We start from the raw sequence: 56,042 nt of genomic DNA, 5'->3' as shown, positions 1-56,042 counted from the left end.
CGCCGAGGCAGCGGCCCCCGGGACCGTGGACCCGGAGACCGCGGACGCTCTGGCGGAGGACCCCGGAACCGAGCCCGCCGCGAAGAAGACGGCGGCGAAGAAGACCGCGGCGAAGAAGGCCGCGCCCGCCAAGAAGACCGCCGCGAAGAAGACCGCGGCGAAGAAGACCGCCGCCAAGAAGGACGCCGACGAGGCCGGTGACGAGGAGGCCCCCGAGGAGGGCCCCGACGCCGCGAAGGCCGAGGCCGACGAGGAGGAGGAGGGCGGCGAGAACAAGGGCTTCGTCATCTCGGACGACGAGGACGACGCCCCCGCCCAGCAGGTCGTGGTCGCCGGCGCCACCGCGGACCCGGTCAAGGACTACCTCAAGCAGATCGGCAAGGTCCCCCTCCTCAACGCCGAGCAGGAGGTCGAGCTCGCCAAGCGCATCGAGGCGGGCCTCTTCGCCGAGGACAAGCTGGCGAACTCCGACAAGCTGGCCCCCAAGCTCAAGCGTGAGCTGGAGATCATCTCCGAGGACGGCCGCCGGGCCAAGAACCACCTGCTGGAGGCGAACCTCCGCCTCGTGGTCTCCCTGGCCAAGCGCTACACCGGCCGCGGCATGCTCTTCCTCGACCTGATCCAGGAGGGCAACCTGGGTCTGATCCGCGCGGTCGAGAAGTTCGACTACACCAAGGGCTACAAGTTCTCCACCTACGCGACGTGGTGGATCCGCCAGGCGATCACCCGGGCCATGGCCGACCAGGCCCGCACCATCCGCATCCCGGTGCACATGGTCGAGGTCATCAACAAGCTCGCCCGTGTGCAGCGCCAGATGCTCCAGGACCTGGGCCGCGAGCCCACCCCGGAGGAACTGGCCAAGGAACTCGACATGACCCCCGAGAAGGTCATCGAGGTCCAGAAGTACGGCCGAGAGCCGATCTCCCTGCACACGCCGCTCGGCGAGGACGGCGACAGCGAGTTCGGTGACCTCATCGAGGACTCCGAGGCCGTGGTGCCGGCCGACGCCGTGAGCTTCACGCTCCTGCAGGAGCAGCTGCACTCGGTGCTGGACACCCTGAGCGAGCGCGAGGCCGGCGTGGTCTCGATGCGTTTCGGCCTCACGGACGGCCAGCCCAAGACCCTCGACGAGATCGGCAAGGTCTACGGCGTCACGCGCGAGCGGATCCGCCAGATCGAGTCGAAGACCATGTCGAAGCTGCGGCACCCGTCGCGTTCCCAGGTGCTGCGCGACTACCTCGACTGACCGGCGGGCGACGCGGAGGACCGTACGTGAGTGGCCGTGCGCGGGTGCGCACGGCCACTGGTCATCCCACTCTGGGTGGAGTCATGCACACTCGGAGTCAGGAGGCCTCATGCGTCGTCCCATTGCCCGTGCTCTGGCGGGAGCGCTGACCCTGGCGGCGGGAGCGGTCGCGGCGCCGCTGGCCCAGGCGCCCCGGGCAGCCGCAGACAGCGTGGTGATCGGCGGGAAGCCGGTGAAGGTGGCGGACAGCCCCTGGGTGGTCGCCCTCGCCAGCCGTGACCGGTTCGGGGGTACGCGGGGCGGGCAGTTCTGCGGAGGTGTCGTCGTGGCCCCGACCACGGTCCTGACCGCGGCGCACTGCCTGGGCAGCCAGGTGCTGGGCGGCCCCGTCGAGTCCGTCCCCGACCTCCGGGTGATCGCCGGGCGTACGGAGCTGCGCGCGACGGACGGCAGGGAGATCGCGGTGCGCGCGGCCCGGGTGAACCCCGCGTACGACCCGGGGAGCAATGCCGGGGACCTCGCCGTACTGGAACTCGTCGAGGCGGTTCCGGCGCAGCACGTGATCCCGATGGCCGGGCCGGGGGACACCGCCTATGCGGCGGGCACGGAGGCCGCCGTGTACGGCTGGGGTGACACGAGCGGCTTTGGTGACTACGCGTACGCACTGCGTGCCGCGCCGGTGACGGTGCTGGCGGACGACGTCTGCGGGCGGGCCTACCCGGGGGACGCCGACGGGCAGTACCGCGCGGAGTCCATGGTGTGCGCCGGGGACGACCGGGGCGGCAAGGACGCCTGCCAGGGCGACAGCGGGGGCCCGCTCGTGGCGAAGGGGCGGCTCATCGGGCTGGTGTCGTGGGGGCGCGGCTGCGGGCGGGCGGACAGCCCCGGCGTTTACACGCGGATCGCGCCGCTGGCGGAGTTCGTGACGGGCCCGGAGAAGGGCGCGCGGCCGGGCGGGGTCCAGGGCGTCGCGGCGGGTGCCCGGAGGGGCTCCGTGCCCGTAGCAGGGCCCGGGAAGGGGCATCGAACAAGTGAGCCGGTCCGGTAGCGAGCGGCCGGGGGTCGGCGGACCCGCCCCGGCGGGCTCTCCGGGGCGGGTCCGGGCGCGCATGTGAGGACGGGCGGCCTCCCCGGGTCTCGGGGATGCCGCCCGTCGACCGGCATGGCCGGTCCTGGCTCGTCGGATGCGAGGTGCAGGCCTGTGTCAGCGGTCCTCGGTGTCGGCATTGGCAGCCGGAGCGGACGTGAGCCGCTCGGTCTCATCCTGTATTTCCGCGGCGATCTTCTTGAGTTCCGGCTCGAACTTACGCCCGTGGTGGGCGCAGAAGAGCAGTTCACCGCCGCTCAGCAGGACGACGCGCAGATATGCCTGGGCGCCGCAACGGTCGCATCGGTCAGCGGCCGTCAGCGGGGTCGCGGGTGTCAGAACAGTAGTCACGTCGCCTCTTCTCTAGCTCGACGAGCTGTCGTACCAGGGTCAACATCCAACCAGGCCGAAAACGTTCCCGCTCGCGGCTTTTCCTCGAAACTTCCTTCCGAAGCTGGCCGGCTGTTGCCGGTTGGCGGCGAAGGAGCCGTATTGCGTTGCTTTACGGTTTCGCGTTGTCAGTCGTGCGCTTGTCGCAGTTCCATCCTCCCCCGGCTGAGTGCCAGGTTGTTCATGAGGACGTGCCCGAACCCTAAATGGTTCATGCGCGGAAGGGAACGTGATGTTTGCTTCACCCGCACGGGGGATCGAACACCCGTGCGGATCTGGACTAGGCTGAGGAATGCGCGAGGGTGGCGTTGCATCGGCTCTACCTGGCCTCGGTACCCTTCGACCGGCACCCGAGCCACCCCTGCGCCCGACCGGGCCAGAAAAGAAATTCAGCGAGGAGCGAACTGCGTGACCGCCGACACGTCCGTGCCTTCCAGCGCGCTGCTGTCCGGAGCAGACCGGGACGGTTCCAACTACACCGCGCGGCACCTGCTCGTCCTCGAAGGGCTGGAGGCTGTCCGCAAGCGCCCCGGCATGTACATCGGCTCCACGGACAGCCGGGGCCTCATGCACTGCCTCTGGGAGATCATCGACAATTCCGTCGACGAGGCCCTGGGCGGCTACTGCGACCACATCGAGGTGATCCTCCACGAGGACGCCTCCGTGGAGGTCCGGGACAACGGCCGCGGCATCCCCGTGGACGTCGAGCCCAAGACCGGCCTGTCCGGCGTCGAGGTCGTCATGACCAAGCTGCACGCCGGCGGAAAGTTCGGCGGTGGCTCGTACGCGGCCTCCGGCGGCCTGCACGGCGTCGGTGCCTCAGTGGTCAACGCCCTCTCCGCCCGGCTGGACGTCGAGGTCGACCGGGGCAGCTCGACGCACGCCATCAGCTTCCGCCGGGGCGTTCCCGGCATGTTCACGGAGCAGGGCCCCGACAGCCCCTTCGACCCGGCCAACGGCCTGCGCAAGGTCAAGCGGATCGCCAAGGGCAAGACCGGCACCCGGATCCGCTACTGGGCCGACCGCCAGATCTTCCTCAAGGACGCCCGGCTCTCCCTGGAGACGCTCTACCAGCGCGCCCGCCAGACCGCCTTCCTCGTCCCCGGCCTGACCCTGGTGGTCCGCGACGAGCGCGGCATCGACGGGGCCGGCAAGACCGAGGAGGTCTTCCGCTACGACGGGGGCATCAGCGAGTTCTGCGACTACCTCGCCCAGGACAAGGCAGTCTGCGACGTGCTGCGCCTGACGGGCTCGGGCACCTTCAAGGAGACCGTCCCGGTCCTCGACGACCGCGGTCACATGACGCCCACCGAGGTCACGCGCGAGCTCGGCGTGGACATCGCCCTGCGCTGGGGCACGGGCTACGAGACCAACCTCAAGTCCTTCGTGAACATCATCGCCACCCCCAAGGGCGGCACCCACGTCACCGGCTTCGAGCGCTCCGTCACCAAGACCGTCAACGAGGTGCTGCGCTCGGCGAAGCTGCTGCGCGTCGCCGAGGACGACGTGGTCAAGGACGACGCGCTGGAGGGCCTGACCGCCGTCGTCACCGTCCGCCTTGCCGAGCCGCAGTTCGAGGGGCAGACCAAGGAGGTGCTCGGCACCTCGGCGGCCACCCGCATCGTCGCCGCCGTGGTCGCCAAGGAGCTCAAGGCCTTCCTGACCTCCACCAAGCGCGACGACAAGCAGCAGGCCCGCGCCGTGATGGAGAAGATCGTCGCGGCCGCACGGACGAGGATCGCCGCTCGTCAGCACAAGGAGGCGCAGCGCCGCAAGACCGCGCTGGAGACCTCCTCGCTGCCCGCGAAGCTGGCCGACTGCCGCAGCGACGACGTGGAGCGCAGCGAGCTCTTCATCGTCGAGGGCGACTCCGCCCTCGGCACCGCCAAGCTCGCCCGGAATTCGGAGTTCCAGGCGCTCCTGCCCATCCGCGGCAAGATCCTCAACGTCCAGAAGTCGTCGGTCTCGGACATGCTCAAGAACGCCGAGTGCGGGGCGATCATCCAGGTCATAGGAGCCGGCTCGGGCCGGACCTTCGACATCGACGCCGCCCGGTACGGCAAGATCGTCCTGCTCGTCGACGCCGATGTGGACGGCGCGCACATCCGCTGCCTCCTGCTCACGCTCTTCCAGCGGTACATGCGGCCCATGGTCGAAGCGGGACGGGTCTTCGCCGCGGTGCCGCCGCTGCACCGGATCGAGTTGGTCCAGCCCAAGAAGGGCCAGGACAAGTACGTGTACACGTACTCGGACAACGAGCTCCGCCAGACCCTGCTGGAGTACCAGCGCAAGAACATCCGGTACAAGGACTCGATCCAGCGCTACAAGGGCCTCGGCGAGATGGACGCGGACCAGCTGGCGGAGACCACCATGGACCCGCGCTTCCGCACCCTGCGCCGGATCAACATCGGCGATCTGGATTCGGCCGAGACGGTCTTCGACCTGCTCATGGGCAATGAGGTGGCCCCGCGCAAGGAGTTCATCACCAGCTCCGCGGCCACCCTGGACCGCTCGCGCATCGACGCCTGACGGGTCCGAGCGACCCGGCACGGCTCGGCCGGGCTCGGCACGGCTCGTCGACGGGACCGCTCTTCACTCCATCACCTGAAGGAGTGAAGAGCACCCGGACACCAGTCTCGAAACGTCCGTTCCGCACATCCTTGTGAGCACGCGGCCAGTGCGGCAGCGGACAAGGAGAGTTCGGTGGACAAGCACGATGGTCCCGATGCCGGAACGATCCGGCTCGACGACCCCTGGTACGACGCGCTGGCCGTCGGGTGGGGCGAGAGCGAGAGCGAGCCGCCCGGTGCGGTCCCCGCCCACCCCACCCCCGGCGCGTCCGACATCTACCTCGAAGTGCAGCGCAGCGCGGCCTTCCAGGAAGTACGCAGCCGCTACCGGGGGTTCGTCGTCCCCGCGACCGCGGGATTCCTGCTCTGGTACGTGGCCTACGTGGTCGCCGCGACCGTCGCGCCCGGTGTGATGGCCCGGCCGGTGTCCGGCGCGATCAACGTCGCCATGGTGGCGGGGCTCGGGCAGTTCCTCAGCACCTTCCTCCTGACCTGGGCCTACGCCCGGCACGCGCGGCTGCGCCGGGACCGGGCGGCGCTCGACCTGCGCTGGACCGTCTTCGAGCAGGAACGCGATCAGGAGCGGACCCGTGCGAGGGGGACGGGCCGGTGACCACCGAACACCAGAGCCTCGCGCTGGTCCTGTTCAGCGTCTTCATCGCGGTGACCCTCGGCATCACCACGTGGGTCAGCCGCAACCGGCACGGGTCGGCGGAGGAGTTCTACGCGGGCGGCAGACTGTTCTCACCACTGGAGAACGGTTTCGCCATCGCCGGCGACTACATGTCCGCCGCCTCCTTCCTCGGAATCTCCGGGTTGATCGCCCTCTTCGGCTACGACGGCATGCTCTACTCGGTCGGCTTCCTCGTCGCCTGGCTCGTCGTGCTGTTCCTCGTCGCCGAACTGGTCCGCAACTGCGGGCGCTTCACCCTCGCCGACGTGGTCGCCGCGCGGATGAGCGAGCGACCGGTGCGGATCGCGGCCGGTACTTCCTCGGTCGTCGTCTCCGTGCTCTACCTCGTCGCCCAGATGGTCGGCGCGGGCAGTCTCGTCGGTCTGCTGCTGGGCAGTTCGAGCACCGTGGCCCGCACTCTGGCCGTGGTCGGGGTGGGCGCGCTGATGGTCGTGTACGTGTCCTTCGGCGGGATGCGGGCCACGACCTGGATCCAGATCGTCAAGGCCGTACTGCTGATGGGCGGGGCGATCGCCCTGACCGGGCTCGTGTTGCTGCGCTTCCACGGGAACTTCGAGCAGTTGCTCAGCAGCGCCGCCGAACGCAGCGGGCACGGGGCCCGCTTCCTCAGCCCCGGGCTCAAGTACGGCGGGGACTGGACCTCCCGGATCGACTTCATGAGCCTCGGCCTCGCCCTGGTCCTCGGGACCGCCGGCCTGCCGCACATCCTGTCGCGCTTCTACACCGTGCCCACCGCGCGGGCGGCCCGCCGCTCGGTGGTGTGGGCGATCGGCCTGATCGGCGGCTTCTACCTGATGACCATCGTGCTCGGTTTCGGGGCGGCCGCGCTGCTCGGGCCGGACCGGGTACGGGCCTCCAACGCCTCGGGGAACACGGCCGTTCCGCTGCTGGCCGCCTTCCTCGGCGGCGGCGCGGGATCCACCGGGGGCACGGTGCTGTTCGCCTTCGTGGCCGCCATCGCCTTCGCCACCATCCTCGCCGTGGTCGCCGGGATCACCCTGGCCTCCTCGGCCTCCGTCGCCCACGACCTGTACGCCTCGCTCAAGCGGCGGCACGCCCGGCAGCGCAGCGAGGTCGCGGTCGCCCGGGTCGCGGCGGTGGGGATCGGGGCGGTGGCGATCGCGCTCGGGCTGCTCGCCCAGAACCTCAACGTGGCCTTCCTGGTGGGGCTGGCCTTCGCGGTGGCGGCCTCGGCCAACCTGCCGGTGTTGCTCTACTCGCTGTTCTGGCGGGGCTTCACCACCCGCGGAGCCGTCTGGTCGGTCTACGGCGGCCTGATCCCCGCGGTGCTGCTGGTTCTGGTCTCACCGGTGGTGTCGGGCAGCCCGGAGTCGCTCTTCCCGGGGGCGGACTTCCAGTACTTCCCGCTCCAGAACCCGGGGATCGTCTCGATCCCGCTGGGCTTCCTGGCGGGCTGGCTGGGCACGGTCACCTCGGTGGAGGAGCCGGACGAAGCGAAGCACGCCGAGACCGAGGTCCGTTCCCTGACCGGCGCCGGAGCCGTGTGAGCCGTCACGCCCCCTCGGACTGGCCCGGGAGCCACGTGTACCGGTGCTCCGGGCGGCCGGTCTCGCCGTAGCGCAGGGCCAGGGTGACACGGCCGGTGCGTTCGAGGAGCTTCAGATAGCGCTGGGCGGTCTGGCGGCTGATGCCCGCGCGTTCGGCGATCTGCTGGGTGGACAGGGGGCCTTCGGCGGAGCGCAGGACCTGGCGGACCAGCTCCGAGGTGGCGTGGGAATGGCCCTTGGGGAGCTCGTTGCGGGATGCGGCGGTGGCCAGGGTCGCGAAGAGCCGGTCCACCACCGCCTGTTCGGCCTCGCCACCGGTGTCCAGCGTGCGGCGCAGGGCGCCGTACGCTTCCAGACGCGTGAGCAGGCCGGCGAACGTGAACGGCTTGACCAGGTACTGGAGCGCCCCGAGGCGCATGGCGGTCTGGACGGTGGCGAGGTCCCGGGCGGCGGTGACCATGATCACATCGGTGCCGTGGCCGAGCTGGCGCATGCGGCGGACCAGGTCCAGGCCGTTCTCGTCCGGCAGGTAGTGGTCGAGCAGGACCAGGTCCACCGGATGCGTGCCGAGGAACTCCAGCGCCGCGGTGGCGGAATGGACCTGGGCGACCACGTGGAAGCCGGGAACCATCTCCACGTACGCCGCGTTGATCAGGGCAACACGCACGTCGTCGTCGACGACCAATACGTGGATCGGGGTCTCGTTCATCGCAGGGCCTCCGGGAGTACGACGGAGAACTCCGCCCCTCCGTCCTCTGTCCCGCCGGCCCGGGCCGTGCCGCCCTGCCGCTCCGCGAGGCGGCGTACGAGGGCCAGGCCCAGCCCGCGCTCGCGGTGGGCTTGGGGCTGCTTGGTCGACCAGCCCTCGGTGAATATCTCCTCGCGGTGCGCGGCCGGCACCCCGGGGCCGCTGTCGCGCACCTGCAGGACCGCCGCCCGGCCTTCGGCGCGCAGTTCCACCTCGACCAGCGGCGACGCCGAGCCGACGGCGGCGTCCAGGGCGTTGTCCACCAGGTTCCCGACGATCGTGACGAGACCGCCCGGGTCCACCAGGCGGTCGGGGAGGAGGCTGGCCGAGGCCAGGCGCAGCGGGACGCCACGCTCGGCCGCGACGGTCGCCTTCCCCACCAGGAGGGCGGCCAGCAGGGGGTCGTGGATCTTCTCGGTGACCTGCTCGGCGGTCGTGCGGTGCACGCCGACGACCTCCGTCACGAACTCCACGGCCTCCTGGTGCAGGCCCAGCTCCAGCAGGCCGAGGAGGGTGTGGAGGCGGTTGGCGTGCTCGTGGTCCTGGGCGCGCAGGGCATCGATCAGGCCCCGGGTCGAGTCGAGCTCGCGGCTCAGGTGCTCCAGTTCGGTGCGGTCGCGCAGGGTGGCGACGGCCCCGCCGTCCTCGGTGGGCATGCGGTTGGCCACCAGGACCCGGGGCCCCTGGACGGTCAGCAGGTCCCGGCCGGTGACGCGGCCGGACAGTACGTCGGCGGTGCGGCCGGCGCCGAGTACCTCGTCCAGCGGGCGTCCGGTCAGGCCGCGCGCCGGATCTGCGGTGGCCGTGGGGCCCGTGGGGCCTGTGGTGTTCGCGGTGTTCGCGGTGTCTGCGGTGTCTGCGGTGTCTGCCGTGCCGGGCGTGGCCGGGGAGTGCTGCGGGGTGAGCCCGAGCAGACGGGCGGCCTCGTCGTTGACCAGACGGACCCGGCCGTCCCGGTCGAGGGCGATCACGCCTTCGCGGATGGAGTGCAGCATCGCCTCGCGCTCCGCCAGTAGCCCTGCGATGTCGGAGAAGGCCAGGTCCCGGGTCTGCCGCTGGATCCTGCGGGACAGCAGATAGGCGACGAGGGCGCCGGCCGCGAGGGCGCCTCCGGCGTAGGCGAGGAGGCCGGGGATGGCGCCGAGCAGCCGGTCGCGGACGCCGTCGTAGGCGATGCCGACCGAGACGGCCCCGACGATCTCTCCATCGGCGGCGAGCAGCGGTACCTTGCCGCGGGCGGAGCGGCCCAGGGTGCCTTCGTCGATCTCCATGACCTCGCGGCCGGCCAGCGCCTGGCTCGGGTCGGTCGAGACGGGCAGTCCGATGCGATCGGGGCTGGGGTGCGAGTGGCGGATCCCGTCCAGATCGAGGACGACCACGTACTCGGCTCCCGTGGCCCGGCGGAGCCGCTCCGCGGTGGCCTGCACCGGGCTGTCCGCCGTCGCCCCCGAGGACAGGAGGTCGGCGGCCAGTGACGGATCCGCCGCCGCGCTCTGCGCGATGGCCAGGGCACGCCGCATGGCCTGGTCGTCGAGCTGTGCGCTGAGCGGTGCCAGGAACAGTCCGGTGGCCAGCACGACGACCCCGGCGGCGATGGCCAGCTGGGTCAGCAGGATCTGTGAGACGGCCCGTCTGGGCAGCCCGAGGCGACGAGCGCTCGTGAGGGGGAACCGCATGGATACCCACGGTAGGTCCGCTCCGGCACAAGCGGAATGTCCCGGGTGCGCCGCCCTTGTCACATCCCGAGGGTTGGGCCGGACTCACGCCCCCGGGGCCGCGGCGGGGCCTCGCACGGGGTCACGGCATCGGTTGCGGCGGGCGGGGGCCCTGGTACTGGCCGCTGGGTCGCATACGCAAGGGGCGTTCCTGGTACTCCTCCAGCGCGTGCGCGATCCAGCCCGCAGTCCGGGACACCGCGAAGACCGTCTCCCCGGCCTCCGCCTCCATCCCGCAGGACACCGTCAACACCGCCAGCGCCAAGTCCACATTGGGGTGCAGCCCGCCCTGCCGGGCCATGACCGCGGCCACCTCCCTCGCCGCGGCCAACGCCGGAGCGGCCTGAGCCAGGCCCTCCAGCCGGTCGAACAGGGCCCGCGCCCGCGGGTCCTCGCCCCGGTACAGCCGGTGGCCCAGGCCCGGCACCCGGCGGCCCGCCCGGAGGTACTCCGCCACCACGGGCGCGGCCCCGCCCCGCTCCAGGACCTCCACCAGCATCCGGTGCGCGAGACGTCCGGCCGCGCCGTGCAGCGGACCCTCCAGCGCGCCGAGGCCCGCGGACACCGCCGCGTACGGATGGGCCCGCGCCGACGCCGCGACCCGTACGGCCAGCGTCGAGGCGGCCAGGTCGTGGTCCACCAGCAGTCCGAGCGCCAGGTCCAGCGCGGCCAGCGCATCCGGGTCCGGCTCCCGCACGGTCAGCCGCGACCACAACTGCCGGGTGATGCGACCGTCCCCGGCCCACTGCGCCGGGCCCACCACCGGCAGCGCGCCGACCAGCGTGGGGATCAGGCAGCGCGCGGAGCCCAGTACGGCCGCCTCCGAGAGGTCGAAGCGCAGCGGATCGGCCACGGCCGCGGCGGCGACCGCCACCCGGAGCCGGTCGACCGGCCCGCCGTGCTCGGGCAGGGCCGCCACCGCCCGCCGGGCCGCGGCCAGGAGTTCCGGCGGAGCGGCGAACCGCGTGCCGTGGCCGATCGCTCCCGTCCAGAGCCACTCGGCCACCTCCTCGTAGCGGTACCGGGAGGCCAGGGCCACGGCGTCCACGCCCCGGAAGTAGTACCGGTCGGACTCGATGAGGGTGAGGGAGGTGCGTACGGACAGCTCTCCGCCCGAGGGCGCCGCCGCCTCGCGCCGGCTGCGTCGGGCCAGCTCCTCCACCTCGGCCGCATCGAAGGTGCTGCCCCGGCCCGCGGGGTCGCGGCGGCTGGTGAGCTGGCCGCGGCTGACGTACGCGTACACCGTCGCAGCCTTCACCCCGAGCAGCCGGGCCGCTTCCTGCGTGCCGATCCTGCGCCCGTGATCCGTGCCGGCGTCCCTCTCGTCGCTCATGGCGCACACCTTACAGAGTCGCAGTCATGTTGATTCAATCAATATTGACAACGATTCAATCCATCATGGATGGTCGATCCATGAACACCACCGTCGAAGTACCCCGCGGTCTCGCGGGAGTCGTGGTCACCGAAACCGAACTCGGTGACGTCCGGGGCCGTGAGGGCTTCTACCACTACCGCCAGTACTCGGCCGTCGAGCTCGCGGCCGGCCGCAGCTTCGAGGACGTGTGGCACCTGATGTTCCGCGGCTCACTGCCCGCGGACGCCGCCGAACGCGCCGCCTTCGCGGCCGAGATCGCCCCGTTGCGCCGGCTCCCCGAAGAGGTGCGGGACGCCCTCCCCGCCCTCGCCCGGGCCACCGCGCTCTCCGGCCCCCTCGCCGGGCTGCGCACCGGCCTCTCGCTGCTCGGCGCCTCCGCCGGCTTCCGCCCGGTCTACGACATCGCCCCGGCCCGCCGGGCGGCCGACGCCCTCGCCGCCTGCGCCGCCGTACCGACCCTGCTCACCGCCCTGCACCGGCTGGGGCAGGGCCTGGAACCGGTCGAGCCGCGCGACGACCTCCCGTACGCCGAGAACTACCTGTACATGCTCACGGGGCAGGAACCCGACCCCGCCAAGGCCCGCGCGGTCGAGCGCTACCTCATCTCCACCATCGACCACGGCTTCAACGCCTCGACCTTCACCGCCCGCGTCATCGCCTCCACCGGCGCCGACGTCGCCGCCTGCCTGACCGGCGCGATCGGTGCGCTGTCCGGCCCGCTGCACGGCGGCGCCCCCAGCCGCGCCCTCGACACCCTCGACGCCATCGGCACCACCGACCGGATCGGACCGTGGATCCGCGAGCGGGTCCTGGCGGGGGACCGGATCATGGGCTTCGGCCACCCCGTGTACCGCACCGAGGACCCCCGCTCACGCATGCTGCGTGACATCGCGCGCCAGTTCGGCGGCCCCCTCGTGGACTTCGCCGTCGAGGTCGAGCGCCAGGTGGAGGAGATCCTCGCCGAGCTCAAGCCCGGCCGCGAACTGCACACCAACGTGGAGTTCTACGCGGGCGTGGTCATGGAGCTGTGTGGACTTCCCCGGGAGATGTTCACCCCGACCTTCTGCGCGGCCCGAGTGGTCGGCTGGAGCGCGAACGTCCTCGAACAGGCCGCCGACTCGAAGATCATCCGCCCGGCCGCCCGGTACACCGGCCCCACCCCGCCGCAGCCGGTGCCGCCCCTCGGCTGACCGTGCAGGTGACCCGCCTGGCTACGATCGACCGGGTGAGCAGCAGGCAGACCATCCCGCCCATCCCCGTCGTGGTCCTCTCCGGATTCCTCGGATCCGGCAAGACCACCGTGCTGAACCACCTCCTCGCCCACCGGGGAGGCACCCGGATCGGAGTCGTCGTCAACGACTTCGGGTCGATCGAGATCGACGCCATGTCGGTGGCCGGGCAGCTCGGCGACTCGATGGTCAGCCTCGGCGGCGGCTGCCTGTGCTGCGCCGTCGACGGCAGCGAGCTCGACGCCTACCTGGAGAAGCTCGCCGCCCCCGTCCACCGCATCGATGTGATCGTCATCGAGGCGAGCGGGCTGGCCGAACCCCAGGAGATGGTCCGGATGCTCGTCGCCAACGAGAACCCGGCCGTCAGCTACGGCGGCCTGGTGCAGGTCGTGGACGCGGCGGAGTTCGACGCGACCCGGACCGCGCACCCGGAGACCGATCGCCACCTCGCCGTGGCCGACCTCGTGGTGCTCAATAAGACCGACCGGGTGGACCCCGCCGAGCAGGCCCGGATCGAGGGACTGCTGGCCACCCTGTGCGCCCCGGGCACGCCGGTCATCGGCGCCGATCACGGGCGGATCGACCCCGAGCTGCTCTTCGACCGCCGCCCCTGGACCGAGACGCGCGGTCAGCTCTCCTTCGAGGACCTCCTCGCGGAGGCCGAAGACCACGGTCACGACCACGCCACGCATGCGCACGCCGCCTACGAGACCGTCGAGTTCGTCTCCGGACAGGCCCTCTCACCGCGCCGGTTCATCGACTTCCTCGACCGCCGCCCGGCCGGGCTCTACCGGATCAAGGGCTTCGTCCACTTCGGCGTCCCCGGACACGAGGAGAAGTACGAGGTCCACGCGGTCGGCCGCTTCCTCCGCTTCGCGCCCGGCCCTTGGGAGCGGGGCGAGGAGCGCCTGACCCAGCTCGTCCTGATCGGCTCCGGCACGGACGGGCCGGGCCTGCTCCGCGAACTGGAGGCCTGCCGGGAGGATGCCCCGCAGCAGCTCGGCCCCGAGAGCATGTGGGGAGTGCTGCGGTACGTGGCGCGGCCCTCGGAGCCCGGGCCGCAGGCCCCCGACTCCGAGGACCGGACCGGGACCGCCGGAACCGCCGGGACCGCTTAGACCACCTCGACGCCGAACTCCCGCAGCAGGTCCTCCAGCCCACCCCGGTAGCCCTTGCCGCCGATCACGAAGTCCCAGTCGCCGTTGGCCCGGCGCCGGAACGAACCCAGCACCAGCGCGGTCTCACCGGCCCGCCCGTCGGAGACCTCCAGCTGCCCGAGCTCCGAGCCCGCCGCGTCGAGGAGCCTGATCCGGGCGTCCGTGAAGCCGGCCAGGTCGGCGTGCGGATCGGCCTCCGGGTCCACCGCGGCGACCAGCACCAGCCGGTCGGCCTCGCGCGGCAGGTCGTCGAAGGCGACCTCGACCGCCGCCTTGTCGGGCGCCGCGTGCGCGCGGGCCCGTACCGAACCGTCCGGCGTCCGCGGGTTGTTGAAGAACACGAAGTGCTCCTCGCTCAGCACCCGGCCGCCCGTGCAGACGAGAGCGCACACGTCGAGGGCGACCGAGCCCGACCAGGACATGCCGAGCACGTTGTGCTCCGCCGAAGGGGCCGCCGGCTCGGGCGTCCGCCGCGCCGGTCCGCCACCGAGGCGGCCGCGCAGCCCGTACTGGTGCAGCAGCTCCACGAGCTTGACGCCCGGAACCAGCTCCAGCGGCTTGCCCTCGGCGAACTCGTACGACCCGGCACCGAACGACGCGGTGGTGACCAGCACCCCCTTGTTCGCGCCCGTGGCCTGGACCGTGCCGTAAAGCTCCCGCACCACATCGGGATTGAGCCGGTTGCGGTAGCGCTTGACCTGCACCACGATCCGGCCGCCCCGCAGCGGAGCCGGGTCCCTCGCCTCGATGTCCACGCCGCCGTCGCCCGAGCGCTGGGTGGTCACGGCCTCCATGCCCATCGCCCGGAAGAGCTCCGCAACGAGCCGCTCGAACTCGATCGGGTCCATCTCGAAGAGATCCGGCTCGTCCCCGTCGCCCGCGGCGTGCCTGCCGTGGCTGACGACCCCACCGCCCACCTCGTCGGGCCTGCGCCCGGGGCGGCGTACCGCGGCCGGCTGCTCGGGCTTCGCGGACAGTTCGCCGCGCAACCCCTCCACCAGGCAGTCCACCGCGCTGACCTGCTCCAGCCGGAGCCCCGCGAAAGCGGGCCGGGCCGCCGTTACCGTGGCGAGCACGAGCTGAGCCTCCAGCCCCGTCACCGGATCGTGGGCGTCCACGAAGCCGTTGACGACCACCGAGTCGAGTACGCCGAACTCGTCCGCCGCGTACAGCTCGTGTACCACCAGCAGGACACACTGCGCCAGCAGGTCCCGGTAGAGCGCCCGCCGCTGCGCGGGCGTACGGGCCGTCTCCCTGTCCTGGCCCGTACTCGGCATGTACCGCACCGACTTGAGCTCCGGCACCACCGCGAACCCCGGCAGTTCCCAGTCCAGCACCAGCTGGCGCGGCCCCGGATCGTAAGCGGCCGTCACCTGCCTCGGCAGCGTCTCGGGCCAGGCCGTCGAGGAGTACAGGGCGGCCGAGAAGTACTCCACCACCGCCTCCGCGTCACCCGCGCGCAGGGCCCCGGCCAGCTCGGTCAGGCCGCTGTTGTGCGCCCGTATCCCGGCGAGCTGCTCCGCCGCCCACCGGTCGTACTGCTGCCGGTACGCCGCCAGCTGCTGCTGGCGCTGCGTCTCCGCGGCGTGCGCCGCCTGCCAGGCCTGGGTGTACCGGGCGTGCGCCTCGCGTTCCGCCTGCGCCCGCCGGTTCGAGCCCAGCGTCCACCCCGTGCTCTGCTGCTGGAACTGATGCAGTTGCGGCATGGGTACGGGATGAGCCAGCGCGCCCGGGACGAAGGGATCGACCTGCTCGGGCCGGACCAGCCCGGCCATCCGGAACGCCGGAGCCCGGCACCCCGCCGCCAACAGGCCCTGGAGGGCCGCGACCTCCGCCTCGATGAGTTCCGTACGCCGGCGCGCCTCGGCCTCGCGGTGCAGGCGGTCCGCAGCCCGCAGCTCCCGCTGACGCCGATCAGCCTGGCGTTGCTGGATCACCTGCGTCTGCTGCATCCGGCGCTGGGCCTCCGCCCAGTCCCCGATCACTCCGCCCGCGCGACGACTCATCAGCTCTGTTCTCCCCACCCCACCAGTGCCAGGGGGAAAACACTAGTCGGCACATGGGGTGTCCGATCCCGGACCGGACACCCCCGCACGCCTTCTACAGCGCCGGTCCCGCCAGCGTCGCGACCACCGCCGGCAGCGCGGCGCCCGAGCCGTCACGGCGCGGGTCCGGGGCCGGGAGCTCGGCCGGAGCGCCGTTCGCCGCGGCCGCGCGGGCCGGGGAGCCGCCCGCCCAGGCCAGCACCAGCATGTCCTCGCCCTTAAGGAAGCGCTGGCAGCGCACACCGCCGGTGGCCCGGCCCTTGCGCGGGTACTGGTCGAACGGGGTGAGCTTGCCGGACAGCACCGAGTCGTCCAGCGTCCCCTGCGAGCCCGCCACCGTGAACACCACCGCGTCCCGGGCCGGGTCCACGGCCGAGAAGTGGATCACCTTGGCGTTGTCGGAGAGCTTGATGCCCGCCATACCGCCCGCCGGGCGGCCCTGCGGACGCACCTGGCCCGCCGGGTAGCGCAGCAGCTGGGCGTCGTCGGTGATGAAGACCAGGTCCTCCTCACCCGTCCGCAGCTCGACCGCGCCCACGATCCGGTCGCCCTCCTTGAGGGTGATGACCTCCAGCTCGTCCTTGTTGGCCGGGTAGTCCGGCACGACCCGCTTGACCACACCCTGCTCGGTGCCCAGCGCCAGGCCCTGCGAGGACTCGTCCAGCGAGGTCAGGCAGATCACCTTCTCGTCCGCCTCCAGCCCGGAAAGGAACTCCGAGACCGGGGCGCCGCCCGCCAGGTTCGGCGCGGCGTGCGTGTCCGGCAGCTGCGGCAGGTCGATCACCGACAGCCGCAGCAGCCGCCCGTACGAGGTGACCACGCCCACGTCGGCCCGCGCGGTCGCCGCGACCTGCGAGACGATCAGATCGTGCTTGGCGCGCGCGCCGCCCTCGTCCTCGGGCAGCGCGTCGCCGGTCGCCGTACGCGCCAGCAGGCCCGTCGAGGACAGCAGCACCCGGCACGGGTCGTCCGCGACCTCCAGCGGAACCGCCGCCACCGCCGTGCCCGCCGACTCCAGCAGGACCGTACGACGCTCGGTGCCGAACTTCTTCGCGACCGCCGCCAGCTCCGTGGAGACCAGCTTGCGCAGCTCGGTGTCGGACTCCAGGATCCCGGTGAGCTCGTCGATCTCGCCGGTCAGCCGGTCGCGCTCGGACTCCAGCTCGATCCGGTCGAAGCGGGTGAGCCGGCGCAGCGGCGTGTCCAGGATGTACTGGGTCTGGATCTCGCTGAGGGAGAAGCGCTCCATCAGGCGTTCCTTCGCCTGCGCGGAGTTGTCGCTGTCCCGGATGAGCCGGATGACCTCGTCGATGTCGAGCAGGGCCACCAGCAGGCCCTCGACCAGGTGCAGCCGGTCCCGGCGCTTGCCGCGGCGGAACTCGCTGCGCCGCCGGACGACCTCGAAGCGGTGGTCGAGGTAGACCTCCAGCAGCTCCTTGAGGCCCAGCGTCAGCGGCTGACCGTCCACGAGCGCCACGTTGTTGATGCCGAAGGACTCCTCCATCGGCGTCAGCTTGTAGAGCTGCTCCAGCACGGCCTCGGGGTGGAAGCCGTTCTTGATCTCGATGACCAGGCGCAGGCCGTGCGCGCGGTCGGTGAGGTCCTTGACGTCGGCGATGCCCTGGAGCTTCTTCGAGCCGACCAGGTCCTTGATCTTCGCGATGACCTTCTCGGGACCGACCGTGAAGGGCAGTTCGGTGACGACCAGGCCCTTGCGGCGCGCCGTCACGTTCTCCACGGTCACCGTCGCGCGGATCTTGAAGGTGCCGCGGCCGTTCTCGTAGGCGTCCTTGATGCCCGAGAGCCCGACGATCCGGCCGCCCGTGGGCAGGTCAGGACCCGGTACGAAGCGCATCAGCGCCTCCAGGTCCGCCTGCGGGTAGCGGATCAGGTGGCGGGCCGCCGCGATGACCTCGCCGAGGTTGTGCGGGGGCATGTTGGTGGCCATGCCGACCGCGATCCCGGACGTGCCGTTGACCAGCAGGTTCGGGTAGGCGGCGGGCAGGGTGACCGGCTCGCGCTCCTGGCCGTCGTAGTTGGCGGTGAAGTCGACGGTGTCCTCGTCGATCGACTCCGTCATCAGCGACGTGGCGTCGGCCATCTTGCACTCGGTGTAACGCATGGCGGCCGGCGGGTCGTCGTTGCCGAGCGAACCGAAGTTGCCGTGCCCGTCGACCAGCGGGAGCCGCATCGAGAAGGGCTGCGCCATGCGCACGAGGGCGTCGTAGATCGACTGGTCGCCGTGCGGGTGGAGCTTGCCCATCACCTCGCCGACGACACGCGCGCACTTCACGTACCCGCGGTCGGGGCGCAGCCCCATCTCGTTCATCTGGTAGACGATGCGCCGGTGGACCGGCTTCATGCCGTCCCGGGCGTCGGGCAGGGCACGGGAGTAGATCACCGAGTACGCGTACTCGAGGAAGGAGCCCTGCATTTCGTCGACGACGTCGATGTCGAGGATCTTCTCCTCGAAATCCTCCGGCGGCGGGGTCTTCGTGCTGCGGCGGGCCATCGCTGCGCGGCTCCTTAACCAAGAATGGGGTGTGCTGGGGTCTGGCTGGGTCTTGCTGAGTGTGACGGGTGTGGCGTCGGCCGACTGATTCGGGCTGTCGGACTCCGGTACGACGCGGTCCATTGTGGCCCGAGGCACCGACAACGCCGACTCCGACCCCGGGGGTCCCCCCATACGGAGTGCGGGGGAGTGACCCGGGAACTTATCCGGTGGGCGACGCGCTTGCATACAGTGGCAGGTCGAGAAGAAATCTCTGCATCGCGATCGAAGGGACCACATGCCCATGGGTCACACGGCCACAGCTCAGGCCGGCTCCGGCGGCCTGACAGCGACCGAGCACCGGCTGGCCAACGGCCTGCGCGTGGTGCTCTCCGAGGACCACCTGACCCCGGTCGCCGCGGTCTGCCTGTGGTACGACGTCGGCTCGCGCCACGAAGTCAAGGGGCGTACCGGTCTTGCTCACCTCTTCGAGCACCTCATGTTCCAGGGCTCCAAGCAGGTGCCGGGCAACGGTCACTTCGAGCTCGTCCAAGGCGCCGGTGGTTCCCTCAACGGCACCACCAGCTTCGAGCGCACCAACTACTTCGAGACGATGCCGGCCCACCAGCTGGAGCTCGCGCTGTGGCTGGAGGCGGACCGGATGGGCTCGCTGCTGGCCGCCCTGGACGACGAGTCCATGGAGAACCAGCGCGACGTCGTCAAGAACGAGCGCCGCCAGCGGTACGACAACGTCCCCTACGGCACGGCGTTCGAGAAGCTGACCGCCCTCGCCTACCCGGAGGGCCACCCGTACCACCACACCCCGATCGGCTCCATGGCCGACCTGGACGCCGCGTCCCTGGAGGACGCGCGCAACTTCTTCCGTACGTACTACGCGCCCAACAACGCGGTGCTGTCGGTCGTCGGGGACATCGACCCCGAGCAGACCCTGGCCTGGGTCGAGAAGTACTTCGGCTCCATCCCCGCGCACGACGGCAAGCAGCCGCCCCGCGACGGCTCGCTGCCCGAGATCATGGGCGAGCAGCTGCGCGAGGAGATCGTGGAGGAGGTCCCGGCGCGTGCGCTGATGGCCGCCTACCGGCTCCCGCACGACGGCACGCGCGAGTGCGACGCGGCGGACGTGGCGCTGACGATCCTGGGCGGCGGGGAGTCCTCCCTGCTGCACAACCGTCTGGTACGCCGCGACCAGACGGCCGTCGCGGCCGGTTTCGGCATGCTGCGCCTGGCGGGCGCGCCCTCCCTGGGCTGGCTGGACGTCAAGACCTCCAGCGGGGTCGAGGTGCCCGTCATCGAGGCCGCCGTGGACGAGGAGCTCGCGCGGTTCGCCGCCGAGGGCCCGACCGCCGAGGAGATGGAGCGCGCACAGGCACAGCTGGAGCGCGAGTGGCTGGACCGGCTGAGCACGGTGGCCGGCCGCGCGGACGAACTGTGCCGTTTCGCGGTGCTGTTCGGCGACCCGCAGCTGGCGCTGACCGCCGTCCAGCGGGTCCTCTCCGTCACCGCGGAGGAGGTGCAGGCCGTGGCCGCGGCCCGACTGCGCCCCGACAACCGCGCGGTCCTGGTCTACGAGCCGCTGCCGGGCTCCGAGGAGTCCGCCGAGTCCGACGAGAGCGACGAGAACGAGGGGGCGGAGCAGTGAGCGACACCGCAGCCGTCACGATGACCTTCCACCCGCGGCCGCAGGCCGGCGAGGCCAGGCCGTGGGCCTTCCCCGCCCCCGAGCGGGGGGTGCTGCCGAACGGCCTCACCCTGCTGCGCTGCCACCGGCCGGGCCAGCAGGTCGTCGCCGTCGAGATCAACCTGGCCGCCCCGCTGGACGCGGAGCCCGAGGGCCTGGACGGCGTGGCCACCATCATGGCCCGCGCGCTCTCCGAGGGCACCGACAAGCACTCCGCCGAGGAGTTCGCCGCCGAGCTGGAGCGCTGCGGGGCCACCCTCGACGCGCACGCCGACCACCCGGGCCTGCGGGTCTCCCTGGAGGTCCCGGCCTCGCGCCTGCACAAGGCCCTGGGGTTGCTCGCCGAGGCGCTGCGCGCGCCCGCCTTCGCCGACAGCGAGGTCGACCGGCTGGTGCGCAACCGGCTCGACGAGATCCCGCACGAGCAGGCCAATCCGCAGCGCCGGGCCGCCAAGCAGCTCTCCAAGGAGCTCTTCCCGGCCGCCCTGCGGATGTCCCGCCCGCGCCAGGGCACCGAGGAGACGGTCGCCCGGATCGACGCCACCGCCGTACGCGCCTTCTACGAGGCCCACGTACGCCCCGCCACCGCCACCGCGGTGGTCGTCGGCGATCTCACCGGCATCGACCTGGACGCCGTGCTGGCGGACACCCTGGGCACCTGGACGGGCGACCTCGCCGAGCCGCTCCCGGTGCCCCCGGTGACCGCGGACGACACCGGTCGCGTGGTCATCGTGGACCGGCCCGGCGCGGTCCAGACGCAGCTGCTGATCGGCCGTATCGGGCCGGACCGCCACGACCGGGTCTGGGCGGCCCAGGTGCTCGGCACGTACTGCCTGGGCGGCACCCTCACCTCCCGCCTGGACAAGGTGCTGCGCGAGGAGAAGGGCTACACCTACGGCGTCCGCGCCTTCGGCCAGGTGCTGCGCTCCACCGCGGACGGCAAGGGCGCCTCGATGCTCGCCATCAGCGGCTCGGTGGACACCCCGAACACCGGACCGGCCCTGGAGGACCTCTGGAAGGTGCTGCGCACCCTCGCGGAGGGCGGCCTGACCGACGCCGAACGGGACGTGGCGGTGCAGAACTTGGTGGGCGTGGCCCCGCTGAAGTTCGAGACGGCGGCCTCGGTCGCCGGCACCCTCGCCGACCAGGTCGAGCAGGAACTCCCGGACGACTTCCAGGCGCAGTTGTACGCGCGGCTCGCCGAAACCGGCACCGTTGAGGCCACTTCGGCGGTCGTGAGCGCCTTCCCGGCGGACCGGCTCGTCACGGTGCTGGTGGGCGACGCGTCGCTGATCGAGGAGCCGGTGCGGGCCCTCGGCATCGGTGAAGTGAGCGTCGTCACCAACTGAAGTGACCCACTGAGGTCCCCAACTGGGGCCTGAACGGCGCTTCTTGAAGGGGCCCGGGCGGCTTGACCGCCTGGGCCCCTTTTGTCCGTTTGGTAGGGGGGTTGCCTGTTTGCGGTGTGGCGTACGCAACAAAAAGGCGTGTCTGTTTGGTGATTGGCTGATGATCCGCCTAGCGTCGGCCGTGCTGTCCGTCAGTTGTACGCGCCGCATCCGCGGCACCGGACAGCGATCGCCGAGTCCCCGTCAGGCGCGAGCCTGGGGAGCCGGGGACCCACATCAGTCCCTGGGGTGAATCGGACCGCCTCGCAAGAGGAGGCCCGTAGGAGACCTTCCTGCTCCGAACCCGTCAGCTAACCCGGTAGGCGAGAAGGAAGGAAAGGATCAGCCCCTTCATGGCGTTTGGCAGTCGTCCCGCCGGCTCCGGTAAGCACCGTGGTTCCAGCCGTCTGAGCCGCAAGACCGCCGGTTACGCCGGCATAGCCGCCCTCGCCACGACCGGCGTCGTCGGCACCATCGCAGCCCCGGCCTTCGCCGCGGACAACGGTGGCAACAACCACTCGCAGGACAACACGCTCGGCGCGGTCGTCGTCGCCGACGAGCTCCCGGGCGACATCGCCGAGCAGGCCGACTCCCAGCAGCGCGCCGCCGAGCACGCCGCCGCCAAGGCGCAGGCCGAGGCCGACGCCCGGCAGCAGGCCGCCGAGGCCAAGCGTCTCGCCGAGGCCAAGGCGAAGGCCGAGCGCGAGGCCGCCGAGCGCGCGGCCCGCGAGGAGGAGCGCAAGCGCCTCAACACCTTCGTCGCCCCGGTCGACGGCTCCTACGTCTCCACGCAGTACCACGCGGGCGGCGGCATGTGGTCCTCCGGCAGCCACACGGGCATCGACTTCCACGCCGACGAGGGCACCTCGGTCCACGCGGTGGGCGCCGGTGTCGTCGTCGAGGCGGGCTGGGGCGGCGCGTACGGCAACAACGTCGTCATCAAGCACAACGACGGCACGTACACGCAGTACGGCCACATGCTGCGACTGAACGTCTCCGTCGGCCAGCAGGTCACCGCGGGCCAGCAGATCGGCCTGTCGGGCTCCACGGGCAACTCCAGCGGCCCGCACCTGCACTTCGAGGCCCGCACCGGCGCCAAGTACGGCTCGGACATCAACCCCCTCGCCTACCTGCGCTCGCACGGCGTCGACCTCTGAGCGACTCCGCTCCGTCGCTCCGCCCGCTCCACCGAAGGCCCCGGCTCCCCGAGCCGGGGCCTTCGTGTTTTGGGGGGCTTCCCGGGGCTTCCCGAAGCTTCCCGTGGTTTCCCGAGGTTTCCCATTTCCGGACGCTCTCGGAAATCATCGTGTGTTGCAATAGAGTCGCAGCAGTGGTGGCACCAATGAGGGTGTGAGTCGGAAAAGGCGGAGGTTCGGTCTTGCGTATTCCTGCGCACGCGGTATGCACGGCAATTCGCGACGACATCGTCTCCGGGGTCTTCGGGCCGGGCGGCAGGCTGACCGAGGAGGTCCTGGCCCGCCGGTACGGAGTCTCCCGCGTCCCGGTCCGTGAGGCACTGAGGACCCTGGAGTCCGAGGGGTTCGTGACCACGCGGCGGCACGCGGGGGCCTGCGTGGCCGAGCCGACGGAGCAGGAGGCCGCCGATCTGCTGGAGCTGCGGATGCTGCTGGAGCCGCTCGCCGCGGCCAGGGCGGCCCGGCGGCGCACCGAGGCGCACCTCAAGGTGCTGCGGGGGCTGGTCAGGCTGGGCCAGGAGCGGGCCAGGCGGGGCCAGGGGGAGGATCTGCGGTCCCTGGGCGGCTGGTTCCACGAGACGCTCGCGCAGGCCTCGGGCAGCCCGGGACTGATCGCGCTGCTCACCCAGATGCGGTACAAGGTCGCGTGGATGTACGTGGTCGAGGCGCCGGCCCGGCCCGTGGAGTCCTGGGCGGAGCACGGCGCGGTGGTGGACGCCGTGGCCCGGGGCGACGCGGAGCGGGCGCGTGCGCTGGCGGCGGTCCACGCGGAGCGCGCGGCGGGGGCGCACCGGCTGCGGATCCGGTCGGCGGTGAGCACTTCGCAACCTGCCGTAAACATGTCGAGCGGCCGGCATTAACAGGGGCCGTATACAAAGGGTGGGCGCCGGTTTTCCGTGGGCGGAATTCGGGCTGTTTGTGAATTCGCTGCGCGCGGTGCGGATCGCTGCGCGATGCGGGCTGCTTTTGGTGCGGGTAATTCCGGCGAGTTCAATTCGGCTGCGCCGGTCCTTTGCGCCGGTCCTTTGCGCGGGTGCGGCCGGCTTCGGGTCGGGGGGTGGGGCGGGCCGGCGGATTCGGGTGCGGCTCCGCCGCCGGGGCTCCGCCCCGGACCCCGCTCCTCAAGCGCCGGAGGGGCTGGTTCGTCCCCGGCCTCGACTCGCAGGTGCGCGCGGGGGCCGGCCCCGACAACGGAGCCGCGCCGGACGGCGCTGCCGGTGGACGGCCGAAGCCGCGGCCCCCAGGAGGGGGCCGCGGCTTCGGTGGGTGTGGTGTGGCGAACCCGAAGGGTCAGACGGTCTCGGGGAGCTCCTCGAGACCCTCGGCGACCAGCTTCGCGAGGCGGTCCAGCGCGGCCTCCGCGCCATCGGCCTCGGAGGCGAGGACGATCTCCTCGCCGCCCTGGGCGCCCAGGCCCAGAACCGCCAGCATGGAACCGGCGTTGACGGGGTCGCCGCCGGCCTTCGCGATGGTCACCGGGACGCCGGAAGCGGTCGTCGCACGGACGAAGATCGAGGCGGGACGAGCGTGCAGGCCCTCGGCCCAACCGACGTTGACGCGGCGCTCTGCCATGGTGATGCCCTTCAGGTTCTTACGGTTGTCTAGACCAGTCTCTCACGAAGCCCGGACTGCTCGGGCCGACCTTCGTCCCGAATCTCCCGCCGTTCGGCCCTCCCCAGCTTGCACCGTTTTGTTCTGGATTGCCTATAGCGCCGCGCGAGCGCGACCCGCCCCGTCCAAGCGCCCGTCCGGCCCGTAAGGTATGGGCATGACCAACGAGTCGGACCCCTCGTACCCGGCCCACTGGGAAGCGGACGTCGTCCTGCGCGACGGCGGCACCGCCCGCATCAGGCCGATCACCACCGCGGACGCGGGCCGCCTGGTCAGCTTCTACGAGCAGGTCTCCGACGAGTCGAAGTACTACCGCTTCTTCGCGCCCTACCCCCGCCTCTCCGACCGCGACGTGCACCGCTTCACGCACCACGACTACGTGGACCGCGTCGGCCTCGCCGCGACCATCGGCGGGGAGTTCATCGGCACCGTCCGCTACGACCGCATCGGCCCCGACGGGCGGCCCTCCTCCGCCCCCGCCGACGAAGCCGAGGTCGCCTTCCTCGTCCAGGACGCCCACCAGGGCCGAGGGGTCGCCTCCGCCCTCCTCGAACACATCGGGGCGGTGGCAAGGGAGCGCGGCATCCGCCGGTTCGCCGCCGAGGTGCTGCCCGCCAACACCAAGATGATCAAGGTGTTCACGGACGTCGGCTACGAGCAGAGGCGCAGCTTCGAGGACGGCTCCGTCCACCTCACCCTCGACCTCGAACCCACCGCCGAGTCCCTCGCCGTGCAGCGCGCCCGCGAACAGCGCGCCGAGGCGCGCTCGGTGCAGCGCCTGCTCGCCCCCGGCTCGGTGGCGGTCGTCGGCGTCAGCCGCTCCGGAGCGGGCGTCGGCGCCGCCGCCCTGCGCAACCTGCGCGACAGCGGCTTCCACGGCCACCTCTACGCCGTCAACGAGGCCGTCACCCGCGACCTGCTCGACGGCGTCCGCGCCTACCGCACCGTCGAGGCCATCGGCGCGCCCGTCGACCTCGCCGTGATCGCCGTCCCCGCCGACCGGGTCCCGGAAGCGGTGGCCGCCTGCGGCGAGCACGGGGTGCAAGGCCTCGTCGTCCTGTCCGCCGGATACGGGGAGAGCGGCCCGGAGGGCCTCGCCCGCCAGCGCGAACTGGTGCGCCAGGTGCGCTCGTACGGGATGAGGCTGATCGGCCCGAACGCCTACGGGGTGATCAACACCGCCCCGGAGGTGGAGCTCAACGCCTCCCTCACCCCCGCGCCGATGCCCATGCGCGGCCGGATCGGCCTCTTCACCCAGTCCGGGGCGATCGGCATCGCCCTGCTCTCGGCCCTGCTCCGGCGGGGCGAGGGACTGTCCTCCTTCGTCTCGGCCGGGAACCGGGCCGACGTCTCCGGCAACGACATCCTCCAGTACTGGTACGACGACGAGGCGACCGACGTCGCCCTCATGTACCTGGAAACCCTCGGCAACCCGCGGAAGTTCACCCGCCTCGCCCGCCGTACGGCCGCCGTCAAGCCGGTGGTCGTCGCCAAGGGCGGCCGGCACACCCCGGCCGGCCACGTCGTCCCCGGCACCCGGCTGCCCGACGCCACCGTCTCCGCCCTGCTGCGGCAGGCGGGCGTCATCCGGGTCGACACCGTGACGGAGCTGGTGGACGTCGGCCTCCTGCTGGCCGCGCAGCCGCTGCCCGCCGGGCCCCGGATCGCGATCCTCGGCAACTCCGAGTCGCTCGGCGTGCTCACCTACGACGCCTGCCTGACCCAGGGGCTGAGCCCGCTGCCGCCGCTCGACCTGACGACCGCGGCCTCCCCGGCCGATTTCCGCGACGCGCTGGCCGCCGCGCTGGCCTCCCCGGACAACGACGCCGTCGTCGTCACCGCCATCCCCTGGGTGAGCGAGCACGCGCTCGCCGACGAACTCGCCGATGCCCTGCGGGACGCCGTGACCGAGGTACCGGGCAAGCCGGTCGCCGTCGTGCACGTGGAACTCGGCGAACTGGTGGCCGCCCTCTCCGCGGCCAGGGCCTCCGATCCCGAAGAGCCCCTCCCGGCCGGAGCGGCCCCCGAGGTACGGACCCCCGCCCCGCCGGCCGGGGCGAAGCCCGCACCGACGGCCGAGGCGCCCGCCCCCGCCGCGCTCCCGCCCTTCGCCATCGCCCCCGTCGAGCAGGCGGCCGGGTACCCGGACCGGATCCCCAGCTACCCCGCCGCCGAGCGGGCCGTACGGGCGCTGGCCGAGGCGGTCCGCTACGGCCAGTGGCGGCGGGCCGCCGCGGACACGGCCGGGCAGGTCCCCGAGTACGAGGACATCGACGAGGCCGGGGCCGCCGCCCAGCTGGCCGCCCTGCTGGTCGACCTCGACCCCGACGGCGGGGGCGTGCTCACCCTGCCCGACTGGGACGGCCGCGAGCTGCTCGCCCGCTACGGGATCCGCGTGCTCCCCGCCCTGCCCGCGCCCAGCTCCGACGCCGCGGTCCGGGCCGCCGGGGTCCTCGGCTACCCCGTGGCCCTCAAGACGACCGCCCCGCACCTGCGCCACCGCGCGGACCTGGGCGGCGTACGGCTCGACCTGGCCAACGAGACCGAGCTGCGACGTTCGTACGAGGAGCTCACCGAGGGGCTCGGCAAGCCCGCGGAGCTCCTGCCCGTGGTGCAGGCCATGGTGCCGCGCGGGGTCGACACCGTCGTCCGGTCCGTCGTGGACCCGGCCGTCGGCGCGGTCCTGTCCTTCGGGCTGGCCGGCGTCGCCTCGGAGCTGCTCGGTGACACAGCCCACAGACTCGTCCCCGCCACCGACCGGGACGCCGCGGGACTGATCCGGTCCATCCGGACCGCTCCCCTCCTCTTCGGCTGGCGCGGCAGCGACCCCGTCGACACCCCCGCCCTGGAGGAGCTGCTCCTGCGCGTGTCCCGCCTGGTGGACGACCACCCCGAGGTGGTCGGGGTCTCCCTGGAGCCGGTGGTGGTCGCGACCGAGGGGTTCTCCGTGCTCAACGCCACCGTGCGGATCGCGCACCCGCCGGTCCGCGGCGACCTCGGCCCGCGGACGCTTCCCAGCTACTGAGTGGGGTACAGGGAAAGGTCGGGGTGCCCCGAACGGGCCTTAGGATGGACCTCATGGCGAAATCCGGTACGACGACCCAGGGGCTGCGCACGGCGATCGAGCGCAGCGGCTACTACCCGGCCCTCGTGGCCGAGGCGGTGGAGGCCGCGGTGGGCGGCGAGCCGATTTCGTCGTACCTGGTCCACCAGGAGACGACCTTCGACTCCAACGAGGTGCGCCGTCACGTCACCGTCCTCGTCCTGACGGGCAACCGCTTCATCGTCAGCCACACCGACGAGCAGGCCGCCGACGCGGGGTCCCCCTCCCCGTACGCGACCACCTCCACCGAGTCGGTCAAGCTGTCCAGCATCTCCTCCGTGGTGCTCAGCCGGGTCGTCGCGAACCCGGAGTCCTACACCCCCGGCACCCTGCCCCGCGAGGTCGTCCTGACCATCGGCTGGGGCGCGGTCTCCCGGATCGACCTGGAGCCGGCCGCCTGCGGCGACCCGAACTGCGACTCCGACCACGGCTACACCGGCAACTCCACCGCCGACGACCTGAGCCTGCGCGTCAGCGAGGCCGGCGACGGCCCGGAGGCCGTGCGCCAGACGCTCGTCTTCGCGCAGGCACTCAGCGAGGCGACCGCGGCGACGTCCTCCTCCGCCCGCTGATGTCCTACTCCGCACCGCAGGGCTGGGACGAACCGGAGCTGCTGGACCTGGCGGGCGCCCCCGTCCCGCACTACGGCACCGGCTCGCTCGCCGACCTGCTGCCCACCCTCGTGGCGGGCCAGGGCGTCCCCGGTTTCACCGCGTCCATCGCCGAGCTGACACCGGCCGACCGGAACTGCGTGTTCCTGGTCGACGGCATGGGCTGGGAGCAGATCAAGGCCCACCCGGACGAGGCCCCGTACCTCACCTCCCTCCTCGGGAGCTCGCGCGGCGGCACCGGCCGCCCGATAACGGCGGGCTTCCCGGCGACCACCGCCACCTCGCTCGCCTCGGTCGGCACCGGCCTGCCGCCCGCCCGCCACGGCCTGCCCGGCTACGCCGTCCGCAACCCGGCCAGCGGCGAGCTGATGAACCAGCTCCGCTGGCACCCGTGGACACCGCCGAAGCCGTGGCAGCCGTACCCGACCGTCTTCCAGCTGGCCGACAAGGCCGGGGTGCACACCGCGCAGGTGTCCTCGCCCGCCTTCCAGACCACCCCGCTCACCAAGATCGCACTGTCCGGGGGCACCTTCCACGGCCGGATGACCGGCGAGGAGCGGATGGACCTCGCGGCGATCCAGCTCGCGCAGGGCGACCGCTCGCTCGTCTACACGTACTTCAGCGAGCTCGACGGGGCCGGCCACCGGCACGGCGTGGACTCCGACGCCTGGCGCGGCCAGCTGATGTACGTCGACCGGCTCGTGCAGCGCCTCGCCGAGCAGCTGCCGCCGCGCACCGCGCTGTACGTGACCGCCGACCACGGCATGGTCGACGTCCCCTTCGACGAGGACTCCCGCATCGACTTCGACGAGGACTGGGAGCTCGGCGCCGGTGTCGCCCTCCTCGGCGGCGAGGGCCGGGCCCGGCACGTGTACGCGGTACCGGGCGCCCAGGCCGACGTCCTGACCGTGTGGCGCGAGGTGCTCGGTGACCGCTTCTGGGTCGCGAGCCGCGAAGAGGCCCTCGAACTGGGCTGGTTCGGCGCGCCGGGGGAGTGCGACGAGCGCGTGCTCGGCCGCATCGGGGACGTGGTCGCGGCCGCCCAGGCCGACGTCGCGATCACCGCCTCCCGCAACGAGCCCAACGAGTCGGCCCTCGCCGGGATGCACGGCTCGATGACCGAGGCCGAGCAGCTGGTCCCGCTGCTCGAAGTCCGCTCCTGACCCGTCCCCCCCGGCCTCCTCCTCTTCCTCCTGCCGACGACCCGAAAGGTCCCGTACTCCCCATGCCCGAGCTGGTGTTCTTCTCCGGAACGATGGACTGCGGAAAGAGCACTCTGGCTCTCCAGATCGAACACAATCGATCGGCGCGGGGGCTACAGGGGCTGATCTTCACGCGCGATGACCGTGCGGGCGAGGGGAAGCTCTCGTCGCGTCTGGGTCTGGTGACCGATGCGGTGGAGGCGGGGCCGGCTCTGGATCTGTACGGGTACGTGGTGGAACAGCTGTCGCGGGGCGGCAAGGTCGACTACGTGATCGTGGACGAGGCCCAGTTCCTGGCCCCCGAACAGATCGACCAGCTGGCCCGGATCGTCGACGACCTGAACCTGGACGTCTTCGCGTTCGGCATCACCACCGACTTCCGCACGAAGCTGTTCCCCGGCTCCCAGCGCCTGATCGAGCTCGCCGACCGCGTGGAGACCCTCCAGGTAGAGGCGATGTGCTGGTGCGGCGCCCGGGCCACGCACAACGCCCGCACGGTGGGCGGGGAGATGGTCGTCGAGGGCGAGCAGGTCGTGGTGGGGGACGTGGCCCGGTCGGCGGCCGAGGTGGGGTACGAGGTGTTGTGCCGGCGCCATCACCGTCGGCGAATGACGAGCGCCGCGTCACAGACGGGAACGCTGTCCCCGGACGTACTGCCGGTCACGTCCGGCTGATTGCTGGTTCGAGCAGCCTGCTCCTGGGTTCACGGAGGGTGAGACGAAGCCGAGGGCTTCGAGGCCGCGGCCGAGCGTCTCTCCGTGTACGCCAACCACGCCGGCGGCGATGTCATGGACGAGCCCGCCACCGCCAAGGCCCTCAGCTCTTACCTGCTGCGCGGCATCGACACCGCCGAGGTCGACCCCTCACCGGGATGATCCGTACCGACCTCGACCGGTTTGCGGCCCCGCGCCGTGGCGACCTGACGACAACGGCCCAGTAGCGGCCGTCAGGGCCGTCATCCGTTCCCGTTTCCCCCTACGTACTCTGTACGCGTTCATCACACGCCACAGGGAACGGGGCATTCGGTGTTTTCGGGGGAGAACGGGCGGCTCGCGGGCCGCTACCGGGTCGTGCGGCAACTGGGTCGCGGCGGCATGGGCGTCGTCTGGCGGGCCGTCGACGAGGTCCTCGGCCGCGAGGTGGCGGTCAAGGAACTGCGGACGTACAACGACTCGTCGGGGCAGGAACTGGCCGACCTGCACGTGCGGATGCAGCGCGAGGCGCGGGCCGCCGCCCGGGTACGGCACCCCGGGGTCGTCGCCGTCCACGACGTGGCCGAGCACGAGGGCCGGCCGATCATCGTCATGGAGCTCGTCGACGGCCCGTCGCTGGCCGACGTGCTGGAGGAGCGCGGCACCCTGGACCCGGGGGAGGCCGCCAAGATCGGCGCGGTGGTCCTGGAGGCGCTGGACGCCGCCCACGAGGCCGGAGTGCTGCACCGCGACGTGAAGCCCGGGAACATTCTGCTGGACCGCACGGGCAGGGTCGTCCTCACCGACTTCGGCATCGCCGCGATGGACGACCCCGGCGACGGCGCTACCACGAACCTCACCCGCAGCGGCGAGATCGTCGGCTCCCTGGACTACCTCGCGCCCGAGCGTGCGCAGGGGCAGCAGCCCGGCCCCGCTTCGGACGTCTGGGCGCTCGGCGCCACACTGTATGCGGCGGTGGAGGGCTCCTCGCCGTTCCGCCGCACGTCGACCTGGTCGACGCTGGCCGCCATCGTCGGGGAACCGCTGCCGGAGCCGCACCGGGCGGGTGCGCTCGGGCCGGTGCTCCAGCAGCTCATGCACAAGGACCCGGCGCAGCGCCCCGACGCCCGCTCGGCGGCACGGCTGCTGGCCGCGGTGGCGGAGGGACGGGAGCCGGCAGACGGGCGCGCGCTGGAGCCTGTACCGGCTCAGGAGCACACCCCGACGCCGACCGCACTCGACATGGCTCCGCCGCAGCCCGCGGGCTTCGGCCCCGCGGTCCCTCCCGTGCCCTCGGCGTACGCCTTGGCCGCCGGCCTCCCGCCGGGCGGGCCGCCGCAACGCCGCACGAAGCGCGCCGCGATGCCGGTCGCCGCGGCCGTCGCCGCCGTGCTGCTGGCCGGTGGCGGACTGACGTATGCGCTCGTCGACCGTGGCTCCGGCGACCGGCAGGAGCAGGTGGCAGGTGACGAGGCGTCCCGGACCGGTCCCGGAGCGAGCCCGGGCCAGGCGCGCGACCCCGGCGCCGCCGAGCTGACCGGGAGCGCCGCACCGTCCGGCAAGCTCTCCAAGCCGGCTGCTGGAAAGAGCGCGTCTCCCGCGCCGTCGACGGCGTCCAAGGCCCCCGTGCCCGGTACGGGCGGCGGATCCGGCGGCGACGGCGGCGGCAGCGCCACTGGAGGCAGAGCCTCCGACGGCGGCACGACCACCACCGGCGGAAGCAGCACGACCGGCGGCGCCACGATGACGCCCGCCCCCTCCTGCACCTCCCGAGGCAGCGGAAAGTACGACTGCTACGTCTCGCGCACCGAGAAGACCTACCGCTACAACGGCGGCGAGATGGGCACCCTCAACTCGGGCACGCACTCCTTCTACTGCCAGGTGGACCTGGGCCGCCGCGAGACGTACGGCAAGTCGACGAGCGTCTGGTGGGCCCGCACCGACGACGACAGCGGCAACACCAACGTCTACTTCAGCACCATCTACATCAAGGGCGCCGACAACGACAAGCCCGTCCCGGGTCTGCCCATCTGCTGACCCGGCGCCGCCGGTGCCGTCCGTCGCGACGGCTCCGGTCGAATACGCGCTGTGTCGTGCCGGTGACGCTACCGACAAATGGTGGATGCCCCGGCAAAAGGACCCTCGCTCTTCAGATCACCCACAACCGCTCGGCGCGAGGCCTCCAGGGTGTGATCTTCACCCGCGACGACCGGGCGGGCGAGGGCAAGCTGTCGTCCCGCCCGGGCCTGGTCACGGACGCGGTGGAGGCAAGCGAGGGCATGGACCTGTACGCGTACCTGGTCGCCCAGCTGTCCAAGGGCGGCAAGGCGGACTACGTGATCGTGGACGAGGCCCAGTTCCTGGCCCCGGAGCAGATCGACCAGCTGGCCCGGATCGTGGACGACCTGGACATGGACGTCTTCGCCTTCGGGATCACGACCGACTTCCGCACCAAGCTGTTCCCGGGCTCGCAGCGGCTGATCGAGCTGGCGGACCGCCTCGAACAGCTCCAGGTCGAGGCCCTGTGCTGGTGCGGGGCGCGCGCCACGCACAACGCCCGTACGGTGGGCGGGGAGACGGTCGTCGAGGGCGCCCAGGTGGTCGTCGGTGACGTGAACCGCCCGGCGGAGGAGATCGGCTACGAGGTGCTCTGCCGACGCCACCACCGCAAGCTGATGACCTCCGCCTCGGCCCACGCGGGTGCGCTCTCCCCGGACGTCCTCCCGGTCAACCACGCCTGACGACACGGGACGTCACTTCTCCGCCTTCGGGGCCGTGGCGGGCGAGTAGAGGAACGAGAAGCGCTCCATCACGTTCCGGCGCTGCGTGTTGTGGAACGCGGCGATGCGCCAGGCGCCGTCGGTGTCGCGGACCAGGGTGTACGTCTGGACCTTGGTCAGCTCGGCGGGCGAGGGCCTGCTTCCGCTGTAGTCGTCGCCGCGGCCCGTGAGGACCGCGGCGTCCTTGCCGAGGAAGCGCAGGTCGAGGTAAGTGGCCGCGAGCTTGGTGTCCTTGACGAAGTCCGCGAAGAGCGCGCGGTGGCCTTCGGTGATGTCGGAGCGGCCCTCGTAGTGGCTTCCGACGTACGTGGTGTAGGTGGCGTCCTCGGTGAACTGGCGGCCGTACGCCTCCGCGTCGCCGTGCCCCCATGCGGCGGTGAGCGCGTCGAGGGTGGCGCAGACGGCCTCGCCGTCGGTCCGGTCCGCGTTCGCCGGGATGACTTCGGCGCAGGACCGCGTGCCGACGCGCTGTACGTCGGAGGTGGCGTCGAGGTACAGGTACCCGGCGCCGGCGCCGGCTCCGAGCGCGAGGGCGGCGGTGGTGACGAGGGCGGCGCGCTTGATGGTCCTGGTGTTCACGGGGTGCCTCTCCTGTTGCCGAATGCGGGCAGGTGACGGTTGCCGCCGCGTTGATTACACTGGCGCAGCAACTGCATGCATGCATTATCTGCACGCGTGCAGATAAATGGCAAGGGAGAGGTGTCGCGATGGCGGAAGAGGACGACCGGCGGGCGGTCTTCCGGGAGTACGTGGACGCCGTGGGCCTCCACGGCATGGCGGGCGCGGAGGCGGCCGGCCTGCAGGCGTCCGAGTGGTACGCGCTCAGCCGCATCACCCTGGCGGGCGGCCTGACGTCGGGCGAGCTGGCGACCGGGACGGGGCTCACCACGGGGGCGACCACGCGGCTGATCGACCGGCTGGAGCGTGCGGGGTACGTACGCCGGACCGCCGACCCCGCCGACCGCCGCAAGGTCGTGGTCGAGGCGGTCCCCGACGCGCTGGCCGAGGTCGAGGCCGCGGTGGGCCCGGCGCGGCGGCGGATCGCCGATGTGCTCGCCGGGTACACGCCGGACCAACTGGACCTGCTCTTCGACTACTTCGCGCGTGCGGCCCCCGCCTTCCGCGAGGCGACGGAGGAGATCCGGTCGGCGAAGCAGAATCGCAGGAGCCGGCTTGCCTGACGGGACGGATCGCCGCGAGCAGGCCGAGGCGGAACCGCGCCGGTGGGTGGCGGGGGCCGGCGCGCCCCCGCCGGAGATCTCGACGCCTCGTTGACGGAACCCGTCCGCTGGGCACTGCACGGAGGAGGGAGAATCCAGCCATGGGATTCGGATTCGGCCTCTACCTCGGCGTGCCGATCGCTGCCGCGGCGCTGCTCCTCGCCGCCTCGGGAACCGCCGTGCTCACCAAGGGCTGGATGCTGCCCCGGCAGCGCAAACACGTCGTCCGTACAAAGCTGTTCGGCTGGGCGCAGCTGCTGCTCGCGGCCGCTCTGGGCGTGCAGCTGGTCGGTCTGACGGTGGTCGGTCCCCCGTACCAGGGCCTCTTCGTCACGCCCGGGGTCATCGGGCTGCTCTTCGCCCTGGTGCTCGTCACGCGCGCCCAGCGTCCGGCGCGGCCCGGCCGGCGCGGCTGACGCCGCTGGGGCCGGGAGGCGCCGCACGGCCCGTCCTCACCGACTGTCGAGGATCCGCGCCTTCTCCGCCGTGAACTCCTGTTCCGTCAGCACGCCTTGTGCCTTGAGCTCCGCCAGCCGGGTGAGCCGGCCGATCCGGTCGCCATCGGCCGGCGCGGGGGGCGTCGCGGGCATCGCGGGCATCGCGGGCGGAGCCGCCGCCCGAGCGGCGGCCTCGTCCAGCAGCCGCTGCTGCCGGGCCTCCGCGGCCAGTTGCCGCTGTTCGTCGCGTTCGGCGGCCGAGCGCTGCATCCGGCCCGACACCGCGGTGGCCGTGCCCGCCACGACCGCCGTCCGGGCCATCGCGCCCAGGAGTCCCGGCCGTCCGATCCTCCGACGCATCATGGGCTCAACCCTCCTGGTCCAGGGCCGCGATCGCCCGTACGGTGACCTCGCGCGGGATCCGCTCCATGAGGAGGACCTGTCCACCGGCCCCCCGCAGCGCCGTGGCCAGCCGAGATGCCCAGGCGTTCTCCCAGGCCACGATCAGGGCCGACGAGTTCACCGGCAGGCCGTCGGCCACGAGGTCGAGGTCCTCGTCGCTGAGCAGGTCGAACCCTTCCCCGGTGACGCGCCGGAACGCCTCGTCCACCGCCTCGTCGTCGAGCTCCAGCACGGACACGGAGCCGTCGGGGCCCTTGCGCACGAAGGTGAGGTCGAGGATCCGCACGACCCCGCTGTTCTGCAACTCGCGCAGGGCCGGGGCGACGTCGCCGTTGAACCGGTTGCCTTCGAAGGCGACCACGGCGACATCCACCGGGCCGACCGTGTCGGGCGCAAGGCCTATGGGCATGGGTGAACCTCTTTCCGGAGTGACGAAAAGGAACAAAAGTCATCCTATGTGGCATTTTCCGGCTCGCATTGTGGCGACGTAAGACTCTCGTCATCCGTGCGGGCATGGCCTGTTCCGGGCCGGCCCGGGTTGAATGCGAAGGACGGATCGGCGAGGAAGAGGACATACGAGATGGCACGTACGAGGCTGCGCGGCCCGATCGCGGTGGTCGCGGCGATCGTGGCGGCAGTGGTGCTGGGCGCCGGGCTGTACTGGTTCCAGCCGTGGAAGCTCTGGCAGGACGACACGGTCCACGAGGCGCTGCCGTCGGCCCCGGCCGGAGCGCCGCTCCCCAGCCGGCCCGCCGCCGCGAGCCCGCGGACCGTCGCGCAGGGCAGCCTGATCAGCCACGAGCACACCACCACGGGCACGGTGAAACTCGTTCGCCTCGCCGACGGCTCCCACGTCCTGCGCCTGGAGAACCTGGACACCAGCAGCGGCCCGGACCTGAGGGTCTGGCTCACCGACGCCCCGGTCAAGGAGGGCGTGGCCGGCTGGTACGTCTTCGACGACGGGAAGCACGTCAGCCTGGGCAAGCTCAAGGGCAACAAGGGCGACCAGAACTACGAGGTCCCCGCCGACGTGAACGTCGGCGACTACAGCAGCGTCACCATCTGGTGCGACCGCTTCGACGTGTCCTTCGGCGCGGCGACCCTCGGCGCGGTCTGAGCGCCCGGCCGGAGGTCAGTCCCCGACTCGCGAGTGCACGAGCGTGAACACCGCGCCCTCCGGGTCCGCGACCGTGGCCACGCGTCCCTTGACGCCCTCACCGGGCGGTTCGACGACGCGCCCGCCGAGCTCGGCGACCCGGGCGGCGGCCGCGTCGGTGTCCTCCACCTCGAAGTACGCCATCCAGTGCGGCCCCCGGTCGTGCGGCAGCGAACGGCCGACGCCGTGCACGGCGGCCACCGGGCGGCCGCCCAGCTGGAGGGTCAGGTAGTCGAAGTCGTCGGCGCCCGGGTCGTGGGCCAGTACCTCGTGGCCGAATACGTGCTGGTAGAACTTGCCGACCGTCGACGTGTCCTGGGTGATCAACTCGTTCCACACCGGGGTGCCGGGCGGGCCGGGCAACCGGGTGCCCGGGTGGCTGAGCGCCTGCCAAAGCCCGAAGATCGCTCCCAGCGGGTCGGAGCAGATCGCCATCCGCCCCGCGCTGCCGCCGTCCAGCGGGCCCACCGCCACCGTCCCGCCGCACGAGCGGATCGCCTCGGCGCTCGCGTCGGCGTCGTCGGTGGCGAAGTACGTGGTCCAGGCCACCGGCAGGTGCCGGTCCGGCGGCATCTCGCCGATCCCCGCGACCTCCCGGCCGTTCAGTACGGCCCGGACGTACGGGCCCAGTTGCTCGGGGCCGGGCTCGTACTCCCAGCCGAACAGATCGGCGTAGAAGTCCTCGGTCGTCCCGAGACCGTGCACCATGAGACTCACCCAGCACGGGGTGCCGGGTGTGTGCCGGGTCGCTGCCGCTGCCTCGGTCATGTGAGCCGTCTCCTCCGTCGAGTTCGGGTCGCTCGCCGGTGCTGATGCTTCCACTCCCGGAGCCCCGGCGCGCCCCGACCGGGCCGCATGGACGAGCCCGGGGACATAGATGACCGGATCGGTGCGCCCGCGCGGTGACGCTTGTGTTACGCGGGGCTCGGGCGGGGAGGAAGATGGGCCGCATGACTGCGAACCCTGCGATCCTCTCCGCCGCCGAACTGCGGGCCGAGCTGGCCGGCTCCCGGCCGCCGGTACTGCTGGACGTCCGCTGGCAGCTCGGCGGCCCCGACCAGCTCCCCGCCTACGAAGCCGGGCACCTGCCCGGTGCGGTGTACGTCGACCTCGACCGCGAACTGGCAGGTCCGCCCGGTGCGGGCGGCCGCCACCCGCTTCCCGACACGGAGGCCTTCGGCGCGGTGATGCGGCGGGCCGGCGTCACCTCCGACGGGCCCGTGGTCGTGTACGACGGCGGCCAGGGCTGGGCCGCGGCCCGCGCGTGGTGGCTGCTGCGCTGGACGGGTCACCCGGACGTGCGGGTACTGGACGGGGGCCTGGCCGCCTGGGTGGCGGCCGGGGGCACCGTATCGGCCGACCGGGTGACTTCCGCGGAGGGCGATTTCAAGCCAACTCCGGCGGCTTCGGGGCTGCTGGACGCCGACGGCGCGGCCGCACGGGCGCGTGCGGGGCTGCTCCTGGACGCCCGGGCGGGGGAGCGGTACCGCGGCGAGGTCGAGCCGATCGACCCGGTCGGCGGCCACATTCCGGGTGCGGTCTCGGCCCCGACCACGGAGAACGTGACGGGGGACGGCCGGTTCCGTCCGGCGGACGAGCTGCGCGCCCGCTTCGAGGCGCTCGGCGTCTCGGACGGCACGGCGGTGGGCGTGTACTGCGGCTCGGGCGTGTCCGGCGCCCACGAGGTACTGGCCCTGGCCGTGGCCGGTATCGAGTCGGACCTGTACGCGGGCAGTTGGTCGGAGTGGTCCTCCGACCCGGCCCGCCCGGTGGCCACAGGCCCGGACCCGCAGTAGCCGCGCGTGGCGCCGGCCGGGCCGCCACCGGGAAGTCCCGGTGGCGGCCCGGCCGGCGCGAGTGACTCCCGCGCTATTCCTGCTTCTTGCGCCGCGTCCCGAAGACGATCTCGTCCCAGCTGGGCACCGCGGCGCGGCGGCCCGGACGGACCCCGTCGGCCTCGGCCTGGCGGTCGGTGGTGCCGGTCAGGCGGTCGCGATGGCCCGCCACCGTGCGGGGCATCAGGACGTCCGCGTACGCGGCGCCCGCGCCCGCCGAGGCGGCCGGGGCCGGGGGCTCCTCCACCTCCGCCTCCGTCGCCGGGGGCTCGGTGCGGTCGGGGACCACCAGGTCGCCGCGGAAGCTCGGGACGGCCTCCAGCAGGCTCGTCAGGGTGTCCCGCTCCTCCTCCGGCTCCGGCGCGGGGGCGGCCGCCCTGGCCTCGGCCCGCTCCAGCTGGCGGTCGAGAGCCCGGTCCAGCGGCCGGTCGAGGGTGCGGTCCAGCGGTCGGTCGCGCGGCAGCCGCGCGATCCTCGGCACGAACGGGAAGCTCGGCTCCGGCGCGGCCGGGATGTCCTCCGCCTCGCCGATGAGGGAGCGGGCCTCGTCGTCCACGGCCACCACCAGCCGGCGGGGCGGATCGTAGGTCCAGCTCGCCGAGTGCGGTTCGCCCGCGACCCGGTAGACGAGGAGGACCTCCCAGGTGCCGTCGTCGCGGCGCCACGAGTCCCACTGGACGGATTCCTTCTCGGCCCCGCGCAGGGTGAGCCGTTCCTGCACGGCCTCGCCGAGCTGCGGCCCGGTGTTCTCGCCGGGACGGCGCACGGGGGTCTTGCGGGCCCGCTCGGCCATGAACGCGCGCTCCGCGAGCACCGGCCCCTCGAAGCGGCGTACGCGGTCGACGGGGATGCCGGCGAGTTGAGCGACCTCCTCAGCGGAGGCACCGGCCCGTATGCGGGCCTGGATGTCGCGGGGGCGGAGGTGGCTCTCGACCTCGATCTCGATCTGGTTCAGGCGCGCTCGATCGTTGCGTACGGCGGCCCGAAGCCGCTCGTCGATCGGAAGCGTGTACTCCGTGCTGTCCGCAGCCTTGAGCACCAGTCGTGTGCCGTCATTGGAGACGGCCACGACACGCAGTTCGGGCATGGGGACCTCCCGGGTGGTGCCTGCCGACGTCACGTGCGTCGCTGCTTCCGCTAGTCGAGTGTGGCCTGCCCGGGTGCAGCCTGCCACAACCTTGCCGAGTTAAACCGGCGTGTCGGGCATGCGCCCTTGATCGCCGTTATGGCACGGTTACCTGTTGGGCACGCACAGTGACCGACTGGTTACTGTGCGCAGCAGGAGCCCGTGCGATTTCGCGGCATCACCGGTCTTCGAGTGCCGTTTTCCATCAATCGGCCCCCTCTCCCGAGTCCGGACATCCGTAAGGAAGGACAGCCCCAGGGATCGCCACAGTACTCCATTCGGGCCACCTGGGTGGACCGCCGCGCCGCCGAACTTCTCCCGGACGGCGGGAGTTGGCCTGCCCTCTGTCGGGTCCCACCTGCACCCGTGTCCGATTCGGGGTGTCTTGGTTCACAGAATCCACAGAAACGGAACTTTCCGTTTCGCTCGGCTGTCAGTAACTGCTGAGGGATTCGGATACGCGAGGGGTACGACGCGCAGGGGATGGCGATGGGTCAGAAGGCGGCGCACGACGCCGAACCGGAGATACGGCAGATACCGGATGTGCCGGAGAAGAAGAAGCTCGACCTGAGTGCGACCCAGGTGGCCGGCAGTTCCCTCGCCACCGTCGCGGCCGCGCTGCTGGCCTCCAAGATGGGGGTCTACGGAACGATCCTGGGCGCGGGCGTGGTGAGCGTGGTCGCGACCGCGGGCGGACCGGTCATCCAGCACCTCTTCCGGCGCACCGGCGACCAGCTGCGCGAGAGCGCCCGCCCCAAGTCCCGCCAGGTGCCGGTGGCCGCCCCCGCCGGGGAGTTCGGCGAGGCCACCGTGCACGGCACCCGCGTACGGGGCTGGAAGCGCACGGCGGTCGCGGCCGGTGCCGCCTTCGCCATCTCGCTCGGGGCCCTCGGGACGTACGAGGCCGTCGCCGGAACCTCCGTCAGCAGCGGCGGCGGGACCATCTTCTCCGGCGGTACGCGCAAGGCGGGCCAGGAGCGGCGGGACCCGGCCGGCGAGTCGGGCACCGGCGGTGGGAAGGAGGGCGGGGAGGGCCGGCAGGGCGAGGAGCCGAAGGGCGGGCAGAGCCCGGGCGCCGGATCCTCGCCGGCCCCCTCGGGCGGGGCGGGCGACGCCGGCCGGAGCCCGAGCCCGGACCCGGGCCGCTCGGAGTCCGGGCACCCCACGCCCAGCCCCACGCCCACCCCGTCCACCCCCGCCGCCACACCGACCCCCAGCCGGACCCCGGCCCCCGGCCCGTCGCCGCAGACCGATCAGGGGAAGCCGGACGCCACCCCCTGAGCCGGAAGGGGCGGCCCGGACGGCCCGGTCCGCGGCTCAGTCGCCCAGGACCCGCCGCAGGTAGTCGTTGCCGAACACCCGGTCCGGGTCCAGGCGGTCGCGCAGCGCGGTGAACTCGCCGAACCGCGGATAGGCCTGCGCGAAGTACTCCGCGTCGCGCGTGTGCACCTTGCCCCAGTGCGGACGGCCGCCGTGCGCGGTGAAGATGCGCTCGGCCGCCGTGAAGTACGCCTGGTACGGGGTGCCCTTGTACATGTGGACCGCGACGTACGCCGACTCGCGCCCGGAGGCCGTCGACAGGGTGATGTCGTCCGCCGGGGCCGTCCGCACCTCCACCGGGAAGCTGATCCGCAGGCGCGAGCGGTCGACCATGGCACGCAGCTCCCGCAGGGCCTCGACGAGCTGCTCGCGCGGGAGCGCGTACTCCATCTCCACGAACCGCACCCGGCGCGGGCTGGTGAACACCTTGTACGGGATGTCCGTGTAGGTGCGCGCCGAGAGGGCGCGGCTGGCGACGCGGGCGATGGAGGGGATCGTGGCCGGGACCGCGCGGCCCAGCGAGTTGACGGCCTGGAAGAGGCCGTTGGACAGCAGCTCGTCCTCGATCCAGGCGCTGACCGGTCCGGGCGGGGCGGCGGGGCCCTGGCTGCGGTTGTTCCGCTTGGTGTTGCAGTTGCCGGTGTGCGGGAACCAGTAGAACTCGAAGTGCTCGTTCTCCGCGAAGTGCTGCTCGAACTCGGCCGTCACCCGGTCGAAGCCCATGGGCTCCTCACGGGCGGTCAGGAAGAAGAGCGGCTCGACGGCGAAGGTGATCGCCGTGACGATGCCGAGCGCCCCGATGCCGACCCGGGCCGCGGCGAAGACGTCGGGGTGCTCCTTCTCGGAGCAGGTGAGCAGCTCGCCGTCCGCGGTGACCAGCTCCAGGCCGCGGATCTGGGCGGCGATGGAGGCCGAGTCGCGGCCGGTGCCGTGCGTTCCCGTGCTGGTGGCGCCGGAGACGGTCTGCTCCATGATGTCGCCCATGTTGGTGAGCGAGAGGCCCTCCCGGGCGAGGGCCTCGTTCAGGTCCTTCAGGACCGTGCCCGCCGCCACCGTCACCGTGCCCGCGGCCCGGTCGATCTCCCGGATCCCGGCCAGCGCCTGCGGCCGTACGAGCACCCCGTCGGTCGCGGCGGCCGCGGTGAAGGAGTGGCCGGTGCCGACCGCCTTCACCCGCAGACCCTCCTGGGCGGCCCGGCGGACCGCCTCCTGAAGCTCCCCGACCGAAGTCGGGGTCACGGTGCGGGCGGGCGTTGCGGTGACGTTCCCCGCCCAGTTACGCCACGCGGTCGGCCCGCTGTTCGCTGCTGTCGCCGTCGCCATCGCTGACGCGCTCCTCCCCTTGCGCCGGCCTCGTCAGCCGGCGGTATCCCGCGAACGCCACCGCCGCCGCGGCCACTCCCGCCGAGATGGAGACGACGTACCCGCTGCGCGCTCCGGCGGCGTCGATGACCAGACCGGTCACCGAGGAGCCGAGGGCGACGCCGACCGCGAGGCCGGTGCTGATCCAGGTCATGCCCTCGGTCAGCTTCGCGCGTGGTACGTGCGCCTCTATCAGGGCCATCGTGGTGATCATCGTGGGAGCGATGGCGAGGCCCGAGACGAAGAGCGCCACGGCCAGAAACGGCAAGTTCCCGGCCAGTAGGAGGGGGATCATACTCACGGCCATCGCACATATGCCCAGTACCCAGCGACGTTCGGTCCGGCCCTTGAGGTGCAGCAGGCCGAAGACGATTCCGGCGATACAGGACCCGAACGCCCAGATGGCCAGGACGATGCTGGCGGCGGACTTGTGGCCCTGCTCCTCGGCGAACGCCAGCGTGGAGACGTCGATGGAGCCGAAGATCGCTCCGGTCGCCACGAAGGTGGCCGTGAGTACCTGCAGGCCGGGGGAGCGCAGGGCCGAGGTGTGCTTCCCGGTCGTCTCGCGCGGGTGCGGTTCCGGTTCGGTGGAGCGCTGGGCTGTGAGCAGCCAGACGCCCACCATCAGGCAGACCGCGGCGATGAGCGGGCCGGCCTCGGGGAACCAGGTGGTGGACAGGCCGATGGCGATGATCGGGCCGAAGATGAAGCAGACCTCGTCCACCACGGACTCGAAGGAGTACGCGGTGTGCAGCTCGCGGGGGGAGTCCGCGTAGAGCACGGTCCAGCGGGCGCGGACCATCGAGCCCACGCTCGGCACGCAACCGGCGATCGCGGTGAGGACGAAGAGGGTCCAGTCCGGCAGCCCGTTCGCGGCGGCCAGCAGCAGTCCGGCGACCGCCGCCACCGATATCAGGGTGGCGGGCCGCAGGACCCTGCGCTGCCCGTACTGGTCCACCAGGCGGGAGACCTGCGGACCGATGACGGCGGCTGAGAGCGCCAGGGTGCCGGTGAGGGCGCTGGCCATGGCGTAGCGGCCGGTGATCTCGGAGATCATCGTCAGGATGCCGACGCCGACCATGGAGATCGGCAGTCGGCCGATCAGGCCGGCGGCGCTGAAGGCCTTGGTTCCGGGAGCCGCGAAGATGGCGCGGTAGGGACTGGGCAAGGGGACTCCGTAAGGGACGACATCGGCTCATACAGATTACGACCGGTGGCCGGACGCCCGCATGGCGAAATTCCGGATCATGGAACTTAGGTTTACCTTACCTGCTTTGTGGAGCGCGTCGAGGCCGGGCCGGTTCCCGCGCGAGGACGCCGGGTGGCAGGATTCGGGGCATGTCAGACCAGCTCCTCCCGCCCGCCGGCGGCCTCGCCGCCCCATACGACGCCCTCCTGCTGCTGTCCTTCGGCGGCCCCGAGGGACCCGACGACGTGGTGCCGTTCCTGGAGAACGTCACGCGCGGCCGGGGCATCCCGCGCGAGCGCCTCAAGGAGGTCGGGCAGCACTACTTCGGCTTCGGCGGCGTCAGCCCCATCAACGCCCAGAACCGCGAGCTGCTGGACGCGCTGCGCAAGGACTTCGCCCAGCACGGGCTGGACCTCCCGGTCTACTGGGGCAACCGCAACTGGGCCCCGTACCTGACCGACGTGATGCGGGAGATGGCCGCCGACGGGCGCCGCTGGATCGCGGTCCTCGCGACCAGCGCGTACGCCTCGTACTCGGGCTGCCGGCAGTACCGCGAGAACCTCGCCGACGCGCTCGCGACGCTCGCCGAGGAGGGCGTGACCGAGCTGCCGAAGGTGGACAAGCTGCGGCACTACTTCAACCACCCCGGCTTCGTGCAGCCCATGATCGACGGGGTGCTCGCCTCCCTGGAGTCCCTGCCGCGGGAGGTCCGGGCCGGCGCGCGCCTGGTCTTCACCACGCACTCCATCCCCACCGCGGCGGCCGACGCCTCCGGCCCGGTCGAGGAGCACACGGAAGGCGGCGAGGGCGGGGCCTACGTCAAGCAGCACCTGGACGTGGCCAAGGTGATCGCGGACGCGGTGCGGGCCGAGACGGGCACCGAACTGCCCTGGGACCTCGTCTACCAGTCGCGCAGCGGCGCCCCGCACATCCCGTGGCTGGAGCCGGACATCTGCGACCACCTGGAGGCCCTGCACGGGGCGGGCACCCCGGCGGTGGTCATGGTGCCGATCGGCTTCGTCTCGGACCACATGGAGGTCCTGTACGACCTCGACACCGAGGCCACGGCGAAGGCCGCGGAGCTCGGCCTGCCGATCGCCCGCTCGGCGACGGTCGGCGCCGACCCGCGGTTCGCGGCGGCGGTACGCGAGCTCGTGCTGGAGCGGGCCGCGGCCGAACGGGGCGAGAGCGTCGAGCGGTGCGCGCTCGGGCTGCTGGGAGCGAGCCACGACCTGTGCGCCGTGGGCTGCTGCCCGGCGCGGAGCCCCCGGCCGGCGGCCGCGGGCGTGGACAGTCCGTACGCGTAGGGAACGCAGAGGGGTAGCCGGACCGTGATCTCCGAAGAACTGAAGGCCGAACTGCTGGCCGTGGGCCTGGACGCCGCCCGGCAGGCCGGGGCGCTGCTGCGCGACGGCCGACCGGCCGACCTGGCGGTGGCCGCGACCAAGACCAGCCCGATCGACGTGGTGACCGAGATGGACATCGCGGCGGAGAAGCTGATCACCGGCATCCTCGCGGAGCGGCGGCCCGCGGACGGGCTGCTCGGCGAGGAGGGGGCCGACACCCCGGGCACGAGCGGGGTGCGGTGGGTCGTCGACCCGCTGGACGGCACGGTGAACTACCTCTACGGGCTGCCGAGCTGGGGCGTGTCCATCGCGGCCGAGTACGGGGGCGAGACGGTGGTCGGCGTCGTGGCCGCGCCGATGCGGGGGGAGACGTACCACGCGGTGCTGGGCGGCGGGGCGTGGCTGGACGGGGCGCGGCTCGCGTGCCGGGCGGCCGCGCCGCTGGACCAGGCGCTGGTGGGGACCGGCTTCGGGTACCTGCAGAGCCGGCGGGCCCACCAGGCGGAGGTCGCGGCGCGGATCATCCCGCTGGTCCGGGACATCCGGCGGGGCGGGTCGGCGGCGCTGGACCTGTGCGACGTGGCCGCCGGGCGGCTGGACGGGTACTACGAGCGCGGGCTGAACCCGTGGGACCTGGCCGCGGGTGACCTGATCGCCCGCGAGGCGGGAGCCCTCACGGGCGGCCGGCCGGGCGAGCGGGCGTCGGGGGAACTGGTCCTGGCGGCCACGCCCGCCGTCTTCGCCTCGCTGCAGCCGCTGCTGGACGAGGCGGGAGCCTGGCACGACTGACCCGCGCGGGGTCTGGGCGGAGCCCCGGCAGCGGCCCCGTAGGGGGCCGGACGTGGCGAACCCCCGGCCGCCCAGAGGGCGGCCGGGGGTTCGTCGGCTTACCGGACCGGAGGTCAGGCCGCGGAGACCGGGACTCCGTGTTCCGCGGCGAGGCGCTGGAGGTCCTCCAGCTCCGCCTGTTCCACTTCCGCGAGGAAGTCGTCGCCCGTCTCGCGGGCCTGCCTGAGGTCCGACTGCGTGGCCCTGATGCGCTGCAGGAGACCCGCGGTGAATGCGTCCATGATGGGGTTCGCCCCCTCTTCGTGGGTCGGCGGCGGCACGTGGCTCTCCGCCGTCAGGGAGTGGATGGGGTGTCCTGTCGTCCTCCCCAGCCCCCCGGGCCCGGAAACCTCACCATGTGAGCCAATCCTCACTCCCGCCCCGCAGGCCCCCGTCCGTGCGGCGCCTTACAGCCGGTTTACCGGCGAAACGGGCAGGATGGACGACGCAACAGACGCAATACACGTGTGCCCTGTGACGGGCTCGGAGGAAGGAAACGACGTGCGCGTACTCGTCGTCGAGGACGAGCAGCTGCTCGCCGATGCGGTGGCCACCGGGCTGCGCCGGGAGGCCATGGCCGTGGACGTCGTGTACGACGGCGCCGCCGCCCTGGAGCGGGTCGGCGTGAACGACTACGACGTGGTCGTGCTCGACCGGGACCTCCCGCTCGTGCACGGCGACGACGTGTGCCGGAAGATCGTCGAGCTCGGCATGCCCACGCGCGTGCTGATGCTGACCGCCTCCGGAGACGTCAGCGACCGTGTGGAGGGGCTGGAGCTCGGGGCGGACGACTACCTGCCCAAGCCCTTCGCCTTCACCGAGCTGACCGCCCGCGTCCGGGCGCTCGGGCGGCGCACCACCGTCGCCCTGCCGCCCGTGCTGGAGCGGGCCGGGATCAAGCTGGACCCGAACCGTCGCGAAGTGTTCCGCGAGGGCAAGGAGGTGCAGCTGGCGCCCAAGGAGTTCGCGGTGCTGGAGGTCCTCATGCGCAGCGAGGGGACCGTCGTTTCCGCCGAGCAGCTGCTGGAGAAGGCATGGGACGAGAACACCGATCCCTTCACGAACGTGGTGCGGGTGACGGTCATGACGCTGCGCCGCAAGCTGGGGGAGCCCCCGGTCATCGTGACCGTCCCTGGCTCCGGATACCGGATCTGACGAGGGTGGCGACGACTCCGGCGCCACCTCCGGCGCCGCCGAAACCGACCTGGGACCCCGGCCAGCCCGAGGGTCCCTTCCCATGGCTGAGGCCGACCATCCGGATAAGGCTCACGCTGCTGTACGGCGGGATGTTCCTGATCGCGGGCATCCTGCTGCTGTCGATCATCTACCTGCTGGCGGCACAGGCCCTGCGCGAGGGCAACACGATCCCGTACAACATCGTCGGCGGGCAGAGCGTACGGGTCACCAGTGACACGTGTCCCGGCGTTGCCAACATCACCCAGTGGGACCAGTTCACCGTGGCGGTCAACCAGTGCGTGACCGCTCAGCGCAGGCACGCGCTGGACGACCTGCTGAGCCGTTCGCTGATGGCCCTGCTGGGGCTGAGCATCATCGCCTTCGCCTTCGGCTACGCGATGGCCGGCCGGGTGCTCTCGCCGCTGGGCAGGATCACCCGCACCGCCCGCCGGGTCGTGGGCTCCGACCTGACCCGGCGGATCGAGCTGGACGGGCCGGACGACGAGCTCAAGGAGCTCGCCGACACCTTCGACGACATGCTCGACCGGCTGGAGCGGGCCTTCACGGCCCAGCAGAGGTTCGTGGCGAACGCCTCGCACGAGCTGCGCACCCCGCTCGCGATCAACCGGACCCTGCTGGAGGTGCACCTCTCCGACCCCGGGGCCCCGGTCGAGCTCCAGCAGCTCGGCAAGACCCTGCTCGCCACCAACGAGCGCAGCGAGCAGCTCGTCGAGGGCCTGCTGCTGCTGGCCCGCAGCGAGAACCAGATCGTCGAGCGCAAGCCCGTGGACCTGGCGGAGGTCGCCTCGCGCGCCGTCGACCAGGTGCACGCCGAGGCCGAGGCGAAGGGCGTGGAGATCCGCGGCGAGCGCGCGTTGGCCGTCGTCCAGGGCAACGGGGTCCTGCTGGAGCGGATCGCCCTCAACCTGGTGCAGAACGCCGTCCGGTACAACGTGCCGGAGGGCGGCTGGGTGGAGGTGACCACCGAGGTCCAGCACGGCCAGGCGGTGCTCCTGGTGTCGAACACGGGTCCCGTCGTTCCCGCGTACGAGGTGGACAACCTCTTCGAGCCCTTCAGACGGCTGCGTACGGAGCGAACGGGCAGCGACAAGGGTGTCGGGCTCGGCCTGTCGATCGCGCGCTCCGTGGCGCGCGCACACGGCGGGCGGATCCAGGCGGTGCCCCGGGAGGGCGGTGGCCTCGTGATGCGTGTCACTCTCCCCTTGTGAGAGCCCAACCCCGTGTTCGCTGTTGGCTGAATACTTGCCCTGTGCAGTCGCTTGCCTTTGTGTGATCGATCACAGTGTCCGGTGTCCGGCCATGTGCGTTCGGTGACCTTCAGGGGGCCGGAAAGCCCGGGAAGTCCGGGTTTCCGGCCCCCCTGATGGCGGGAAATAGACGGGGTGGCGTTTGTGCAAGACGGCCTCCGGACCGTGTACGGTCCCGGTCGTCATCCCAGCCAATCGGCTCTTCAGGCGTGAGGCTGGGTGTCGATTGAGTAACAGACCTTGATGTGAGGCAAAATCTCCGCCTCAGGTCGGGCACAAGTCCGGCCTCTCGCGCGTTACCTGCGCTGAGACACCGCTAACACCCAGAGGGGGAGAGCGAAAAATGGCAACGGACTACGACACCCCACGCAAGACCGACGACGACGTCGACAACGACAGCATCGAAGAGCTGAAGGCGCGGCGCAACGAGAAGTCTTCCTCGTCTTCGGACATGGACGAGTTCGACTCGGTCGAGAGCATGGACCTGCCCGGCGCGGACCTCTCCAACGAGGAACTGGCCGTCCGGGTCCTGCCCAAGCAGGCCGACGAGTTCACCTGCATGAGCTGCTTCCTGGTTCACCACCGCAGCCAGCTCGCACGAGAGAAGAACGGTCAGCCGATCTGCCGCGACTGCGACTGAGAGGCGTCGGCCGTGGCTGGCTCGACACCGTTTCGCAAGCTCGGCTTGCGCAAACGTGGTGAATCGGCGGAGACGCAGGTGGGAGCCACGGACCCGGAAACGGGTCCTGGAGCCCCCGGCGGACCCGCCGTGTCCTCAGGCGCCGCGATAGCGGTGCCGTCGGCCACAGGGGCCGACGAGGCGTCCGGACAGGGGTCCGGGGCCCGTCGGCTGCAAGCCGTCAAGAACGGTGTACGCAAGGGCGGCGCGGGCATCAGGGCCGCCGCCCTGTACATCGCCGACCGGATCATCGAGATCGCACCGCGCGTTCCGGTCCGGGACCTCGCGACCCTGCGCGGACAGTTTCCGGGCCTCGGCCCCGATCAGCTTGCCGACAAGCTGATCACGGGCGCCGCCAACGGCAGCTCCACCGTCGGCGCCGGCATCGGGGCGGCGGCCATGCTGCCCGTCCCGCCCGCCATGCCGATGGAACTGGCCGCCGAGATCACCGGGGTCGCGGCGATCGAGCTGAAGCTCATCGCCGAGCTCCACGAGGTCTACGGCCTGCGGGCCCCCGGCACGCTCGCGGAGCGCAGCTTCGCCTACCTCACCTCGTGGACCGAGGAGCGCGGGGTGGACCTGACCAAGCCGACGACGCTGAACGCGGCGCTCGGCGGTCAGATGAAGCGCGAACTGCGCCAGCAGATCATGAAGCGGATGTTCCGCAACCTGCCGAACCTCATGCCGTTCATGATCGGCGCGGCGGTGGGTGCGGTCATGAACCGCCGCGACACCCGCAAACTCGCCGAGAAGGTCCGTGGTGACCTCCGGAGCCGCGCCGTGCCCTGGGACGCCCTGCCGCAGCTTCCGCCCCTGGAACAGCCCTCCCAGCCCCTTCCCGAGGCCGCCAGGGCCGCACTCGAGGGGTCCACCGAGTACTAGGGGGTGTCCGCCGGGTCAGGGCCGGACAGGCCGGACGCCCCCTAGGCCGTCCGCTGGGCCGTCTTCGCGGCGAGGACGGCCGCCCGCAGGGCCTCCGGCTCGCGGGTGGAGACGTAGACGTACGGGGTCGGGTCCGCCGGATCCGTGACCTCGATGCGGAGCGCCGTCGGCACGTAGCTGCGCATCAGCATGAAGGCGCGGGTGTCGGCCTTGTACGTGCGCCAGGCGCGGGCCTCCTCGGCGTCGAGGACCTCGGGATCACCCAGGGCCGTCACCGGGATCCGCGCCTCACCGGCGGCCAGCGCCCCGTTCACCACGCGCACGCGCGCGGACCCGTACGAACTCACCAGCAGCCCGGCCAGCGCGGTGCCGCCGACCAGCCCGGCCAGCAGCGGCAGCGTGCCCAGCGGCAGCAGCATCAACGCGCAGGCCAGCCCGATGAGTACGGAGATGAACCACCAGGAGCGGGGGGCGGTCAGGCGTTCGTCGTGGTGCGCGGGGGAGAGCTGCATACCGCCAAGCCTCCCACGAGGCGACCGGTGGGTAGCCGCGCGGGTAAGGTCTGCGGCTGTGAGTGGACGAAACACAGCGTTGACGCCCCCGGCCGATGCCGTCGCACCGGTCCGGCACCCCGACGCCCCGGCACCCGGCGAGTTGCTCGGCGCGCACTACGAGCACTGCTTCGGCTGCGGTGGGGGCCAGCCGCACGGACTCCACCTGGAGGCCCGGGCGGGCGAGGGCGTGCGCGTCACCGCCGAGTTCACCGTCAAGCCCGCACACCAGGGTGCCCCGGGTCTCGCCCACGGCGGGGTGCTGGCCACCGCGCTCGACGAGACGCTGGGCTCCCTGAACTGGCTGCTGCGCGTCATCGCCGTGACGGGCAGGCTGGAGACCGACTTCGTACGGCCGGTGCCCGTGGACACCGTGCTGTACCTGGAGGCCGAGGTCACCGCCGTGGCCGGGCGCAAGATCTACTGCAGTGCGGTCGGCCGCATAGGCGGGCCCGAGGGCCCTGTCGCCGTGCGCGCGGACGCGCTGTTCATCGAGGTGAAGGTCGACCACTTCATCGACAACGGTCGGCCCGAGGAGATCCGGGCGGCCATGGCCGACCCGGACCAGGTCAGGCGCGCACGCGCCTTCGAGGTGAACCCCTGATGTCCCTGAACGACAGCTCTCCCGTCGACGTGCTGATCCGCCGCGTCGACCCCGAGGTGCCCATCCCGGCGTACGGCCACCCCGGCGACGCCGGCTGCGACCTGGTGACCACCCAGGCCGCCGAGCTCGCCCCCGGTGAGCGGACCGTCCTGCCCACCGGCGTGTCCATCGCGCTGCCCGACGGGTACGCCGCGTTCGTGCACCCGCGCTCCGGTCTCGCCGCCCGCTGCGGGCTCGCGCTCGTGAATGCCCCGGGGACGGTGGATGCCGGGTACCGTGGGGAGATCAAGGTGATCGTGGTCAATCTCGACCCTCGCGAGAGCGTCCGGTTCGAGCGTTTCGACCGCATTGCCCAGCTGGTTGTCCAGCGGGTCGAGAAGGTGCGCTTCCACGAGGTGGCGGAACTTCCCGGCTCGGCCCGGGCCGAGGGGGGTTTCGGCTCCACCGGCGGTCATGCGGCCGTGGCCGGATCAGGCGCTGGTCAGCAGGGTGGGAATGGCTACGCTTCGGTCGTAACCGACCGGGAAGGACAGTGACGTGTTCGGACGTCGCAAGAAGAACGACTCCGTCAAGGACGGCGGCGCGGCCGAGCAGGTCGTCGACAGCGTGGACGGCGCTGCGGCCGACGCCGATGAGCAGGACGCCGCACCGCGCCGTGTGAACCTGCCGCCGGCCCCGCGGCCGGACGGCCCCTGGGACGTCTCCGAGGTGCCCGGCAGCCCCGCCGAGGGCCGGGTCGACCTGGGCGGCATCCTCGTACCCGGTGTCGAGGGCATGGAGCTGCGCGTCGAGGTCGCCGGTGACGCGATCGTGGCCGCGACCGTGGTGCTGCGCGACAGCGCCGTACAGCTGCAGGCCTTCGCCGCGCCCAAGAAGGAAGGCATCTGGGGCGAGGTCCGCGAGGAGATCGCCGCGGGCATCACCCAGCAGGGCGGCATCATCGACGAGGTCGAGGGTCCGCTGGGCTGGGAGCTGCGCGCGCAGGTCCCCGTACCGCTCCCGGACGGGCAGACCGGCGCCCAGCTGGTCCGCTTCGTCGGCGTCGACGGCCCGCGCTGGTTCCTGCGCGGTGTGATCTCCGGCCAGGGCGCGGTGCGCCCCGAGTCGGCCGGTCTGCTGGAAACGATCTTCCGGGACACCGTCGTCGTCCGCGGCGACGGTCCGATGGCCCCGCGTGACCCGATCGTCCTGAAGCTGCCGAACGACGCCCAGATGGTGCCGGACGGCGTGCAGACGGAGGAGCAGGAAGGCTCCCGCTTCGGCGGTGGCATGGGTCAGCTGGAGCGCGGCCCGGAGATCACCGAGGTCCGCTGACCCCCGCCGACGCGAGGGACGCGATCGTTTCAGGCCGTGGGCCGTACTCCCTGGGGGTACGGCCCACGGTGCTTCGCGGCGCCCGCGTCAGGGATTCGTCAGGGATGGGCGCGGGCGTCGCCAAAGGTGCGTGAACGGGGCAAACGTCCTTGAGAATGGGCCCATGGGACGCGGCAGGCTAAGGATCTATCTCGGCGCGGCACCCGGTGTGGGCAAGACCTACGCGATGCTCTCCGAGGGCCACCGCAGGGTGGAGCGGGGTGCCGACTGCGTCGTCGGCTTCGTCGAGCACCACGGGCGGCCGCGGACCGAGGTGATGCTCCACGGGCTGGAGCGGGTCGAGCGCAAGGAGCTGGTCCACCGCGGCGCGACGTTCACCGAGATGGACGTGGACGCGCTGCTGGCCCGCGGGCCCGCGATAGCCCTCGTCGACGAACTCGCGCACACCAACGTCCCGGGCTCGCGCAACGCCAAGCGCTGGCAGGACGTCGAGGAGCTGCTGCGGGCCGGCATCGACGTCGTGACCACCGTCAACATCCAGCACCTGGAATCCCTCGGGGACGTGGTCGAATCGATCACCGGGGTCCGGCAGCGGGAGACGGTCCCGGACGAGGTGGTCCGGCGGGCCGACCAGATCGAACTGGTCGACATGGACCCGCAGGCGCTGCGGCGGCGGATGGCCCACGGCAACATATACAAGCCCGACAAGGTCGACGCGGCCCTGTCGAACTACTTCCGGCCCGGCAACCTCACCGCCCTGCGCGAGCTCGCGCTGCTGTGGGTGGCCGACCGGGCGGACGAGTACCTCCAGGAGTACCGGGGCGAGCACGGCATCCGCTCCACCTGGCAGGCGCGCGAACGGATCGTCGTCGGGCTCACCGGCGGCCCGGAGGGGCGCACGCTGATCCGGCGCGCCTCCCGGATGGCGGCCAAGGGCTCCGGCAGCGAGATCCTCGCCGTGTACATCGCCCGCAGCGACGGGCTGACCGCGGCCTCGCCGAAGGAGCTCGCGATCCAGCGCACGCTGGTCGAGGACCTCGGAGGAACGTTTCACCATGTGATCGGCGACGACGTCCCGGACGCGCTGCTCGAATTCGCCCGCGGGGTCAACGCCACCCAGATCGTCCTCGGCTCCAGCCGCCGCAAGACCTGGCAGTACGTCTTCGGGCCCGGCGTGGGCGCCACCGTCGCCCGGGACTCGGGCCCTGACCTCGACGTCCACATCGTCACGCACGAGGAGGTCGCCAAGGGGCGCGGGCTGCCCGTGGCCCGCTCGGGGGCCCGCCTCGGCCGGGCCCGGATCCTCGCCGGGTGGGCGGTCGGCGTGATCTTCCCCATGCTGCTGTGCCTGCTCCTCACACACGTCGAGGCGGACCCGGGGCTCGCCAACGACATGCTGCTCTTCCTGGCACTGACCGTGGCGGCGGCGCTGCTGGGCGGGCTCTGGCCGGCCCTGGCCTCGGCCGCCTTCGGCTCGCTGCTGCTCAACTACTACTTCGCCCCGCCCCTGCACCGGTTCACGATCTCCGACCCCAAGAACATCGTGGCGATCGCCATCTTCTTCGGGGTCGCCGTCTCGGTGGCGTCGGTGGTGGACCTGGCCGCCCGGCGCACCCACCAGGCCGCCCGGCTGCGCGCCGAGTCCGAGATCCTCTCCTTCCTGGCCGGCAGCGTGCTGCGCGGCGAGACGGCGCTGCCCGCGCTGCTGGAGAGGGTCCGGGAGACCTTCGCGATGGAGTCCGTGGCCCTGCTGGAGCGCGCGGGCGACACGGAGCCCTGGACCCGGGCCGGCAGCGTCGGCCCCGCTCCCGTGGACCGGCCCGAGGACGCCGATGTGGACATGCCCATCGGGGACCACATGGCGCTGGCCCTGTCGGGCCGGGTGCTGCCCGCCGAGGACCGCCGCGTCCTGGGCGCCTTCGCCGCTCAGGCGGCCGTGGTCCTGGACCGCCAGCGCCTCGTCGGGGAGGCCGAGGAAGCCCGCAGGCTCGCCGAGGGCAACCGGATCCGGACCGCCCTGCTGGCCGCCGTCAGCCATGACCTGCGTACGCCCCTCGCGTCCATCAAGGCCTCCGTGAGCTCCCTGCGCTCCGACGACGTCGAGTGGTCCGAGGAGGACCGGGCCGAGCTCCTCGAAGGCATCGAGGACGGCGCCGACCGGCTCGACCACCTCGTGGGCAACCTGCTGGACATGTCCCGGCTGCAGACCGGCACCGTGACCCCGCTGATCAGGGAGATCGACCTCGACGAGGTGGTCCCGATGGCGCTGGGCGGCGTACCGGAGGACAGCGTGCTGCTGGACGTGCCCGAGACGCTGCCGATGGTCGCGGTGGATCCGGGGCTGCTGGAGCGGACCGTGGCCAACGTGGTGGAGAACGCCGTCAAGTACAGCCCGGCGGGCGAGCCGGTGCTCGTGGCGGCCAGCTTCCTCGGCGACCGGGTCGAGGTGCGCGTGGTCGACCGCGGACCCGGTGTGCCCGACGAGGCCAAGGACCGGATCTTCGCCCCCTTCCAGCGGCACGGGGACGCCCCGCGCGGGGCCGGAGTGGGCCTCGGGCTCGCCGTGGCCCGCGGCTTCGCCGAGGCCATGGACGGCACCCTGGCGGCCGAGGACACACCCGGCGGCGGGCTGACCATGGTCCTCACGCTCAGGGCCGCGACGGCCGCGACGGCCGCGACGGCAATGACGGCCGAGACCCGGGCGGGCCCGCCGCCACGCGTCACGGTGTGCGGCGAAGCCCGCGCCACCGGACCGGTCGCAGACATGATCATGGAAGACCTCGACACGGAACGACAGAAGGCAGGACCTCAATGACCCGGGTGCTCGTGGTGGAAGACGAGCCGCAGATCGTCCGAGCCCTCGTGATCAACCTCAAGGCGCGCAGGTACGAGGTCGACGCGGCCGCCGACGGCGCGAGCGCGCTGGAACTCGCGGCCGCCCGCCATCCCGACGTGGTCCTGCTCGACCTGGGCCTGCCCGACATGGACGGGATCGAGGTGATCAAGGGCCTGCGGGGCTGGACCCGGGTGCCGATCCTGGTCCTCTCCGCCCGCCACACCTCCGACGAGAAGGTCGAGGCCCTCGACGCGGGCGCCGACGACTACGTCACCAAGCCCTTCGGCATGGACGAGCTGCTGGCCCGGCTGCGCGCGGCCGTCCGCCGGGCCGAGCCGTCCGCCGGCGCGGGCGAGGACGAGGTGGTCGTGGAGACCGCCGGCTTCACGGTGGACCTGGCCGCCAAGAAGGCCGTACGGGAGGGGCGCGACGTACGGCTGACGCCCACCGAGTGGCACCTGCTGGAGGTCCTCGTCCGCAACGGCGGCAAGCTCGTCAGCCAGAAGCAGCTCCTCCAGGAGGTGTGGGGGCCCTCGTACGGCACCGAGACGAACTATCTGCGGGTCTACATGGCGCAGCTGCGCCGCAAACTGGAGGCCGATCCCTCACACCCGCGGCACTTCATCACCGAGCCGGGCATGGGGTACCGCTTCGAGAGGTAGCTTCGATGGGCGGTCGGCACGCCGGTAGGCTTCCTGTTATGAGTGCTGAACCGCGTCCCGAGAAGTCCGTGAAGCCGGCCAAGGCGGCCAGGCCGGCGGGCCGGTTCCGCCGGATGATCGAGCGGCTGTCGTCCTCGCAGGAGGAGCTGCATTCGGCGGAGCTGCAGGAGGACGCAGAAGCCGCGGGTTGCACGCGGATCTGCGACTGCCACGACCGCCAGATAGTCAAGGTGACGGGCACTCTGCGCACCGTCACCCTGCGGCCCCGCGCGGGCGTGCCCGCCCTGGAGGCCGAGCTGTTCGACGGCTCGGCGGCGCTGGACGTGGTCTGGCTCGGGCGTCGCTCGATCGTGGGAATCGAGCCCGGCCGCCGGCTGATCGCCTCCGGGCGCATCTCCATGAGCCACGGCCGCCGGGTGCTCTTTAACCCCAAGTACGAACTCCGACCGCTCGGACAGGAGCACTGACCGGTGATGTCACTCGACGGACCGACCCCTCCGGAACCCGCCGCCGCGGCCGCCGCCGCGCCCACTGACGATCAGAAGGCGGTGACGCAGGCGGCGCTGTTCGACGCGTTCGGGGGCATCCGGGGCACCGTGGAGACGATGCTCCCCGGGCTCCTCTTCGTCATGATCTACACGATCAACAAGGACGTGAAGGTGTCCGCCATCGCCGCGGGCGCGGTCGCGGTGCTGCTGGTGATCGTGCGGCTGCTGCGCAAGGACACCGTCAAGCACGCGTTCAGCGGGGTCTTCGGCGTGGGCGTGGGCGTGGCCTTCGCCCTGTTCACGGGCGACGCCAAGGGCTTCTACCTGCCGGGCATGATCTACGGCGTCTGCCTGGGCGCCGCCTTCACGCTCTCGGCGCTGGTGGGCTTCCCGCTGCTGGGCGTGATCCTCGGGCCGGTCTTCAAGGAGAACCTGTCCTGGCGCACCCGCAACCCGGGGCGCAAGAAGGCGTACGTGAAGGCCAGCCTCGCGTGGGGGCTGATCTTCCTCGCCAAGTACGCGATCCTCTTCCCGCTGTACTGGTGGGGTGACGCGACGCAGCTCGGCTGGGTTCTGATCGCGCTGAAGCTGCCGCCGATGGTGCTCGCGGTGTACTTCACGTGGGTGTTCCTGGCGAAGGCGCCGCCGCCGATCGACGTGATCGCGGAGTGGGAGGCCAAGGAGGCCGCCGCCGGCAAGTCGGGGGCCTGAGCGGAACGCGCGAGGGGCGGGGGGGGCGCCCCGGGGCCCCCCCCCCCCCCCGGGGGGGGGGGGGGGCCCCGGGCCGGGGGGGGGCCCCCCCCCCCCCCCCCCAAAAACCCGCG

The 56,042-nt window shown here is 72.1% G+C and carries 51 protein-coding genes, 1 pseudogene and 1 riboswitch (1 of these 53 running past the window's edge); of the genes and pseudogenes, 36 read left to right on the top strand and 16 right to left on the bottom strand.

From position 1 onward, the window contains the following. Both ACIQ5Y_RS30655 and ACIQ5Y_RS30650 read left to right on the top strand, forming a co-directional pair. Positions 1-1,246 carry the 3' portion of an RNA polymerase sigma factor gene (locus ACIQ5Y_RS30655; protein WP_403887574.1) on the top strand. It extends 338 nt beyond the left edge of the window, so only the last 1,246 of its 1,584 coding nucleotides appear in the window; the start codon falls outside the window, past its left edge; it ends in the stop codon at positions 1,244-1,246. Between the two features lie 109 nt (positions 1,247-1,355). Further along, the gene (locus ACIQ5Y_RS30650) at positions 1,356-2,294 is read left to right on the top strand and encodes a S1 family peptidase (RefSeq protein WP_403887571.1); all 939 of its coding nucleotides are present in this window, start codon (positions 1,356-1,358) and stop codon (positions 2,292-2,294) included. Positions 2,295-2,450: 156 nt separating this feature from the next. Here the strand turns inward: ACIQ5Y_RS30650 and ACIQ5Y_RS30645 are convergent, their stop codons facing one another. After that, the gene (locus ACIQ5Y_RS30645; protein WP_243631750.1) at positions 2,451-2,684 is read right to left on the bottom strand and encodes a hypothetical protein; all 234 of its coding nucleotides are present in this window, start codon (positions 2,682-2,684) and stop codon (positions 2,451-2,453) included. Positions 2,685-3,131: 447 nt separating this feature from the next. Here ACIQ5Y_RS30645 and ACIQ5Y_RS30640 point away from each other — a divergent pair, with 447 nt between their 5' ends. The 3 genes from ACIQ5Y_RS30640 (at position 3,132) to ACIQ5Y_RS30630 (ending at position 7,495) form a co-directional block, all read left to right on the top strand. Next, positions 3,132-5,252, top strand: coding sequence for a type IIA DNA topoisomerase subunit B (locus ACIQ5Y_RS30640; RefSeq protein WP_403887567.1), 2,121 nt, complete (start codon positions 3,132-3,134; stop codon positions 5,250-5,252). 174 nt (positions 5,253-5,426) lie between these two features. Beyond that, the gene (locus ACIQ5Y_RS30635; protein WP_403887564.1) at positions 5,427-5,906 is read left to right on the top strand and encodes a DUF485 domain-containing protein; all 480 of its coding nucleotides are present in this window, start codon (positions 5,427-5,429) and stop codon (positions 5,904-5,906) included. Next, entirely contained in the window at positions 5,903-7,495 is a 1,593-nt protein-coding gene (locus ACIQ5Y_RS30630) for a cation acetate symporter (RefSeq protein WP_403887562.1), read from the top strand. The genes ACIQ5Y_RS30635 and ACIQ5Y_RS30630 overlap by 4 nt, the downstream gene beginning before the upstream one ends. Positions 7,496-7,499: 4 nt before the next feature. Here the strand turns inward: ACIQ5Y_RS30630 and ACIQ5Y_RS30625 are convergent, their stop codons facing one another. The 3 genes from ACIQ5Y_RS30625 to ACIQ5Y_RS30615 all read right to left on the bottom strand — a co-directional run bounded on the left by ACIQ5Y_RS30625 (position 7,500) and on the right by ACIQ5Y_RS30615 (position 11,291). After that, positions 7,500-8,204, bottom strand: a complete 705-nt coding sequence (locus tag ACIQ5Y_RS30625) for a response regulator (protein ID WP_403887559.1) — start codon at positions 8,202-8,204, stop codon at positions 7,500-7,502. Next, positions 8,201-9,919 carry an ATP-binding protein gene (locus ACIQ5Y_RS30620; protein WP_403887556.1) on the bottom strand — a complete coding sequence of 573 codons (1,719 nt, stop codon included), beginning with the start codon at positions 9,917-9,919 and terminating at the stop codon, positions 8,201-8,203. The genes ACIQ5Y_RS30625 and ACIQ5Y_RS30620 overlap by 4 nt, the downstream gene beginning before the upstream one ends. A gap of 121 nt (positions 9,920-10,040) precedes the next feature. After that, entirely contained in the window at positions 10,041-11,291 is a 1,251-nt protein-coding gene (locus ACIQ5Y_RS30615) for a citrate/2-methylcitrate synthase (RefSeq protein ID WP_403887553.1), read from the bottom strand. An 80-nt stretch (positions 11,292-11,371) separates the two neighbouring features. Here ACIQ5Y_RS30615 and ACIQ5Y_RS30610 point away from each other — a divergent pair, with 80 nt between their 5' ends. Together ACIQ5Y_RS30610 and ACIQ5Y_RS30605 are read left to right on the top strand one after the other, a co-directional pair. Then, positions 11,372-12,523 carry a citrate synthase/methylcitrate synthase gene (locus ACIQ5Y_RS30610; protein WP_403887550.1) on the top strand — a complete coding sequence of 384 codons (1,152 nt, stop codon included), beginning with the start codon at positions 11,372-11,374 and terminating at the stop codon, positions 12,521-12,523. 35 nt (positions 12,524-12,558) lie between these two features. Next, entirely contained in the window at positions 12,559-13,680 is a 1,122-nt protein-coding gene (locus ACIQ5Y_RS30605) for a CobW family GTP-binding protein (RefSeq protein ID WP_403887547.1), read from the top strand. Here ACIQ5Y_RS30605 and ACIQ5Y_RS30600 read toward each other — a convergent pair. Further along, positions 13,677-15,725: a restriction endonuclease gene (locus tag ACIQ5Y_RS30600; protein WP_403887544.1), complete on the bottom strand. Its 2,049-nt coding sequence runs from the start codon at positions 15,723-15,725 to the stop codon at positions 13,677-13,679. The two genes, ACIQ5Y_RS30605 and ACIQ5Y_RS30600, sit on opposite strands and share 4 nt — an antisense overlap. A gap of 94 nt (positions 15,726-15,819) precedes the next feature. Further along, positions 15,820-18,276 (bottom strand): DNA topoisomerase (ATP-hydrolyzing) subunit A, encoded by a 2,457-nt coding sequence (locus ACIQ5Y_RS30595; RefSeq protein ID WP_403887541.1) that lies wholly within the window; start codon positions 18,274-18,276, stop codon positions 15,820-15,822. A 283-nt stretch (positions 18,277-18,559) separates the two neighbouring features. Here ACIQ5Y_RS30595 and ACIQ5Y_RS30590 point away from each other — a divergent pair, with 283 nt between their 5' ends. From ACIQ5Y_RS30590 to ACIQ5Y_RS30575, 4 genes are all read left to right on the top strand, one after another. Beyond that, entirely contained in the window at positions 18,560-19,915 is a 1,356-nt protein-coding gene (locus ACIQ5Y_RS30590) for a M16 family metallopeptidase (RefSeq protein ID WP_403887538.1), read from the top strand. A gap of 20 nt (positions 19,916-19,935) precedes the next feature. Then, positions 19,936-21,303, top strand: a complete 1,368-nt coding sequence (locus tag ACIQ5Y_RS30585; RefSeq protein ID WP_403887681.1) for a M16 family metallopeptidase — start codon at positions 19,936-19,938, stop codon at positions 21,301-21,303. A 220-nt stretch (positions 21,304-21,523) separates the two neighbouring features. Then, positions 21,524-21,683: riboswitch (cyclic di-AMP (ydaO/yuaA leader) on the top strand. A gap of 12 nt (positions 21,684-21,695) precedes the next feature. Next, positions 21,696-22,499 carry a M23 family metallopeptidase gene (locus ACIQ5Y_RS30580; protein ID WP_403887535.1) on the top strand — a complete coding sequence of 268 codons (804 nt, stop codon included), beginning with the start codon at positions 21,696-21,698 and terminating at the stop codon, positions 22,497-22,499. A 221-nt stretch (positions 22,500-22,720) separates the two neighbouring features. After that, positions 22,721-23,398 carry a GntR family transcriptional regulator gene (locus ACIQ5Y_RS30575; protein ID WP_403887532.1) on the top strand — a complete coding sequence of 226 codons (678 nt, stop codon included), beginning with the start codon at positions 22,721-22,723 and terminating at the stop codon, positions 23,396-23,398. A 430-nt stretch (positions 23,399-23,828) separates the two neighbouring features. Here ACIQ5Y_RS30575 and ACIQ5Y_RS30570 read toward each other — a convergent pair whose 3' ends face one another. Then, positions 23,829-24,110, bottom strand: coding sequence for an HPr family phosphocarrier protein (locus ACIQ5Y_RS30570; RefSeq protein ID WP_376656735.1), 282 nt, complete (start codon positions 24,108-24,110; stop codon positions 23,829-23,831). A 190-nt stretch (positions 24,111-24,300) separates the two neighbouring features. On the opposite strand from ACIQ5Y_RS30570, the gene ACIQ5Y_RS30565 reads away from it, so the two are divergent. The 7 genes and pseudogenes from ACIQ5Y_RS30565 (at position 24,301) to ACIQ5Y_RS30535 (ending at position 32,498) form a co-directional block, all read left to right on the top strand. Further along, positions 24,301-27,174 carry a GNAT family N-acetyltransferase gene (locus ACIQ5Y_RS30565; RefSeq protein WP_403887529.1) on the top strand — a complete coding sequence of 958 codons (2,874 nt, stop codon included), beginning with the start codon at positions 24,301-24,303 and terminating at the stop codon, positions 27,172-27,174. A gap of 53 nt (positions 27,175-27,227) precedes the next feature. Then, positions 27,228-27,824, top strand: coding sequence for a DUF5998 family protein (locus ACIQ5Y_RS30560; protein ID WP_329378429.1), 597 nt, complete (start codon positions 27,228-27,230; stop codon positions 27,822-27,824). Further along, positions 27,824-29,026 (top strand): alkaline phosphatase family protein, encoded by a 1,203-nt coding sequence (locus ACIQ5Y_RS30555; protein ID WP_403887526.1) that lies wholly within the window; start codon positions 27,824-27,826, stop codon positions 29,024-29,026. Before ACIQ5Y_RS30560 ends, ACIQ5Y_RS30555 begins: the two co-directional genes overlap by 1 nt. Positions 29,027-29,088: 62 nt before the next feature. Further along, positions 29,089-29,739 (top strand): thymidine kinase, encoded by a 651-nt coding sequence (locus tag ACIQ5Y_RS30550; protein WP_403887523.1) that lies wholly within the window; start codon positions 29,089-29,091, stop codon positions 29,737-29,739. A 51-nt stretch (positions 29,740-29,790) separates the two neighbouring features. Further along, positions 29,791-30,005, top strand: a pseudogene (locus ACIQ5Y_RS30545) (DUF6986 family protein); the annotation flags it as partial. 85 nt (positions 30,006-30,090) lie between these two features. Continuing rightward, positions 30,091-31,794 (top strand): protein kinase, encoded by a 1,704-nt coding sequence (locus tag ACIQ5Y_RS30540; protein ID WP_403887520.1) that lies wholly within the window; start codon positions 30,091-30,093, stop codon positions 31,792-31,794. A gap of 56 nt (positions 31,795-31,850) precedes the next feature. Then, on the top strand, positions 31,851-32,498 hold the full coding sequence (locus ACIQ5Y_RS30535; protein WP_403887517.1) for a thymidine kinase: 648 nt from the start codon (positions 31,851-31,853) through the stop codon (positions 32,496-32,498). Between the two features lie 12 nt (positions 32,499-32,510). Here ACIQ5Y_RS30535 and ACIQ5Y_RS30530 read toward each other — a convergent pair whose 3' ends face one another. After that, the gene (locus tag ACIQ5Y_RS30530) at positions 32,511-33,116 is read right to left on the bottom strand and encodes an SgcJ/EcaC family oxidoreductase (RefSeq protein WP_403887514.1); all 606 of its coding nucleotides are present in this window, start codon (positions 33,114-33,116) and stop codon (positions 32,511-32,513) included. Positions 33,117-33,244: 128 nt separating this feature from the next. Between ACIQ5Y_RS30530 and ACIQ5Y_RS30525 the strand changes: the two genes are divergently transcribed. Continuing rightward, complete coding sequence (locus ACIQ5Y_RS30525) at positions 33,245-33,718, top strand: MarR family winged helix-turn-helix transcriptional regulator (protein WP_403887511.1); 474 nt, start codon at positions 33,245-33,247, stop codon at positions 33,716-33,718. Between the two features lie 140 nt (positions 33,719-33,858). Further along, entirely contained in the window at positions 33,859-34,173 is a 315-nt protein-coding gene (locus tag ACIQ5Y_RS30520; protein WP_403887508.1) for a hypothetical protein, read from the top strand. A gap of 36 nt (positions 34,174-34,209) precedes the next feature. Here ACIQ5Y_RS30520 and ACIQ5Y_RS30515 read toward each other — a convergent pair whose 3' ends face one another. Together ACIQ5Y_RS30515 and ACIQ5Y_RS30510 are read right to left on the bottom strand one after the other, a co-directional pair. Next, complete coding sequence (locus ACIQ5Y_RS30515) at positions 34,210-34,554, bottom strand: SHOCT domain-containing protein (RefSeq protein ID WP_403887678.1); 345 nt, start codon at positions 34,552-34,554, stop codon at positions 34,210-34,212. A 7-nt stretch (positions 34,555-34,561) separates the two neighbouring features. Further along, entirely contained in the window at positions 34,562-35,005 is a 444-nt protein-coding gene (locus ACIQ5Y_RS30510) for a DUF6325 family protein (RefSeq protein ID WP_403887505.1), read from the bottom strand. A 171-nt stretch (positions 35,006-35,176) separates the two neighbouring features. On the opposite strand from ACIQ5Y_RS30510, the gene ACIQ5Y_RS30505 reads away from it, so the two are divergent. Continuing rightward, positions 35,177-35,713 carry a DM13 domain-containing protein gene (locus ACIQ5Y_RS30505; protein ID WP_403887502.1) on the top strand — a complete coding sequence of 179 codons (537 nt, stop codon included), beginning with the start codon at positions 35,177-35,179 and terminating at the stop codon, positions 35,711-35,713. A gap of 15 nt (positions 35,714-35,728) precedes the next feature. On the opposite strand, the gene ACIQ5Y_RS30500 is transcribed toward ACIQ5Y_RS30505, so the two are convergent. Further along, the gene (locus ACIQ5Y_RS30500) at positions 35,729-36,520 is read right to left on the bottom strand and encodes a VOC family protein (RefSeq protein WP_403887500.1); all 792 of its coding nucleotides are present in this window, start codon (positions 36,518-36,520) and stop codon (positions 35,729-35,731) included. 182 nt (positions 36,521-36,702) lie between these two features. On the opposite strand from ACIQ5Y_RS30500, the gene ACIQ5Y_RS30495 reads away from it, so the two are divergent. After that, on the top strand, positions 36,703-37,548 hold the full coding sequence (locus ACIQ5Y_RS30495) for a sulfurtransferase (protein WP_403887497.1): 846 nt from the start codon (positions 36,703-36,705) through the stop codon (positions 37,546-37,548). Between the two features lie 73 nt (positions 37,549-37,621). Here the strand turns inward: ACIQ5Y_RS30495 and sepH are convergent, their stop codons facing one another. Next, positions 37,622-38,674, bottom strand: coding sequence for a septation protein SepH (gene sepH, locus ACIQ5Y_RS30490; RefSeq protein WP_403887494.1), 1,053 nt, complete (start codon positions 38,672-38,674; stop codon positions 37,622-37,624). 528 nt (positions 38,675-39,202) lie between these two features. Between sepH and ACIQ5Y_RS30485 the strand changes: the two genes are divergently transcribed. Further along, on the top strand, positions 39,203-39,994 hold the full coding sequence (locus ACIQ5Y_RS30485) for a hypothetical protein (RefSeq protein WP_403887492.1): 792 nt from the start codon (positions 39,203-39,205) through the stop codon (positions 39,992-39,994). Positions 39,995-40,030: 36 nt separating this feature from the next. Here ACIQ5Y_RS30485 and ACIQ5Y_RS30480 read toward each other — a convergent pair whose 3' ends face one another. Continuing rightward, a complete protein-coding gene (locus ACIQ5Y_RS30480) occupies positions 40,031-41,356 on the bottom strand; it encodes a D-arabinono-1,4-lactone oxidase (RefSeq protein ID WP_403887489.1) in 1,326 nt (441 codons plus the stop codon). Beyond that, entirely contained in the window at positions 41,310-42,563 is a 1,254-nt protein-coding gene (locus tag ACIQ5Y_RS30475; protein ID WP_403887486.1) for an MFS transporter, read from the bottom strand. Before ACIQ5Y_RS30475 ends, ACIQ5Y_RS30480 begins: the two co-directional genes overlap by 47 nt. 170 nt (positions 42,564-42,733) lie before the next feature. Between ACIQ5Y_RS30475 and ACIQ5Y_RS30470 the strand changes: the two genes are divergently transcribed. Together ACIQ5Y_RS30470 and ACIQ5Y_RS30465 are read left to right on the top strand one after the other, a co-directional pair. Further along, positions 42,734-43,891 (top strand): ferrochelatase, encoded by a 1,158-nt coding sequence (locus ACIQ5Y_RS30470; protein ID WP_403887483.1) that lies wholly within the window; start codon positions 42,734-42,736, stop codon positions 43,889-43,891. A 27-nt stretch (positions 43,892-43,918) separates the two neighbouring features. Beyond that, the gene (locus ACIQ5Y_RS30465) at positions 43,919-44,719 is read left to right on the top strand and encodes an inositol monophosphatase family protein (protein ID WP_403887675.1); all 801 of its coding nucleotides are present in this window, start codon (positions 43,919-43,921) and stop codon (positions 44,717-44,719) included. 113 nt (positions 44,720-44,832) lie between these two features. Here ACIQ5Y_RS30465 and ACIQ5Y_RS30460 read toward each other — a convergent pair whose 3' ends face one another. After that, complete coding sequence (locus tag ACIQ5Y_RS30460) at positions 44,833-45,000, bottom strand: hypothetical protein (protein WP_403887480.1); 168 nt, start codon at positions 44,998-45,000, stop codon at positions 44,833-44,835. 259 nt (positions 45,001-45,259) lie between these two features. Between ACIQ5Y_RS30460 and ACIQ5Y_RS30455 the strand changes: the two genes are divergently transcribed. The 4 genes from ACIQ5Y_RS30455 (at position 45,260) to ACIQ5Y_RS30440 (ending at position 48,763) form a co-directional block, all read left to right on the top strand. Beyond that, on the top strand, positions 45,260-45,913 hold the full coding sequence (locus ACIQ5Y_RS30455) for a response regulator transcription factor (protein WP_030008767.1): 654 nt from the start codon (positions 45,260-45,262) through the stop codon (positions 45,911-45,913). Between the two features lie 5 nt (positions 45,914-45,918). Further along, positions 45,919-47,163: a sensor histidine kinase gene (locus ACIQ5Y_RS30450; protein WP_403887477.1), complete on the top strand. Its 1,245-nt coding sequence runs from the start codon at positions 45,919-45,921 to the stop codon at positions 47,161-47,163. 382 nt (positions 47,164-47,545) lie between these two features. Further along, the gene (locus ACIQ5Y_RS30445; protein WP_403887474.1) at positions 47,546-47,842 is read left to right on the top strand and encodes a DUF4193 domain-containing protein; all 297 of its coding nucleotides are present in this window, start codon (positions 47,546-47,548) and stop codon (positions 47,840-47,842) included. Between the two features lie 12 nt (positions 47,843-47,854). Next, positions 47,855-48,763, top strand: coding sequence for a hypothetical protein (locus tag ACIQ5Y_RS30440; protein WP_403887470.1), 909 nt, complete (start codon positions 47,855-47,857; stop codon positions 48,761-48,763). A 41-nt stretch (positions 48,764-48,804) separates the two neighbouring features. Here the strand turns inward: ACIQ5Y_RS30440 and ACIQ5Y_RS30435 are convergent, their stop codons facing one another. Next, positions 48,805-49,275: a DUF3093 domain-containing protein gene (locus tag ACIQ5Y_RS30435; RefSeq protein WP_403887468.1), complete on the bottom strand. Its 471-nt coding sequence runs from the start codon at positions 49,273-49,275 to the stop codon at positions 48,805-48,807. Between the two features lie 58 nt (positions 49,276-49,333). Between ACIQ5Y_RS30435 and ACIQ5Y_RS30430 the strand changes: the two genes are divergently transcribed. The 7 genes from ACIQ5Y_RS30430 (at position 49,334) to ACIQ5Y_RS30400 (ending at position 55,929) form a co-directional block, all read left to right on the top strand. Beyond that, positions 49,334-49,918 carry a PaaI family thioesterase gene (locus tag ACIQ5Y_RS30430; protein WP_403887465.1) on the top strand — a complete coding sequence of 195 codons (585 nt, stop codon included), beginning with the start codon at positions 49,334-49,336 and terminating at the stop codon, positions 49,916-49,918. Continuing rightward, positions 49,918-50,454, top strand: coding sequence for a dUTP diphosphatase (dut, locus tag ACIQ5Y_RS30425; protein ID WP_384592326.1), 537 nt, complete (start codon positions 49,918-49,920; stop codon positions 50,452-50,454). The genes ACIQ5Y_RS30430 and dut overlap by 1 nt, the downstream gene beginning before the upstream one ends. Position 50,455: 1 nt before the next feature. Further along, positions 50,456-51,232 (top strand): DUF3710 domain-containing protein, encoded by a 777-nt coding sequence (locus ACIQ5Y_RS30420; protein ID WP_403887462.1) that lies wholly within the window; start codon positions 50,456-50,458, stop codon positions 51,230-51,232. A 163-nt stretch (positions 51,233-51,395) separates the two neighbouring features. After that, the gene (locus ACIQ5Y_RS30415) at positions 51,396-54,047 is read left to right on the top strand and encodes a DUF4118 domain-containing protein (RefSeq protein WP_403887459.1); all 2,652 of its coding nucleotides are present in this window, start codon (positions 51,396-51,398) and stop codon (positions 54,045-54,047) included. Beyond that, entirely contained in the window at positions 54,044-54,730 is a 687-nt protein-coding gene (locus tag ACIQ5Y_RS30410) for a response regulator (protein ID WP_384757016.1), read from the top strand. The genes ACIQ5Y_RS30415 and ACIQ5Y_RS30410 overlap by 4 nt, the downstream gene beginning before the upstream one ends. A 38-nt stretch (positions 54,731-54,768) precedes the next feature. Then, a complete protein-coding gene (locus ACIQ5Y_RS30405; protein ID WP_384592337.1) occupies positions 54,769-55,197 on the top strand; it encodes an OB-fold nucleic acid binding domain-containing protein in 429 nt (142 codons plus the stop codon). 3 nt (positions 55,198-55,200) lie between these two features. Beyond that, on the top strand, positions 55,201-55,929 hold the full coding sequence (locus ACIQ5Y_RS30400; RefSeq protein ID WP_403887456.1) for a DUF3159 domain-containing protein: 729 nt from the start codon (positions 55,201-55,203) through the stop codon (positions 55,927-55,929). The last annotated feature ends 113 nt before the right edge of the window (positions 55,930-56,042 follow it).

It is taken from the genome of Streptomyces sp. NPDC096339 (assembly GCF_044762985.1).
Lineage (GTDB): Bacteria > Actinomycetota > Actinomycetes > Streptomycetales > Streptomycetaceae > Streptomyces.
Note: the sequence above shows the minus strand (reverse complement) of the source record. Positions and strands in the feature narration are given on the sequence as shown.

Excerpts from the sequence above, each read along its gene's own strand:
- ACIQ5Y_RS30650 (WP_403887571.1), top strand. The coding sequence starts at position 1,356 with ATGCGTCGTCCCATTGCCCGTGCTCTGGCGGGAGCGCTGACCCTGGCG.
- ACIQ5Y_RS30625 (WP_403887559.1), bottom strand. The coding sequence starts at position 8,204 with ATGAACGAGACCCCGATCCACGTATTGGTCGTCGACGACGACGTGCGT.
- ACIQ5Y_RS30620 (WP_403887556.1), bottom strand. The coding sequence starts at position 9,919 with ATGCGGTTCCCCCTCACGAGCGCTCGTCGCCTCGGGCTGCCCAGACGG.
- ACIQ5Y_RS30615 (WP_403887553.1), bottom strand. The coding sequence starts at position 11,291 with ATGAGCGACGAGAGGGACGCCGGCACGGATCACGGGCGCAGGATCGGC.
- ACIQ5Y_RS30610 (WP_403887550.1), top strand. The coding sequence starts at position 11,372 with ATGAACACCACCGTCGAAGTACCCCGCGGTCTCGCGGGAGTCGTGGTC.
- ACIQ5Y_RS30600 (WP_403887544.1), bottom strand. The coding sequence starts at position 15,725 with ATGAGTCGTCGCGCGGGCGGAGTGATCGGGGACTGGGCGGAGGCCCAG.
- ACIQ5Y_RS30595 (WP_403887541.1), bottom strand. The coding sequence starts at position 18,276 with ATGGCCCGCCGCAGCACGAAGACCCCGCCGCCGGAGGATTTCGAGGAG.
- ACIQ5Y_RS30590 (WP_403887538.1), top strand. The coding sequence starts at position 18,560 with ATGGGTCACACGGCCACAGCTCAGGCCGGCTCCGGCGGCCTGACAGCG.
- ACIQ5Y_RS30585 (WP_403887681.1), top strand. The coding sequence starts at position 19,936 with ATGACCTTCCACCCGCGGCCGCAGGCCGGCGAGGCCAGGCCGTGGGCC.
- ACIQ5Y_RS30580 (WP_403887535.1), top strand. The coding sequence starts at position 21,696 with ATGGCGTTTGGCAGTCGTCCCGCCGGCTCCGGTAAGCACCGTGGTTCC.
- ACIQ5Y_RS30570 (WP_376656735.1), bottom strand. The coding sequence starts at position 24,110 with ATGGCAGAGCGCCGCGTCAACGTCGGTTGGGCCGAGGGCCTGCACGCT.
- ACIQ5Y_RS30565 (WP_403887529.1), top strand. The coding sequence starts at position 24,301 with ATGGGCATGACCAACGAGTCGGACCCCTCGTACCCGGCCCACTGGGAA.
- ACIQ5Y_RS30560 (WP_329378429.1), top strand. The coding sequence starts at position 27,228 with ATGGCGAAATCCGGTACGACGACCCAGGGGCTGCGCACGGCGATCGAG.
- ACIQ5Y_RS30555 (WP_403887526.1), top strand. The coding sequence starts at position 27,824 with ATGTCCTACTCCGCACCGCAGGGCTGGGACGAACCGGAGCTGCTGGAC.
- ACIQ5Y_RS30550 (WP_403887523.1), top strand. The coding sequence starts at position 29,089 with ATGCCCGAGCTGGTGTTCTTCTCCGGAACGATGGACTGCGGAAAGAGC.
- ACIQ5Y_RS30525 (WP_403887511.1), top strand. The coding sequence starts at position 33,245 with ATGGCGGAAGAGGACGACCGGCGGGCGGTCTTCCGGGAGTACGTGGAC.
- ACIQ5Y_RS30520 (WP_403887508.1), top strand. The coding sequence starts at position 33,859 with ATGGGATTCGGATTCGGCCTCTACCTCGGCGTGCCGATCGCTGCCGCG.
- ACIQ5Y_RS30515 (WP_403887678.1), bottom strand. The coding sequence starts at position 34,554 with ATGCGTCGGAGGATCGGACGGCCGGGACTCCTGGGCGCGATGGCCCGG.
- ACIQ5Y_RS30510 (WP_403887505.1), bottom strand. The coding sequence starts at position 35,005 with ATGCCCATAGGCCTTGCGCCCGACACGGTCGGCCCGGTGGATGTCGCC.
- ACIQ5Y_RS30505 (WP_403887502.1), top strand. The coding sequence starts at position 35,177 with ATGGCACGTACGAGGCTGCGCGGCCCGATCGCGGTGGTCGCGGCGATC.
- ACIQ5Y_RS30500 (WP_403887500.1), bottom strand. The coding sequence starts at position 36,520 with ATGACCGAGGCAGCGGCAGCGACCCGGCACACACCCGGCACCCCGTGC.
- ACIQ5Y_RS30495 (WP_403887497.1), top strand. The coding sequence starts at position 36,703 with ATGACTGCGAACCCTGCGATCCTCTCCGCCGCCGAACTGCGGGCCGAG.
- sepH (WP_403887494.1), bottom strand. The coding sequence starts at position 38,674 with ATGCCCGAACTGCGTGTCGTGGCCGTCTCCAATGACGGCACACGACTG.
- ACIQ5Y_RS30485 (WP_403887492.1), top strand. The coding sequence starts at position 39,203 with ATGGGTCAGAAGGCGGCGCACGACGCCGAACCGGAGATACGGCAGATA.
- ACIQ5Y_RS30480 (WP_403887489.1), bottom strand. The coding sequence starts at position 41,356 with ATGGCGACGGCGACAGCAGCGAACAGCGGGCCGACCGCGTGGCGTAAC.
- ACIQ5Y_RS30470 (WP_403887483.1), top strand. The coding sequence starts at position 42,734 with ATGTCAGACCAGCTCCTCCCGCCCGCCGGCGGCCTCGCCGCCCCATAC.
- ACIQ5Y_RS30460 (WP_403887480.1), bottom strand. The coding sequence starts at position 45,000 with ATGGACGCATTCACCGCGGGTCTCCTGCAGCGCATCAGGGCCACGCAG.
- ACIQ5Y_RS30445 (WP_403887474.1), top strand. The coding sequence starts at position 47,546 with ATGGCAACGGACTACGACACCCCACGCAAGACCGACGACGACGTCGAC.
- ACIQ5Y_RS30435 (WP_403887468.1), bottom strand. The coding sequence starts at position 49,275 with ATGCAGCTCTCCCCCGCGCACCACGACGAACGCCTGACCGCCCCCCGC.
- dut (WP_384592326.1), top strand. The coding sequence starts at position 49,918 with ATGTCCCTGAACGACAGCTCTCCCGTCGACGTGCTGATCCGCCGCGTC.
- ACIQ5Y_RS30415 (WP_403887459.1), top strand. The coding sequence starts at position 51,396 with ATGGGACGCGGCAGGCTAAGGATCTATCTCGGCGCGGCACCCGGTGTG.
- ACIQ5Y_RS30410 (WP_384757016.1), top strand. The coding sequence starts at position 54,044 with ATGACCCGGGTGCTCGTGGTGGAAGACGAGCCGCAGATCGTCCGAGCC.
- ACIQ5Y_RS30405 (WP_384592337.1), top strand. The coding sequence starts at position 54,769 with ATGAGTGCTGAACCGCGTCCCGAGAAGTCCGTGAAGCCGGCCAAGGCG.